This is a genomic window from Robbsia betulipollinis (assembly GCF_026624755.1).
GTDB classification, from domain to species: Bacteria; Pseudomonadota; Gammaproteobacteria; order Burkholderiales; family Burkholderiaceae; genus Robbsia; species Robbsia betulipollinis.
Genome location: NZ_JAPMXC010000005.1, coordinates 1 through 55,896, shown reverse-complemented (window position 1 = coordinate 55,896; position 55,896 = coordinate 1). Strand labels below are relative to the sequence as shown.

Genomic DNA, 55,896 nt, shown 5'->3' with positions numbered 1-55,896 from the left:
TTCCAGCGGGCCGATGCGAAAGCACCGGCCCGTTTTGCTTGTGAATCTCCGCATGCGTCGGACCGTCAAGCTGCGCTACCATTCGCGTACCTGCTTTCCCCCTCTTTTCGCTCTTTTCCCTATGCAAGACACTCACGGCACGCTGCGTTGCGGCCGCTTCACTTTCTCTTTGTCGCGCCCGCTGGTCATGGCGATCCTCAACGTCACGCCGGATTCGTTTTCCGACGGCGGCCAGTTCCATTCCCGCGACGCAGCGCTGCGGCACGCGGAGCGCCTGATCGCCGACGGTGCGGACATTCTCGACATCGGGGGCGAGTCGACCCGTCCGGGTGCGCCGCCCCTGTCGCTGGGCGAGGAACTGGACCGGGTGATGCCGCTGGTCGAAGCCCTGCATGACTGCGGCGTGGCCGTCTCGGTGGACACCTACAAACCCGATGTCATGCGCGCGGTACTGGACGCGGGCGCCGACATGATCAACGACATCCGCGGATTCACGGAGGATGACGCGCTCGAGGCTGTTTCGCGCAGTGAGTGCGCGGTCTGCGCGATGCATATGCGCGGCGACCCGCGAACGATGCAGGATGCCCCGGTGTACGACGACGTGGTGGCGGAAGTGCGCGAATTCCTCGACCGACGCGTGATCGCGCTGGAGTCGGCCGGCGTGGCGCGCGAGCGCATCGTCGTCGACCCCGGCTTCGGTTTCGGCAAGAACGTCGCGCACAACTATCGGCTGTTGCGCGATTTGCCGATGACCTCGCCGGGCGGTTTGCCGATCCTGGTGGGCATGTCGCGTAAATCGATGCTGGCCGCGGTATTGGGTGATCCGCTGGCGTCGGCTTCCCAGACTGCCGCACAGACTCCCTCCCAGACGGCTTCACAGACGACGTCCCGGACCATGCCCTTGCCGCCGCCGGCCGCGCGGCTGCACGGCAGCATCGCCGCGGCGATCTGCGCCGCCGAGCGCGGGGCCGCGATCATCCGCGTGCACGACGTCGCGCCGACGGTGGAGGCGCTTGCCGTCTGGCGGGCGATCAATGCGTACCACGGCGACGCAAGCGACGTCTGATCCGGTCTACAATCCGGTTCCGGCCGGCACGTCCGCACGCGGGCCTTCCGCGCTGCCGCGCCGTCGATCGACACCCGAACCGTTGCACGAGCAGGAGAACGCATGGAGCGTCAATACTTTGGTACCGACGGCATTCGCGGCCGCGTCGGCGAAGCACCGATTACCCCGGACTTCGTACTGAAACTGGGCTATGCCGCCGGGCAGGTGCTGGTGGGTTCGGCGAATCGCGCCGCGCAGGGGCGCCCCACGGTATTGATCGGCAAGGACACGCGGGTGTCCGGCTATATGCTCGAAGCGGCGCTGGAAGCCGGGTTTTCCTCCGCCGGCGTCGACGTGATGCTGGCCGGGCCGATGCCGACGCCGGCTATCGCCTATTTGACGCGGGCGCTGCGTCTGGCCGCCGGGGTCGTGATCAGCGCCTCGCACAATCCGTATTACGACAACGGCATCAAGTTCTTCTCCGCCGACGGCAACAAGCTGCCGGACGAGGTGGAAGGGCAGATCGAGGCGCAATTGCTGCTGCCGCAGGTCTGCGCGCCTTCCGAAAAACTCGGCAAGGCGCGCCGACTCGGCGACGCCGCCGGCCGTTATATCGAATTTTGCAAGAGCACCTTTCCGGCGGCCTACGACCTGAAGGGCATGCGCCTGGTGGTCGACTGCGCGCATGGCGCCGCCTACGACATCGCGCCGCATGTGTTTCATGAACTGGGCGCCGAAGTGATTCCGCTGGGCATCCAGCCCAACGGCTTCAACATCAACGACGGCGTGGGCGCGACCGCACCCGACGCGCTGGTGCGCGCGGTGCTCGAACACCGTGCGGATCTCGGCATCGCCCTCGACGGCGATGCGGACCGCCTGCTGGTGGTGGACGCGAGCGGGCGACTGTTCAACGGCGACGAACTGCTCTACGTGCTGGCGCAGGACCGGATCGCGACCGACGGCCGGATCGCGGGCGCGGTCGGCACGCTGATGACCAACCTCGCGGTCGAGCAGGCGCTCGGGCGGCTGGGGGTGGAATTCGTCCGGGCGCCGGTGGGCGACCGCTATGTGCTGGAGAAACTGCGCGAACGCGGCTGGCAATTGGGCGCCGAAGGGTCGGGACACATCCTGTCCCTCGACCGTCATACGACCGGCGACGGCATCGTGTCGTCGCTGCTGGTGCTCGCCGCGCTGCGTCGCAGCGGCCGCTCGCTCGCGCAGATGCTGTCCGGCGTGACCCTGTTTCCGCAACGCCTGATCAATGTGCGCATCGCCGCCGGCGCGGACTGGCAGAGCGATCCGACGATCGCCGACGCGGTCGCCGCGGCGCGCGCCAGCCTGGGCGACGCCGGCCGGGTGCTGATCCGCGCGTCCGGCACCGAGCCGGTGCTGCGCGTGATGGTGGAAGCGGAAGACGGCGCGGCGGCCTCGCGCCACGCGGAGGCGATCGCCGCGAGCGTGCGCAGCGCGATCGCCTGACGGCGCAGGTGCGGGGCATTGATGACTGTCACATGAATGTCATGTTCGTGTTCTAAGCTGTGCGCTGTCCCGTCTTCCTCTCGCGGGCCTTTCGCATTCACACTGGAGCATGCATGAACTCGATGAGCCGCAGGACGATCAGCGCGATCGCCGGCCTGATCACCTCCATCGTCGCCACCGCAGGCCACGCCGCCGATATCACGGGCGCCGGCAGCACCTTCGCCGCGCCGATCTACGCGAAATGGGCGGACGAGTATCAAAAGGCCAGCGGCAGCAAGGTGAACTATCAGGGCATCGGTTCATCGGGGGGCATCAAGCAGATCAATGCGAAGACGGTGGATTTCGCCGGCTCCGACGTGCCGATGAAAGACGAGGAACTGGCCAAGACGGGTCTGATCCAGTTCCCGACGGTGGTGGGCGGCATCGTGCCGGTCATCAATGTGCCGGGCGTGAAGCCGGGCGCGCTGGTGCTCAGCGGCGCGGTGCTGGGCGACATCTACCTGGGCAAGATCAAGAAGTGGAACGACCCGGCGCTGGTCGCGCTGAACCCGAAACTCACCCTGCCGGACAGCTTCATCGCGGTGGTGCGCCGCGCCGACGGCTCCGGCACGTCGTTCGTCTTCACGAACTATCTCTCGAAGGTCAACGCCGAGTGGAAGGCGAAGGTGGGCGAGGGCGCGACGGTCAGCTGGCCGACCGGCACCGGCGGCAAGGGCAACGACGGCGTCGCGGCGTTCGTGCAGCGGCTGCCTGGCGCGATCGGCTATGTCGAATCGGCCTATGCCACGCAGAACAAGATGGTCTATGCCGACATGAAGAACGAAGCCGGCACGGTGGTGGCGCCGAACGCGGACAGCTTCAAGGCGGCATCGGCCAGCGCCGACTGGGCGAAGACCTTCTACCAGGTGCTGACGAACGAGCCCGGCAGGAACGCCTGGCCGATCGTCGCGGCCACCTATGTGATGCTGCATGCTTCGCAGGACAAGCCGCAGCAGGGCGCGGCGGTGCTGAAGTTCTTCGACTGGTCGTTCAGGAACGGCCAGTCGGCGGCACAGCAGCTCGATTACGTGCCGTTGCCGGAATCCGTGCTCGCGCAGGTGCGCGCGGCATGGAAGAATGTGAAGGACGGCGCGGGCAAGTCCGTCCAGTAATGCCGGGTACGTCACGCTCTTCATCGCTGTCCGCATCAGGCGGGCGCGGCGCCACGGGGCGCCTTGCCCGCCGTCAAGGGTGACCATGTCAAACCTTCCAGCCGGTGCATCCGGGTCCCGGCCCACGCCCGGGCCCACCGCCGCGCCGCGCGCGCCCGGACGTCTCGGCGATGTCGTCTTCGGCCTGCTCGCCCGTTTCAGCGCGCTGCTTACGCTGGTGTTGCTGGGCGGCATCATCGTGGCCCTCGTCATCGAATCCTGGCCGACGCTGCACGCGTTCGGCTGGCATTTCCTGGTCACCAGCGAATGGGATCCGCCAGGTCTCAAATTCGGCGCGCTGGTGCCCATCTATGGCACGATCGTCACCTCCGTGATCGCGATGCTCATCGCCGTGCCGGTGAGCTTCGGCATCGCGCTCTTCCTTACCGAGCTGTCGCCCGTCTGGCTGCGCCGCCCGCTGGGCATCGCCATCGAACTGCTGGCCGCGATTCCGTCGATCGTCTACGGCATGTGGGGCCTGCTGGTGTTCTCGCCGCTCTTCGCCACCTGGTTCGAAGCCCCGTTGCAGGCAGCGCTGGGCCCCTTGCCGGTGATCGGGCCGCTGTTCCAGGGCGCGCCGATCGGCATCGGTCTGTTGTGCGCCGGCGTGATCCTCGCGATCATGATCATTCCCTATATCGCCGCGGTGATGCGCGACGTGTTCGAGGTCACGCCGGTGCTGTTGAAGGAGTCCGCCTACGGCATCGGCTGCACGACCTGGGAAGTGATGTGGCGGGTCGTCCTGCCTTATACGAAGACCGGCGTGATCGGCGGCGTGATGCTGGGCCTGGGCCGCGCGCTCGGCGAAACGATGGCGGTCACCTTCGTCATCGGCAATACCAATCTGCTGTCCGGCGTTTCGCTGTTCGCGCCGGGCAACAGCATCACGTCGGCGCTCGCCAACGAGTTCGCCGAGGCGGACCCGGGGTTGCATACGTCCGCGTTGATGGAGCTGGGCCTGATTCTCTTCGTCATCACGTTCATCGTGCTGGCGCTGTCCAAACTGATGCTGTTGCGCCTGAAGCGCGCCGAGGGCCGCACATGAACACGACGTGCCACGGCATCGTCCGGGATGCGCCGCGATGAGCCATCCATCGATGCGTCTCGGGCAAACGCGCGAACCGGACCGCGCGGCGGCCCTCAAACTGCGCATGCAGGCGCGGCGGCGGCGCACCAACGCCCTGGCCCTCGCACTGTCGCTCGCGGCGATGGCGTTCGGGCTGGTCTGGCTGCTGTGGATCCTCTACACCACCGTGCGGCTCGGCGTCGGCGGCCTGTCCTGGCATTTGTTCACCGCATCGACGCCGGCGCCGAACACCGCCGGCGGGGGGCTGGCCAATGCGATCGTCGGCAGTCTCGTGATGGTCGGCATGGCCACCGCGGTGGGTACGCCGCTGGGCGTGCTGGCCGGCGTATTCCTCGCCGAATACGGTCGCGGCAGCGTGCTGGCGACCATCACGCGCTTTCTGAACGACGTGCTGCTGTCGGCGCCGTCGATCGTCATCGGCCTCTTCGTCTACGCGGTGGTGGTGGCCACCACCGGGCGTTTCAGCGCGGCCGCCGGGGCGCTCTCGCTGGCCCTGCTGCAGATTCCGATCGTGATCCGCACCACCGAGAACATGCTGAATCTCGTGCCGATCGCACTGCGCGAGGCGTCGTTTGCGCTGGGCGTGCCCAAATGGAAGATGATCGCCTCGATCACGCTGAAGGGATCGATCGGCGGCATCGTCACCGGCGTGCTGCTGGGCATTGCGCGGATCGCGGGCGAGACCGCGCCGCTATTGTTCACGGCCCTGTCGAACCAGTTCTTCAGCCTCGACCTCGGGCAGCCGATGGCCAGCCTGCCGGTGACGATCTTCAAGTTCGCCATGAGCCCGTTCGCCGACTGGCAAAGCCTGGCCTGGGCGGGCGTGTTCCTGATCACGCTCGGCGTGCTGGTGCTCAACATCCTCGCACGCGTCATCGTGCGCAAGAAATAGGAAGATCGACGACCATGGACCGTTCCCCCGTCACCCTGCAGCCGCCGCACCGCGCCGAATCGCGCGATCAGCGCGATGCGCCGGCCGCGCCCGGCCGCGCGAAGATCCAGGTGCGCGACCTGAACTTCCATTACGGTGCGTTCCACGCGCTCAAGCACGTCGGTCTCGATATCCCGGAAAACAAGGTCACCGCGTTCATCGGTCCCTCGGGCTGCGGCAAGTCGACCCTGCTGCGCACCTTCAACCGGATGTACGCGCTCTATCCCGAGCAGCGCGCCACCGGCGAGATCCTGATGGACGGCGAGAATCTGCTGACGTCGACGCAGGATATTTCGCTGCTGCGCGCGCGCGTGGGCATGGTGTTCCAGAAGCCGACGCCGTTTCCGATGTCGATCTACGAGAACATCGCTTTCGGCGTGCGCATGTTCGAGAAGCTGAGCCGCGGCGAGATGGACGATCGCGTCGAATGGGCGCTCACCAAGGCCGCGCTCTGGAACGAGGTCAAGGACAAGCTGCAGCAAAGCGGCTATGGCCTCTCGGGCGGGCAGCAGCAGCGGCTGTGCATCGCGCGCGGTATCGCGGTGCGCCCGGAGGTGCTGCTGCTCGACGAGCCGTGCTCGGCGCTCGACCCGATCTCGACCGGCCGCATCGAGGAGCTGATCGCGGAATTGAAACACGATTACACCGTCGTGATCGTGACCCACAATATGCAGCAGGCTGCCCGCTGTTCCGATTACACCGCCTATATGTACCTGGGCGAATTGATCGAATTCGGCGATACGCAACGCATCTTCGTCAAGCCAGCGCGGCGCGAGACAGAGGATTACATCACTGGCCGATTCGGCTGACCGGACAAGAGGCGCACATGTCGGAAAAACATCTTTCAAGTCAGTTCGACACCGACCTGAACCTGCTGTGTTCGCGGGTGCTGGAAATGGGCGGCCTGGTGGAGTCGCAGATCGTCAACGCGATGGACGCGCTGAACCATTTCAACGAAGACGTGATCCGCCAGGTGATCGCCGTCGAGCGCCGCGTCAACGAGATGGAAGTGGAGATCGACGAGGACTGTAACAACGTCATCGCCCGGCGCCAGCCCGCGGCGCGGGATCTGCGTCTGCTGATGGCCATCTCCAAGGCGATCACCAATCTCGAACGCGCCGGCGACGAAGCGCAGAAGATCGCCAAGCGCACGCAGCGCATCATGAACGACGGCGCCGGTCGCGCGATCAACACCGCCGAGATCCGCGTGTCGGGCGAGCTCGCGGCGTCGATCCTGCACAACGCGCTGGACGCGTTCGCCCGGCTGGATATTGCCGCGGCGCTGCAGATCGTGCGCGACGACCGCGCGATCGACGACGAGTTCAACGCCTTCGTGCGCAAGCTCGCCACCTACATGATGGAGGATCCGCGCACGATTTCGGTCGGGCTCGATTATCTCTTCATCGCCAAGGCGATCGAACGCATCGGCGACCATGCGAAAAATATCGCCGAGCTGATCATCTACATCGTCAAGGGCACCGACGTGCGTCACATGCCCCGCGAGACGATGGAGCGCGAGGCGCTGAGCTGACAACCCTTTCGACCGGGAGCCGCGACGATGCGCGCCAGTATTCTTGTGGTGGAAGACGAACCGTCGATCTCCGAACTGATCGCGGTCAACCTGAAACATGCCGGCCACGATGCGATCCGGGCCTATGATGCCGAGCAGGCGCAGCGCCTGATCGGCGAGGTGCTGCCCGATCTGATCCTGCTCGACTGGATGCTGCCCGGGAAATCCGGCATGGCCTTCGCGAAGGAGCTGCGCGCGAACGAACGCACGCGCGATATCCCGCTGATCATGCTGACCGCGCGCGGCGAGGAAAGCGACAAGGTCGCGGCGCTCGAGACCGGCGCCGACGATTACGTCACGAAGCCCTTTTCGCCGAAAGAGCTGATGGCGCGGATCAAGGCCGTCCTGCGCCGGCGCGCGCCGCAGCTCACCGAGGACGCCGTCGCGATCAACGGCCTGCTGCTCGACCCGGCCACGCACCGCGTGCGCACCGAGGGAGCCGACGAGGTCCGCCTGGAACTGGGTCCGACCGAATTCCGTCTGCTGCACTTTCTGATGACGCACCCCGAGCGCGTGCACAGCCGCACGCAGCTGCTGGACCGGGTCTGGGGCGATCATGTGTTCGTCGAGGAACGCACCGTCGACGTGCACATCAAGCGCCTGCGCGCGGCGCTGAAGCCGGCCGGCCATGACCTGATGATCGAAACCGTGCGCGGCAGCGGCTACCGGCTGGCCAGAACGCCGACTGCCGCCGCGGCATGACGGCTGCGTCATGAACGCCATCTGGATACGTTCGCTCATCTCGCTCGTGATGCTGGCGGTCCTGTCCGTGCTGATCGGCACGCTGTATCGCCGCGATGTGGGGCTGGCGACCGCGGTGGCCGGCCTGCTGGTTCACTGGCTGCTGACCACCTACCACACGCAGCGTCTGTGGCGTGTGCTCGATGCCCCCATGTACGGCGATGTGCCGAGCGCGGCCGGCATCTGGGGCGAGATCTATTACCGCCTCTACCGGCTCGCGAAACGCTGGCACGCCCAGGTGCGCGACGTCGAAGTGCAGCACGAGCGCTTCATCGACGCGATCCAGGTCTCGCCGAACGGCATCATCATGCTCGACGACGAGCACCGTATCGTCTGGTGCAACGCCAACGCCGAGCGCCAGTTCGGCCTCGACGCCAAGCGCGATCTGGGACAGCACATCACCCATCTGATCCGGCATCCGGCCTTCATCCGCTATCTCGGGTCGTCGCGCGAAGGCACCGATCTGCGCATGAGCGGCATGGGTCGAAAATTCCACAAGGTGCTGTCGGTGCAGGTGTTTCCGTACGGCGACAGCCGCAAGATGGTGATCTCGAACGACGTCACCAAGCTCGAACGAACCGATGCGATGCGACGCGATTTCGTCGCGAACGTTTCGCACGAGCTGAAGACGCCGCTGACCGTGCTGGCCGGCTTCCTGGAAACGGTGCGGGAACTGCCGCTCGCCGACGAAGAACGCATGCGCTACCTGGGGCTGATGGATCAGCAGTCGAAACGGATGGAGCACATCGTCAGCGATCTGCTGGTGCTCGCGCACATCGAGGCCGACCCCAAGGCGCCGGGCGATGCCCCGGTCGACATCGCCCGGCTGATGCGGCATCTGCGCGACGAGGCGCTGGGCCTGTCGGCCGAGCGGCACGCCATTTCCTTCACGATCGAAGCCGGGCTGAGCGTCACCGGCGCGGAGGGCGAACTCGCCAGCGCCTTCGGCAACCTCCTGACCAATGCGGTGCGCTATACGCCCGTGGGGGGCGAGATCCACGTCCGCTGGTGGACGGAGGAGGGCGGCGCGGTGTTTTCCGTCAGCGACGACGGCATCGGCATTCCGGTCGAACACATTCCGCGGCTGACCGAGCGTTTCTACCGGGTGGACCGCAGCCGCTCGCGGGACACGGGCGGGACCGGCCTCGGTCTCGCGATCGTCAAGCATGTGCTGCAGCGGCATGAAGCGCGCCTGAGCATTCGGAGCCAGGTGGACCGGGGCAGCACCTTCACGATCCATTTCCCGCCGCACCGCAGCGTGCCGGCACGGGCCGTCGACGCGCACGCATCGGCGGCCTGAACGCCTGCGGAACGCCTACAGGCAGAACTTCTGCAGCAGACCCATCTGCGCATTGCGCGAAGTCTTGCCGGGCCGCCGGCGCCGGTATTCGCCGTCGCTGTGCATGACCCAGGCGGTCTGGTTGTCGCCCAGGTAGGTCGACAGACCTTCGGCAATGACGCGCCGTTTGAGGCGGCGGTCGAGGATCGGGAAGGCCACTTCCACACGGCGGAAGAAATTCCGGTCCATCCAGTCCGCGCTCGACAGATAGACGTCTTCGGCGCCGTTCGCGTGGAAATAGAAGATCCGGTGATGCTCGAGGAAGCGGCCGATGATCGAGCGCACCGTGATGTTTTCCGACAGCCCTTCGACGCCCGGCTTCAACGAGCAGACGCCGCGCACGATCAGATCGATCTTCACACCGGCGCTCGACGCCTCGTACAGCGCGGCGATGACGCTGGGTTCGAGCAGTGCGTTCATCTTGGCGACGATACGCGCCTTGCGTCCCGCACGCGCGTGGTCCGCCTCGCGGGCGATCGCCGCGATCAGCTTCGCGTGCAGCGTGAACGGCGACTGCCAGAGATAATTCAGCGACAGCTCGCCGTTGATCCCGGTCAGTTGCTGGAAGACGTGGTGCACGTCCTCGCAGATGCCGGTGTGGCTGGTCATCAGGCCGAAATCGCTGTACAGGCGGGCGGTTTTCGCATGATAGTTGCCGGTGCCGAGGTGCACGTAGCGGCGCAGCGTGGCCTGTCCCGCATGCGTGGCGCGCCGCACGATCAGCATCATCTTCGCGTGACACTTGTGGCCCACCACGCCATAGACCACGTGCGCACCGGCGGATTCCAGCCGCTCGGCCCAGTTGATATTGGTTTCCTCGTCGAAACGCGCCAGCAGCTCGACGACGACCGTGACCGCCTTGCCGTTGCGCACCGCCAGCATCAGCGCGTCCATCAGCGCGGAATCGCTGCCGGTGCGGTAGATCGTCTGCTTGATGGCCACCACGTGGGGATCCTTGGCGGCTTGGAGCAGCAGTTCCAGCACCGGCTGAAAGCTCTCGTACGGATGATGCAGCAGGATGTCGCCGTGGTCGATCGCATCGAACATGGTGGCGGTGGGCGGCGCGAGTTGCGGCACCGCCGGCAGGTGCGGCACGAACTTCAGGTCCGGACGGTCGACCATATCGGGCAGGGACATCAGGCGCACCAGGTTGACCGAGCCGTCGACGCGGTAGCAATCACGCTCCGTCAGGCCCGATTCCTCGCGCAGGCGGCGCATCAGGTCCACCGGCGTTTCGGCCGATACCTCGAGCCGCACCGGGCTGCCGAAATGTCGCGCCGGCAGTTCGCCGCGCAGCGCCATGCGCAGGTCCGTGATCTCGTCGTCGTCGACGAACAGTTCGCTGTTGCGGGTGACGCGGAACTGATTGCAGCTGATCAGGTGCAGACCCGGGAACAGTTCGCCGACGAAGCGCTGCATGAAGGCGCTGAGCAGAACGAAGCCGTACGGATAGCCCGACAGTTCCGCCGGCATGCGCACGAGGCGCGGCAGCACCCGCGGCGCCTGGACGATGCCGAGCACCGCGTCCCGGCCGAACGCGTCCTTGCCGGAAAGCTCCACCGCGAAATTCAGGCTCTTGTTCAGTACCCGGGGAAACGGATGCGCCGGATCCAGGCCGATCGGCGTGAGGACCGGCAGCAGCTGCGTGTTGAAGTACTGGTGCGCCCAGGCCAGTTGTTCGGCGTTCCATGATTCCGCGTTATGGAACACCACGCCCTCGTGTTCGAGCGCCGGCAGCACCGTCTCGTGCAGCATCGCGTACTGCCGCTGCACCAGGCGATGGGCACGTTCTGCGATCACCGTATAGGCCTGCTGCATCGACATGCCGTCGGGCGTCAGCAAGCCGGGCGTGTCCCGCATCTCCTCCTGCAGCCCGGCGATGCGGACTTCGAAGAATTCGTCGAGGTTGCTGCTGGTGATGCAGATGAAGCGCAGCCGTTCGAGCAGCGGCATCGCCGGGTCCGCCGCCTGTGCCAGCACGCGTTCGTTGAACGCGAGGATGCCCAGTTCGCGATTGAGCAGCGGATGCCGCACGGGTCCGCGGCGCACGCGCACGCCGGTCGCCAGCACCGCCGGGCGCAGCGTGGCCGCGGAATCGTCGTAAGGGGGAATCGATGGGTCGTTGGGTGCCATAAATGGTTTATTCGATGCGACGCGGTGATTGGCGATGGACCCTGTCCATCATCACACAATATAGTGACGTGTTCGTGACGGCCGGCACCATGGGTACGACCCGCAAAACCGGGGCGCGCCGGCAGATGAGCAGGGGCGCTTTTAACATGGGACAATCCGGACGGGCGACGGCGCGGTCTCCGATCGCCGTCCACGGGTCAAAGCAAGCAGACGGGAAGCAAAAACCATGGTGGAAACTCCAAAATTACTCGCGGCGGTAGACCTCGGATCGAACAGCTTCCGGCTGATCGTCGGGCGGGTCGAGGAAACCGCGGCGGGGCACCACATCCAGCAGATCGACGCGATGCGCGATCCGGTGCGCCTGGGCGCCGGGCTGGGCGAGGACAAGCATCTCGACGAGGCCGCGCAACTGCGGGGGCTGGCCGCGCTAGAGCGCTTCGGTGAACGGCTGCGGGACTTCCACCCCGACCGCGTGCGTGCGGTCGCCACCAATACCCTACGGGTAGCAAGGAACGCGCCGGAGTTCCTCGAGCGCGCGCACCGCGCCCTCGGTTTCCCGGTCGAGGTGATCGCCGGGCGGGAGGAGGCGCGCCTCATCTACGCGGGCGCCGCGCATACCGTGCCGCCGATCGACGGCCGGCGGCTGGTGGTGGACATCGGCGGCGGCTCGACCGAGTTCATCATCGGCGCCGGCTATCAGCCCTTGCTGCTCGAGAGCCTGTACATCGGCTGCGTCAGTCACAGCCTGCGTTTCTTTCCCGAAGGCGCGATCACCGAGCAGGGCATGCGGCAGGCGGTGCTGGCCGCGCGCCGCAGCATCGAGATCATCGCCGGCCAATACCGTGAACTGGGCTGGGAGCAGTCGATCGGCTCCTCGGGCACCGCGCGTGCGCTTGCCGAACTGATCGAGGACAACGGCTTCAATGACCCCGATGTGGCGCACGGCATCACGCGCAGCGGCCTGGACAAGCTGCGCCGCGCGCTGGTGAAGGCCGGCAGCGCTCAGGCTTCCAAACTCGTCGGGCTCAAGCCCGACCGGATTCCGGTGCTGCCGGGTGGTCTGTCGATCATGATCGGCGTGTTCGACGAACTCGGCATCGATTATGCCGACATCACCGACGGCGCATTGCGTCTCGGCGTCCTGTACGACCTGATGGGGCGCTCGTCGCGGCAGGACATGCGCGCGGTGACCGTCGAGGGTTTCATGCAGCGCTATTCGGTGGAGCGCAAGCAGGCCGAGCGTATCGGCGCGCTGGCCGTCAGCCTGTACCGGCAACTCGACGCACGCGACGATGCAGCGCGCGAGGAGGGCGGCATGTTCCTCGCATGGGCGGCGGCGCTGCACGAAATCGGCCTGTCGATCGGCCATAGCGGCTATCACAAGCACTCGGCCTACATCGCCAGCAATGCCGACATGCCGGGTTTCTCGAAAACCGATCAGAGCCGTCTGGCCGCCTTGCTGATCGGCCATGTCGGCAAGCTCGGCAAATTCACGCATGCCGCGCACGTCGACTGGTCCTGGCTGTTCTGCCTGCGCACCGCCGTCCTGCTCTGCCGGCGGCGCGCCGACGTCGCGTTGCCGGACATCGCGGTGCGCGAAAGCCGGCACGGCTATGAGGTGACGCTGCCGCGTTCCTGGGCCGAAGCGAACCCGCTGACCGACTACAGCCTCGCGCAGGAAGCCAACGAATGGTCGCGCGTCGGCCGGGGTTACCGGATCGCGTACGCCGATCGCTGATCCGGTGGTGATTCGGTCTGACGCGACCCGGTCTGACGCGACCCGGTCGATCGCGACCCGGTCGATCGCGACCCGGTCGATCGCGACCCGGTCGATCGCGACCCGGTCGATCGCGACCCGGTTGGATCCTTGACGCGTCTGGCGATTCCGCCAATTGCGCGCCACGCACCGCCGGTTCCGATATCCGGCCGCCTCCGGTCGGGCACTTGCTTAGAGTAACGTTGTTCGCGGCGGGCAGCGCGCCGGTTTCGACGGCGCGACGCCCGCCATGTCCCAACCGATCCGAGGAAGCGCCATGGTCCAACTCTCCGGGGATAACCCCATCCGTTCGCTGTCGTGGGGCGCCGTTTTCGCGGGCGTCTTTGTCGCCGTTCCCACCTATCTCGCCCTCAGTCTGCTCGGCACCGCGCTGGGCGCGGCCGCCTTCGATCCCCTGCATTCGGTCAATCCCTTCAGCGGGATGGGCACGGGCGCCGCGCTTTGGCTCGCGTTCTCCATTCTGCTGGCGATCACCCTCGGTGCCTTCGTCGCGGGTCGCACCGCGCCGGACCATCCCGGCCTGCACGGGCTGCTGTCCTGGTCGGTGGCGACGTTGATGGGCATCACCTTGTTGATCTCGCTCGCCTCGACGATCGTCGGCGCGTCGGCCAGCGTCATCGGCAAGGGCGTGTCCGTTGCCGGTCAGGGTCTCGCCGCGGTGGCGCCGGCGACGGCGTCCGCCCTGCAGGCCGGCGCCAAACAGGCCGGCATCGATCTGCATCCCGATCACCTCAAGCATGAACTCGAGAAACTGCTCCGTCAGTCGGGCAAGGCGGAACTCGACCCGAAGCACCTCGACGCGGTGGCGCACGATGCGCTGAGCGACGCGGCGGCGAGCGCGGACCATAGCGCGGCGCAACCGCAGGCGGCCGGCGAAGACGCGAGCGACTGGCTGGAGCGCGTGAAGGCGGCAGCGCAGCCGATGCTCGACGCCGCGGACCGCGACGCGCTGGTGAACATCATTGTCGGACGCACCGGCCATTCCCGCGCCGAGGCCGAGAAGATCGCCGATAACTACGCGACGACATATGCCGAAACGCGTGTGAAGGCCGGGCAGGCGATACAGTCGATGGAAGACAGCGCGCGTCAGGGTGCCGACGTGGCGGCGAGCGTGGTATCGAAAGGCTCGTGGATGGCGCTGCTGGTGTTGATGCTGGGCGCGATGGTCGGCTTCTTCGGCGGCCGGTTGGGGCGGCGCATGGCTGCCAGGACGATCGCCGGCACCGGCATGCTGTAAGCGTCGGAGGCGCAGCGCGGGGCGCTGCCGGTTCGTGGCGGTGCCGCATGCTGGCACCGTGCGGGAACGTCTCGCGTCAGGCGGCGGCCGATTTACCGGATCGGCCGCCGCGTTCCGTTGGCACGATGTGCAATACTGGGTGCGATGTTTCTCGCATGAAGCAGCGCCGGCCACGTTGTAACGCTTTCTTGTATTTTTGCCATGATGGGAAACGGCCATGGTTCATCAAGGTGCCGGAGCAGTAATGGCATGCCGGTCGTTGTAGGTATTTCAATCGCGCGGACAAGTTGAAAAAGCTTTTTCCATCGAGAAAATCTGCATACAAAGCCTGGACTCCCAAAATTGTTCAAGGTCTGCTATTGCTTGACTGGTCAAATCTCGTCGCGGCCGCGTTGTGCTCCCTCGCGCGCGCTTTTCCGCTGCCGCCGCTTCTTTGGCAGACAGGCCGGTAGATTCTCCGGCGCATAAAGCAAATCCATCGAGATCGATCACGCGGCCGACACCACCATATTTATGCGCGTAAAGGAAGGCTAGAGCGTGTTATGCACTTTGCATAATCGGAATGGCGTGGGCAAGCATAAGTATGGCGAAGACAACGAAATGCAGACCTGCCAAGGTTTCTGGCAGTCGCTCATAATCGCGGGCTAGCCGACGAAATCGATTGGCCCACCCGAAGCTGTGCTCGACCACCCAACGTCGGGGCAGCAATACAAAGCCTTTGCGCGCTTCGGGTAACTCGATGATCTGCAAGTCTATGCCCTCATCGCTGGCCGCCTGAGCCGGCTCCGCGCCCGTGTAGCCTTGGTCCGCGTGGGCCAGCCGAACGGTTTGACCACTGACCTGTTGAACTTGACGAGACAGTTTCTGGACTTGCAAGCGCTCTTGCTCGTTGGCTGGCGTGACATGCACAGCCAATAAATGCCCAAGTGTATCAACGGCCATATGGACCTTGCTGCCCCGTTTGCGTTTGGTACCCGTCGTAGCCGGCACACGGACCGCTCTTACAGGTCGATTGCAAGGTGCGGCCACCGACTGAGGTGTACGTGCGTCCGGATGCGGCAACGAATTCATCTGCCGCGACCGAAACAGGCTCCCTTAGCCGTAGAAATCGTTGTCAGCCATATCCTGTCGGGTAAGGCGCATCGGATTCGCGTTGGCATAGCGGTCGTGCTCCGCCGGCGTCACATGCCAGAAAGCGTCGTTCGGGGTATCGGCCTTGCTTTGCAGTTCTTGATACCACGCCATTCCCGCCAGGAAAGTCGGCACGACAGTATCGGAATTGAGCGAGGGTTTGGCCTGCTTCGCCTCCATATCCTTTCCTGCGAGCACGGCCATGTCCTTGGCATACGTTCTCAAAAACTCGGAGCGTGAAGCAGAGGGAATGCGGTGCAGATTTGCCTTGACCATGTAATGCCACGGCCTCTCGCCCATTTCGTTCGGCTGATACAGACGCTTGTGCTCGACCGCTTCCAAAAGATCGGGCAGCAATTTGGAATCCGTCTGCGCGCCGATCATGGCGTGGCCCACGTACTCATGGAAATAGCAATAGAGCGCCCGTCCCGCTCCGTCATTCGTCGTGACGTCTTGCGCGTAAGGCAGGGTGATCGCGGCTACCAACTTGTTATCGATGGAGATGTCCAAACCCGTCGTTCCTTCCGCCTCGGGCTCATATTCATGGAAATCGGGATCCATCGTAACCGAAACGTACATATCCGGCGGAAACCATGGCGCGCCGTGCTGCAGATTCTGCATGACAGGCTTCAGGGAATCGGGAACACCGTGAAACTCCAGGGGCGGCGTCACGACCATATCACTCTCCCTGAACGGCTGTCGATCGCCAAACCTATCTCGATCGATGTTCTCGTTGGTGATCGACGGTGATCGAGGGGCCGCAGGGGCATAAGACTGTGACGAAGCCGGCATGTGTCGAATGCTCGACCCCACGGGACGGCGAAGCGGAACATGGGCCGGGCCGGACGGTGAAGCGGACGCGTCATTGGCGCGCGCCGGCGACGACATATTGGCCTGACGGGATGGCAATCCTCCCAGCTCGGAAGGGACGGCGCCCAATCGCCGAGCGCCAGGCAAACGGGACGACCCAGGAGCGCCGGGGGATAAAGCGGGATTCGCGCTCGCGGGGTCCTCCGTTGGTTCCGGCTGGGAAAGCGTTCGCGTGTTCCAATTCGTCTGCATTGTATCGGTCGTCCAGTCAAAAATCGGGTCGCCTTGTTCCACGCCACATCGAGCGCGCGGAACACCAACCATGCTTTTATGCCGCCCACGTCGCGCAGGCGAACAGCAAGACGAAAACATTGTGCCGAAAAGGAACAAAACCGGTTTCATTGCACATTCCTCAAGACTGTTTTGTCCGAACCATCCCTGCATGGATCGATCCCATTCGTACAATCCGGCTCGGCATATCAGTCCTTCCCAAACGGCACACGTGCCACGGACAAGAACATAAAGAAAATCTTCATGGGAACGGGAATAAATCCTAATCCCTTAGCCCGCAGCAAGTTCGGCGTGGAGTGACGTATTGTCATGAACATGCGCGGCGTGCCGATGGCAATTGCTATTTTCAGCAGTACCGCCGGCATTGGCTCGGTAGGGTTCGATCGTTTGATCGATACAGTTTCTGCGGTGCCTAGCCTGGACGGCCGGCCAAAGAAACAATTGACTAATAGCGTACGGAAAAAACTGCGACTGTGAGCACTGCCGCAAATGTCTCGAACAGCAAGGCATTACGGCACGCATCGCTTGCAGAAGCATTGGAAGCGAAGAGAGCCTCGGCCCCCATCGCTGGATTTTCAAGATTGCAGCTCTGTACTTTTGGTGGGGTGTCGGCGTGCGTTGGGTCGAGTGGCACCGCAACTATTAGAACATCGTACGAGCAGGCGAGATGGGAGAAAGGCCATACGCCCAGACGCGGTAAGCGGGGCGCATCTTGGCAGCACCAAACTTGCGCAAGTTAGATTGAGATAACTGGCGCCAAGTTAGATGAAAGGCCTACCGCCAGACAGCGGCAAGCCTTTGATTTTCTTGGTCGGAGCGAAAGGATTCGAACCTTCGACCCTTTGGTCCCAAAGAAGATTTATTCTTCTTATACATCAAAGACTTGAGTAGCTTCCTCTAACTTTGCTAGCAAAATTCAACTGCGAAAAACACCTGTAGAACCGTAAGCGCCCGGCGATCCCATCTTGACGCCAACTTCAAGCCGCTGTGGGCGTCCAATTATGCGGCAGCAATTCATCGATATTGCGTGCGAGATGCGTAGGCAGCCGCGTGAGGACGTCTTTGAGGTAGACGTAGGGGTCATGCCCGTTGAGCTTGGCCGACTGGATCAGACTCATGATCGCCGCCGCCCGTTTGCCCGCGCGCAGGGACCCTGCAAATAGCCAGTTCTTGCGCCCGACGGCCACCGGACGGATTTGGTTTTCCGCCCAGTTATTGTCGATCGGCACCTCGGGGTCCTCNATCGACGGCCCGCTGTTCGAGGACTTGGGGTAGTGCCTTCGCGCTGTCGATTTCCTTGATCCAGCGCCGCAGCACGTTTGGATTCATGCCATGCGAAACCGCCACCGCTGAGCAGGAGACGCCGGGTTGCCGGCATTGCTCAATGAGTTCGGCTCTGAATGACGCACTGTATGTGCGGCGCGTGCGCCCCCTGGGCGCTTCTTCGGCAATAGTGTGCACGTGTCCGCTTCCTGATCGTGGACACGTATGCTCTTACGCCTTCGAGCGTGATGCCAGATGGGATCACTGGCCGCTTACGTAGAACCCGCGTCTCACGTTCGAAGTTAGATGGAAAATTACCACCGAGAATGACGACACGTTGTGAATTTCGTTGCGAATATTGCATTTAATGCGTCTGTTGCACGTGATACGCAGATGCGGCAAAATGATGATCGAAGGAGATTTTCATGACGATTTCATCACCTGAGCGCATCGTGCTGTCCGACGACGAAGCGACCCTGCTCGCACAGGCTAGCCGTCTCATGGGAGAAGCCCTGGATCGGCCTCATGCGCCGCGCGTCGCGCTGGTCAATGAAGACAACGACGGGGACATCTCACGTATCGAAGTACCTCCGACCACGTTGCGGGCGCTGTCCCGCATCCTTGCGATGATGGCGAAACAGCAAGTGTTCGTCATGGTGCCGGAACACACCGAACTGACAACAAAGCAAGCTGCCGAGATATTGGGCGTGTCTCGGCCTTATCTGATTTCCCGTCTCGAGGCAGGCGATTTGGATTATCGGAAGGTGGGCCGGCACCGCCGCATCAGAATGGACGATATCCAGCGCTTCAAACATGCGATGCAGGTCGCCCGCAAGAGCGCTCTGGATGAGTTGGTCGCGACCAGTGAGGACATCGGGGGGTATGACCTGTAATGGTGTCGTTCGACCGGCTCGCTGCTGTGCTGGATGCCTGCGTCCTGGTCCCGATGATCGTCAGGGACGTCCTGTTGACGCTGGCTGACCACGAATTTTTCAATCCTCGCTGGTCGCAAACGATTCACGATGAGTGGACACGTAATCTAAATGCGTATCGAATGGTTGCTGATGGTAACAGCGACGCCAGCGGCCAGATTGCAAAGATTCGTGCAACGATGGATTCAGCATTTCCGGACGCACTGGTGGTATGCGAACTGCCGGAATTGGCGAATCTAACCCCAGTCGATCCAAAGGATCGCCATGTCGTAATGACTGCGCTGGCCGCGAAAGCCGATGCGATCATCACGTTCAATACGAAGGATTTTGCCGCAGACCATGTGAGAACGCATTTCGGGATCGATATCATCCACCCGGATGATTTTGCTCTCGATTTGATCGATCTCAACGAGAAACGAGCCATTGCCGCTCTCAAGGAACTGCGAAAGCGAAAGTGTCGGCCTTCTTGGACCGTGGAAGACTTGGTGGAGCGTTTGCGGAAAAGCCGGATGCCGCAAATGGCGTTATGGCTTGAAGCGGGGGATGTCCGGCCGTTGCTCTAATTGATACAGCCAGAGCGACCCAACAGGTATCTAACCTAAGTTAGATGAAAGGCCTACCGCCAAACAGCGGTAAGCCTTTGAATTTCTTGGTCGGAGCGAAAGGATTCGAACCTTCGACCCTCTGGTCCCAAACCAGATGCGCTACCAGGCTGCGCTACGCTCCGAAGAAGCCGTGATTCTATGCAGCCAGCTTCCGGGAGTCAATCAACTTCGGTGCTTGCCGTCAATTAGTACGCATCGGTCGACGTGCTGCGCCGGCGCAGCCGTGTCCGGCAGGCGGCGGTGGCGCGTTACACTGCGATATAGGGCCGATCCGACGGTTGCTGCGGGGCACGCGCCTGCCGCATGCGCCGGGTCGACCGCAACCCGCCGGGAGATCCTTTCATGCAACTGATTTTATGGCGCCATGCGCAGGCGGAAGACAGTACGAACGCCTCCGGAGACCCGCGTCATCGAGACCTTGCCCGCGAACTGACCCTCACGGGCGAAAAGCAGGCGCGCCGCACCGCCGAATGGCTCAGACCGCGTCTGCCCGCCGGTAGCGTGGTGCTGGTCAGTCCCGCGATCCGCACGGTTCAGACCGCGCAGCAGTTGACCAGCGAATTCGAGCGGCTGGCCACGCTCGCCCCCGATACCGAACCGGCCGCAGTGCTGGAGGCGGTGGACTGGGCACGCGGCGGCGAACGCGTGGTGGTCGTGGTGGGACATCAGCCCACGCTAGGCCGGGTCGCCGGCCTGCTGTTGACCGGGCAGGACCAGGACATGTCGGTCCGCAAGAGCGCGGCCTGGTGGTTCCAGTCGGGATTCAACGATCGCGGCGGGCGCGCATCGCTACGGGCGGTGTTCGACGCGGCGCTCGGCTAGCGCCGCATCCCCGGATGCATGAGGATGTTCGGCCGTGGCGGCGAACGACGATTCGGTGTGCGGCGCCCATGCAGCCGGCCGGGGCGCCCTGTCCGCCCCCAGACTCACGCGCTGGTGCTCCGGCGGCCGCGGGCCGATCACGGTCCGATCCCGGCCGGCATGCTTCGCCTGGTATAGCGCGGCATCCGCGCGCGCCATCAACGCATCGAGCGAGTCGCCGGCGGCGAACTCGGCGATCCCGGCGCTGAAGGTACAGGGAACCGGGCGGTTGCCGATCATGCCGTGTGTTTCTGCCATCCTGGTGCGGAACTGCGCCAGCACCCGCTGCGTGGCGGCCGCGCGCGTTTTCGGCAGGAGCCAGGCGAACTCCTCGCCACCGATGCGCGCGCCGATGTCGCAGTCGCGCAGGGTGTCGCGCATCTGGGCGGCGAAGTGCACCAGCATGTCGTCGCCTCCCGCATGCCCGAAGCGATCGTTGATCTGCTTGAAAAAGTCGATGTCGAGAATCGCCAGGGACAGGGGGCGGCCGAACTGCCGGGCGCGCTGGCATTCCCGGTCCGCGGCTTGGGTAAAGGCGCGGCGCCCGAGGAGATCGGTCAGGTAATCGATATTCGCATGCCGCTCCAGCGCGGCGGACATCCGGTCGTGCGTCATCATGACCATGCCGATCGTCAGGGCGGGCGCCGCCATGGTGCCGATCGCCAGAAAGACGACGTGCAGCGGCGTGGCCGTGAACGCGCCATGCGCCGCGACGCTGCCACTCAGATAGGCCATCGCGCGGGTCAGATGCAGGACCGTCGCGGCATACGCGACACCGAGCATGAAGACGTAGGCGTACGCCGGCCGGTCGCGCGGCCGGTGCAGGACGACCAGCGTCCCGAGTGCCAGACTGAACCCGGCGTGATACAGCGAAAACACCACCACCCGGGCCGCCATGCTGTCACGGCCATATTGGAAATACGCGATGAGACCCACCATCGCGACGAACGGCACGGCGCACAGGCGATAGGCCGGATGGCGCCGGAAAAAACGTTGCAGGCCGATCAGCTGGAGAATGGCGGCCCCGCCGATCGTCGCATTGCCCGCGATGACCGAGAGCCACGGCGGCAGGGCGGCATGGCTGACCAGCAGGAGGATGCCGCACACCAGCGCGACGTTCGCCCAGCCCCACTCGCGCGTACCCGGAATGCCGCCTCGCGCAAGGGAACCCATGATCACCAGCGCCAGCAGTGCCGACAGCGAACTGATGCCGAGGATCGTGACCGGGTCGATCATCGTCGCGTCCCGGGGTCAGGTGCGCGCGGCAGGCGCCGTGTCGGACACGCGGCCGTGCCGCCGCGCCGCCGCCGCCATCGTCATGCCGCCTGCACGAGCGGACGCAGGACCTCGACGAGGCGCGCACATTCTGCGTCAGTGCCGACGGTGATGCGCAGGTAATCGGCGATGCGGGGCGCATCGAAGCGCCGCACGAGCACGCCGGCGGCGCGCAGCCCGGCCTGCAATGCCGTGCCGGCATGGGCCGGGTGGCGCGCGAACAGGAAATTGGCCGACGACGGCAGCACGTCGAAGCCCAAGGCATCCAGTGCGGCGGCAAGCCGGCTGCGGGTCGCGATGATCGCGTCGCAACCTTGCGTAAAGGCTTCCTCGTCCTCGATCGCGGCCACCGCGCCAGCCTGCGCGAGATGATCGAGCGGATAGGAGTTGAAACTGCTTTTCACGCGTTCGAGCGCGGTGATGAGACCGGCGTCGCCGATCGCGAAACCGACCCGCATGCCCGCCAGCGAACGCGATTTGGACAGCGTCTGGACCACCAGCAGGTTCGGGTAGCGCGCCACCAGCGGCACCGCGCTGGCGCCGCCGAAATCGATATACGCCTCGTCCACCAGCACGACCGTATCGGGGTTCGCCTGCAGCAAGGCCTCGATGTCCGCCAGCGGGACCGCGATGCCGGTGGGCGCGTTCGGACTGGCGAACAGGATGCCGCCGTTCGGGCGCTGGTAATCCGCGAGCTGAACGGCCAGTTGCGCATCGACCGGGATGCGCTCGAACGGCACGTTGTACAGGCCGCAATAGACCGGATAGAAGCTGTAGCTGATGTCGGGGAACAGAATCAGCCGGTCCTGCTGGAAAAAAGCCGGAAACGCGTGTGCGAGGACTTCATCGGAGCCGTTGCCGACGAATACCTGATCGGGCCGCACATCGTAGCGCCGGGCGATCGCCTCTTTCAGCCGGGTGGCGGAGGGGTCCGGATAGAGCCGCAGCCGCGCGTCGCATGCCGCGCGAATCGCCTCGAGCACGCGCGGCGACGGTGGATGCGGATTCTCGTTGGTGTTCAGCTTGACGAGGTTCGGGATGCGCGGCTGTTCGCCCGGCACATAGGGCGTCAGGGTGCGGGCGAGGGGGGTCCAGTATTTTTCCATGGGGCCAGGAGCGGTTGAGGCGACGAAATATGGGCTTGATTGAATGCGGGCTCGAATGCGGGGTGCCAAATGTTAAACGCGCGCTCTTGAATACGGGCTTGTAAATACGGGCGTGAAGCAAGCGAACGGGGCGCGATGACGAAATCGTGCTGACGAAACGCGCAGGCGGCCGGCCTCTGTATGATAATTCACCCGGGCCTCGCATCGATACCGCGCTGCAGGTGTTTCTCTCTTTCCTTATCCGAACGTGATCGTCAGACCGAAGCTCAATTGGTTCAGGATGTTGTTCATCTGGCATGGTTCCGTCCTCGGCACGGTCCTGCCGTCGATGGGACTCATCTTTCTGATCTCCCTCGTGGCCGTGTTCTGGCATACCTATCTGGGCGACCATCTGCTGCGCCTGGACCCGGTGCCGTTCAGTCTGATCGGCATCGCGCTGGCGATCTTCCTCGGGTTTCGCAACAACGCGAGCTACGAGCGTTTCTGGGAGGGGCGCAAATTGTGGGGCGCCCTGTTGAACGACACGCGTTCCCTCGCGCGCCAGGCGCTGACCCTGCCGGTGGGACTCGATGCGGCGCGCACGCGCGGCTTCGTGATGCAGCTGGTGGCCTTCGCCTACAGCCTCAAGCACCAGTTGCGCGATTCCGACGACCGCTCGGATCTGAACCGCCTGCTGTCGCCGGAACGGGCGGACCGCGTGTCCGCCGCGGTCTACCGGCCGGTCGAGCTGGTGCGCATGCTCGGCGAAGATCTGCGTGAATGGCGCACCGAAGGATTGATCAGCGACATGCTGGCGCAATCGATCGACACGCGGCTGGGCGCGTTGTCGGACCTCGTCGGCGGCTGCGAACGGCTGAGCAACACGCCGATTCCCTATGCGTATGACGTATTGCTGCACCGCACCATCTATTTCTATTGCATCCTGCTGCCGTTCGGCCTGGTCGGCAGCATCGGCATGGCGACCCCGGTGATCACGGTTTTCATCGCGTATGCCTTCATGGCGCTGAACGCCATCGCCAGCGAGCTCGAGGAGCCGTTCGGCATCGCGCCCAATGACCTCGCGCTCGATGCAATGAGCCGCACCATCGAGCGCTCGCTGCGCGAGCAACTGGGCGAGCGCGCGCTGCCGCCGCCGGTGGCGGCGCGCGAAGGGTATCTGCTCACCTAGCCCGTTCGTTCCGTGAACCTTACCGCGCAGGAGTACATAGCACCATGTCCCCACCCATCCCGCCGCTGCCGGATTTTTCCAGTCCGGCCTTCCTGATCGATCATATCGCCCGGACGATGAATTTCTATCATCCGAAATGCATGGATCCCCGGGGCGGTTTCTACCATTTCTACAAGGACAGCGGCGAGGTCTACGACCGCGACACCCGGCACCTGGTGAGCAGCACGCGGTTCATCTTCACGTATTCGATGGCCTGGCAGCAGTTCCGCGCCGACGAGTTTCGCGGCGGCGTGCGGCATGGGCTGGCCTATCTGCGCGATGTGCACCGGCAGAGCGCGACCGGCGGCTATGCCTGGCTGCTCGATCGCGACGGCGTGGTCGACGACACCAACCATTGCTATGGCCTGGCCTTCGTGATGCTCGCTTACGCGAAGGCGATCGAGGCGGGAATCGACGAGGCGCGGGGCTGGCTCGCGGAGACCTGGGATCTGCTGGAGCACCGTTTCTGGGATCCGCGGCACGGGCTCTACGCCGACGAGGCGACGGCCGACTGGCAGGTCTCGGACTATCGCGGCCAGAACGCCAATATGCACGCCTGCGAAGCCTTGATCGCGGCTTTCGAGGCAACCGGGGAGCAACGCTATCTGAGCCGCGCGGCGCTGGTGGCCGACCATATCGTCAACCGCCAGGCAGCGCTCACGGGGGGCCTCGTCTGGGAGCATTACCATGCCGACTGGAGCGTGGACTGGGAGTACAACAAGGGCGACCGCAGCAATATCTTCCGTCCCTGGGGCTTTCAGCCGGGGCATCAGGCCGAATGGGCGAAGCTGCTGCTGATCCTGGACCGGCACGACCCCGCCGCCTGGCGGCTGCCGCGCGCGCGTGAACTGTTCGATCGTGCGATGGCCCTCGGTTGGGACGACGCGCACGGCGGAATCGTGTACGGCACCGGTACCGACGATGCGTTCTACGACGACGACAAGTATTTCTGGGTCCAGGCGGAGTCGATCGCGACCGCCGCCTTGCTCGCGCAGCGCACCCGCGACGTCCGTTATCGGGAGTGGTACGAGCGGATCTGGACGTATGCGTGGCGGCATTTCGTCGATCATCGCGAAGGCGCGTGGTTCCGGATCCTGCGCCGCGACAACAGCAAGATCGACGACCTGAAAAGCCCCGCGGGCAAGGTCGATTACCACACGATGGGCGCGTGCTACGACGTGCTCAAGGTGCTGGCGTCGCCGCCTGCGTCCTGAGTCGTCCCGCCGCCTCCTAGACCGCGTCCTGAAGGAAGCCCGGCGCTGCGGCGCGGGCCAGGGTCAGCACGTCGTCGCGCGTCGGGGCATACGCGCCCACGCGCGTGCAGGCGGCTGCGGCCGTGGCAGCGGCGAAGTGCAGGTGCTCGGCGAGCGGGCCCGCCGGACGCTGCAGCAGGCTTGTCAGAAAGCCGCCGATGCAGGCGTCGCCTGCTCCCACCGTATCGGCGACGTTCACGCGCAGCGCCGCTTGTTCGAGTACGGCATCGCCCGTGAACAAGGTCATGCCGTCGGCGCCTCGCGTGAACAGTAGCAGCGCGTGCGCGGCGCGGCGGCGCACGTCTTCCAGTACCGCGGCGCTCGTGCGGTCCGGATAGATGCGCGCGAGATCCTCGTCCGACACCTTGACGATATCGGCGTTCGCGACCATCGATTCGAAGAAGGCCGGGTAGTCCGGTCCCATCAGGTTCCGGTAGTTCGCATCGAAACTGATGCGCGTGCCGGCCTGCCGCAGGCGCCGGGCGAGCGCGACGAGCTGCCCGGCAAGCGGTTCGCGCACGAGGCTGATGCAACCGAAATGCGCGATCTCGCATTGCGTTTCCCACCCTGCGGGCAGTGCCCGCGCATCGAACGCGAGATCCGCGGTGTCGGTACCCAGGAAAAAGTAATCCGGCGGACTGGTCTGGTGCACCATCGCGATCAGCGGCGGCTTGTCGACCACCTGCAGGAAGCGCATGTCCAGCCCGGCAGCACGCGATTTGTCGACGATCTCCTGGCCGAACACATCGCGGCTGACCGCGCCGCCCCAGCCGGTCGGCACACCGAGGGTCGCGCCCACGCGCGCCACGTTCCAGCCGGAACCGCCGGCGACACTGTGCCACGTCTGTGCGCCGCTGCGGACGAAATCCGTCAGGGCTTCACCGAAAACCAGGAGACGGGGCAGGGCGGTGCGATCGACGGACATGGCGGGGATAGGTATGTGAGTCGCACACGTGCAGCGGGCGCGCGAAACGACGTCAGGCGCCGGACGGAACGGCGAAAGCGCCGATCATAGCAAGGTCACCGCCCGCGCGGCGCATGCTAGGGGATATCCCTGATTCGCGCGCCGCCACCGTCGCGCGAGCGTGTCCTGGCTACCCAGCGCGTCCGTGCGGCGTGGAAACGACCCCGGCAGACGCGAGCACCGGACGCAAAAAAGCCGGGAAGAACGTATTCTTCCCGGCTTTTTCACCAGTCGCGCCGGATCAGTACAGCTTCGGGGCGAGCGTGTCGCGGCTCAGGCGCTTGCGCGTCCGGCTTTTCGCGGCAGCCTTCTTGCGCTTGCGCTCGGTCGTCGGCTTTTCATAAGCCTGACGGGCGCGAACTTCGGCGATCAGCCCCTGGCTTTGGATATTCCGGCGAAAACGCCGCATGGCAACTTCAAACGGCTCGTTTTCTTTAATAACGATGGTGGTCACAGGCCTTCCTTTAAGGGATCGAGATAGTCAGTTTTACGGTTCCCCAACCGTAAAATCAAGGCAGACCAGCGAAGTCCGCTGCCGCCGACAGAGGCCCGGCCTGCTTCGCCACCCCCTTTGCGGTACGCGATACGGCAGCGTTCCGACCCGGCGGCAAGGCGTTGCACGAGCTTAGGCGTGTCTACCCTGGAAACAATAATCTTCCTTTATACGCGGGAGAGATTCACTTGTCAATCGCCCGAGGCGAGGGGGCGGCCGCGCGCGGCGTTGCCGTCGCGTTCGTCCGACAGTGCCGTCGCGGGCTCGCGGCGCGTGTGCGCCGGATTACTTGCGGCACTGGATGACCATCGAGCGATTCTTGATGTTGGCGCCGAATACCCCGATCAGCGAGCCGCCCGAGGTCGAGCCTTTCTCGTCGTCCTTCGAGATCACGTCATAGCCGTAGGCGCCGCAGGCGTCGCTTGCCTGCTTGTAGCAGTCGCCCCAGCCGGAACTGGCGTCGCTGCCGCTGCAATTGATCGCGAAGCCGGTATTGCCGCTTGGCAGGTAGGTCAGTTTCGCGGAATTCGCGCAGGCGCCCAGCAAGGCGGTGCCGGCGACCAGGAGGACGGTAAGTCCGCAGCGGAGGAGCGTCATGGGCAGAGGTTCGTTATTCAGGAAAATGGGCTGCCGGCTTGATCATCGGGACGGCAGGTAACGGACCGGGTTGACCGGTTGACCGTTGTAACGCAATTCGAAATGCAATATCGGCCGGCTGGCTTCGGTGTCGCCCAGGGTCGCGATCGTCTGACCGCTGCTGATCGCCTGGCCTTCCTTGACGTTCGCGCGTTGCAGATGCGCGTACGACGTCAGGAAACCGCCGCTGTGCTTGATGATCACCAGGTTGCCGTAACCTCGCAGCTGCCCGACGTAGGCGACCTGTCCCGCGGCGGCCGCGGTTACCGGGTCGCCTGGCTGACCGCCGATGTCGATGCCTTTGTTGCGGCTGCCGTCGAAAGCATCGACGACGGTGCCCCGGGCAGGCCAGGCCAGGGTGATCGTCGTGCCCGCCGGCGGACCGCCGCTCGCCAGCGGCGGCGGGGCGGCGGGGCGGGCGGCGCGCGCGGACCCCGCACGGGCGGGCGCGTCCACGGCCGCTTCCGCGGGCGTCGCGGTATCCACGGCGCGCGTGCGTACGCCCGCTTCGCCACCCGGCGGTGCGACGCGCAGCACCTGGTCCACCTCGAGCTGGTTCGGGTTGGCGATGCCGTTCCACCGCGATAGGCTGGCGACCGACTGCCCATTGCGGCGCGCGATCGCCGACAGCGTATCGCCTTTTTCCACGCGATAGAAGCCCGGCCCGACCGGCGCCGACGAGCAGGCGGCAAGGAGCGCGGTGGTCAGCAGCAGCGCCAGCGCGCGGCGCGGTGGGTGTCCGCGGCGGGCGGCGAACGGATCAATACGACCGAAAAGCATGACACTCCACAAAAATTGAACGGGCCGGTGGCGCCCCGGCGACGCGTGCGGCGCGCGCTCGTCCGGAAAAGCGGTGGCGCGGAGTGCGGATTTTAACCCGCTTCAGGTCGCCGGGACGAGGGATGCGCTCGGCGCTGTTGCAACCGCGTCGTCGGTGACGACGATCGTGCAGCTCGCCCGCTCGATGCCGCCGGCCGGTATCCAGCGCAGGCCCTGACCATGGTGAATCGCGTTCGGCAAACCCAGCCAGGGCTCGACGCAATAAAAATCCGACGTGTCGGATTCGGTCCAGGTGGTGACCGCATACCAGGGTACGTGGGACGACGCGGCCGCCGGCTGGGTGGCGAGTTCGATGGCGATGCGGCGTCCGAGCGGCGGAATTTCCAGTGTGACCGTGCCCTGCGGTGCATCCTGGCGCAGCAGGTGCAACTGGTCCTGTATCTGTGGATCGCCCGGGTAGTAGACGGCGTTTTCCGCGACAGGTTCGGAAATCGACCCGTCGCTGCGTTGCGCGCACCGCAGCGTGGGCGGCAGCGTCAGGCGGCTCGCGGTACGCAATCCATGGGGCAGGGCGAAATAGAAATGATGTCCGGCGTAATACGGCAAGGGTACGTCGCCGGTATTGCGGGTTTCCAGCGTGACCGTGAGGGCGTTGCCGTCGAGACGGTAATGGGCGCTGAACGTGAAGTCGAACGGGTAGCCGGCGTGGGTTCGCGCATCGCTCGTCAGCGTCATCTCGACGGCCTGCCGGTCGGCGCTGACGGTGGCGTCGAACGGCAGGTCGCGGGCGAAACCGTGCTGCGGCAACGCATGCACCGCGCCTGCTGCGTCCTGCCATTGATTGGGGGTCGCGCCGACACGATGCCGCCCGATGAAGGGAAACAGCAGGGGGTTGCCGCCCCGGATCCGCGCGGGTGCGCTCAGATCGAATTGCGTGGGCCAATAAATGACGTCGTGCCCGTTGAGGCGCCAGCAAAGCAGACGTCCGCCGGCACGGGGCGCGACCCAGAGCGCGCTGCGGGCATCGCCCAGTTCGATGATGTCGGGATCGGTAAAGCGCATGACGGGTCCTGGTGGCGGGCCCGGCCCGGCCACCGCGCAACGGTGCGGCACGGTCGGCCCGACCGGTGCCGATGGATCGGGAAAATTCAAGGAAAGCGCCGGGAAAGCGCCGGAAAAGCGCCGGGAAAGCGCGCCGTCGCGCGGATTTGGCCGGCGCTGGCTAAGTGTACATGAGCGATGTCGGCCGGCGCCCGCGAGCCACCGCCCACGCCACCGGCGCAAGGATCAGAGCCGCGTCACGTCGTCCCGGCGCGCCTGCCCGCGTGCGAAGAAGGCGATGAGGGCCGCCAGCGCGATGAGTCCCGAGACCGCGAGCGCCAGGATCCAGCGGCGCCAGCGTGTATCGGTGGATTGCTGTGCCGCTTGCGCGTCCTCGAGTACCGCGACGATCGGTCCCCAGGCATCGGCGGGTACCGTTGCCACGGGAAGCTCCCCGAGCGGCGGCAGCCGATGCCCGGACAGGGCATCCGGGTCGTCGCGGTACCGGCCAGACAAGCCGTCACGGCTCACGCTGAGCCGGTACGGAACGGCGCCCTGGAGACGAACGATCAGCCACATCGGGCGCACCGTATGGCCCTGGTCTTCCGGCGCGACGACGAAACCGAAGGAAAGGGGCGTGCCGGCGGCATCGTCGAGCGCGACGAGCCGGCCGGTGGCGGCGCGCGCCAGCGAGGTGGCGGGCCAGCGCAGGCGTACCAGCGGCGCATCGCCCGGGGCTTCGATGCGCGCCTGGATGGCCGGCGTCTGTGCCTGTGCGGCCGAAAAAGCCGCGCAGACATAGATGACCGGACAGACGAGAAGCGGGGCAAGACGCCGGGCAATAAGTATGACGAATCGCATGACGATGTCCCGGTAAAGGTGGACGAACCCGGTCGAGGAACCCGACGCCGCTCGCAAAAACGCGGACAAAAAAAAGCCCGCTCACCGAGCGGGCTCGTCAATCCCCGTAGCTTTCCTCTGTGCCGGCTCGCATCTGCGACGAGCTAAGCTGTCATCGTTAGGGCTCCTCAATCGTCCAATCAGATGGTTCAACCCATCCGACCTCGAGAGTGCCCTTCTGGGCCTTCTAAACCGCAGAGATGACGGAACGGATTGTCGCTTGAATTGATCGTTTGAGCAGCAAAAGTTATATGCCGATGCAAAAAGTGTGGCATCGCCGCAACTGGCAGCGGTTTGCGTGCCCGCCGCAGCATTTGGCGGGGATGGCGCCGTGGTCGATGCGGCATGCGGGCCGCGCGTCTTGGCGCTTGAGCGCCGATAGCGCATAATTCCCGGCGACGCGGCGTCGTACGGCGCCTGATCCTTTCTTTTACCGCCTTTTAGCCGAGCTTTCCTCGTGAGTCTAGCCTTTCTTATTTTCCTGAGCGTGCTTCAGGGCGTCACCGAATTGTTCCCGGTCAGCAGTCTGGGACACACCTTGCTCGTGCCCGGTCTGATCGGCATGCATATCGACCGGCATGCGCCGCAACTGCTGCCGTTTCTGGTGGCCCTGCATCTGGGCACCGCGGTGGCGCTGCTCTGGTATTTCCGCGCGCGCTGGGTGGCGATCGTGCGCGGCTGGTTCGGCACCCTGGGCGGGCACCGCAGCGACGACGGCCATCTGGCCTGGGCGCTGATCGCCGGTACGATCCCCGCGGGAGTGGTCGGCCTGCTGCTGGAAAAGCACATCGAGCATGTTTTCCACGACCTGCGCATCGTCGCCGCCGCGCTGATGATCAATGGCGTATTGCTGTGGTTCGGCGACCGCCTGCAGCGCCGCCGCTCGGCGCTGCGGTCGCCGGCCCCGGAAAAACTCACGTTCCTCCAGGCCGCTGCGGTGGGTTTCGCGCAGATCGGTGCGCTGATTCCGGGCTTCTCGCGCAGCGGCCTGACGATGATCGCCGGCGTCGGCGCGGGCATGACCGCCGAAAAAGCGGCGGAATTCTCCTTCCTGCTCGGCACGCCCATCATTTTCGCGGCCGGCGTGCTGGAGCTGCCCAAGCTGTTCCGGGCCGGCGGCACCCAGTTGAGCGACGCGCTGCTGGGCGGGGTCCTGACGGGCATCGCCGCGTACCTGAGCATCCGTTTCCTGATGCATTACTTCGAAGGCAAGGGGCGTCTGGCGGTATTCGGCGTCTACTGCCTGGTCGCCGGCGCGGCGGCCTTCGTCTGGCTGTCGATGCATCCGCAACTGGTCTAGACCCGCGCCGACTCTGTTAGAATTGCAGTCCGCGTGGCGGTAGCTCAACCGGATAGAGCACAGACCTTCTAAGTCTGGGGTTACGGGTTCGATTCCTGTCCGCCGCGCCCTTTTTCGTCGCCGCCCCGCATGCAGCGGCGGCAGCAGCGGCGCTACGTTGCCGCCCTGAGCGCCAGCGCCGCGCGCGCGAGCCGCGCGCCCAGCGCGATCGCCAGCGTCTTTTCATCCGGTCCGATCGTCTCGCCGGATTCACCTTTTCGACTCCAGTGCGACGCGCCATAGGGCGTGCCGCCGCCGTTCGTCGTGGTCAGCGCGCTTTCCGAGTACGGAATCCCCAGCACCAGCATGCCGTGATGCAGCAGCGGCACCATCATCGTCAGCAGCGTGCTTTCCTGGCCGCCGTGCGGGCTGCCCGTCGAGGTGAACACGCACCCCGGCTTGCCGGTCAATGCGCCGGAGAGCCACTCCGCCGACGTGCCGTCCAGGAAATATTTGAGGGGCGCGGCCATATTGCCGAAACGTGTCGGCGAGCCCAGCGCGAGTCCCGCGCATTCCTGCAGGTCGCGCGTTTCCGCATAGGGCGCCCCGGTATCCGGGATGGCCGGCGCGCTGGCCTCGCAGACGGTCGAGACCGGCGGCACGGTACGCAGCCGCGCCTGCGCGCCGGCCACGCTGTCGACGCCCTGCGCGATCAGCCGCGCGAGTTCGCGTGTGGCGCCGTGACGGCTATAGTAGAGAACCAGAATGTCTTCCATCGCATGAGCCATTTACTGTGACGTTCTATTATAGGGGGTGGGCCGGGTTCGCCCACCTTCGCGCCGTGCCATGCGCACATCGAGCGCGTCCGTAGCGCAGTGTCGCGCAGGTGCGCCGTGCGCGGCGCACGTTCCGCAAGCGCTCGCGCGTCCCGCGCCGGCGTCCTGCCAGAAGAGGTAGCCTTTGATTTCCTTCCTGCGTCTGCCCACGTTGCGACGCTTCGCCCGTTTCGCCGCGAAGCGCAGCACCGAGGACCGGGTCCCGCAAGTGGCGGGCAGCCTGACGTTTACGACCGTCCTGTCGATCGTGCCCCTGATCACCGTGGCGTTCGCGGTGTTCACCGCGTTTCCGATCTTCTCGACCTTCCGCGATGCGTTGCAGGCTTTCCTGGCCGATCACCTGATGCCCCCGGCGGTCAACCAGCAGATCTTCGACTATCTGAACGAGTTCGCCGCGAAGGCCAAGGCCCTGACCACCGCCGGCATGGGCGTACTGGTCATGACCTCGCTGATCACGATGATGACGATCGAATCGTCGTTGAACGTGATCTGGCGGGTGCGCAAGTCGCGCCCGCTCGCGCAGCGTCTGCTGATCTACTGGGCGGTGCTGACGCTGGCGCCGATGCTGTTCGGCGTCAGCGTCTCGTTCTCGACCTATTTGCTGGGTCAATCGGTCGTGTCGGTCACCGACGCCCTGCATCTGCTGCCGTTCGCCAGGCAGTGGGCGATCTCGCTCGCCGCCGTGCCGGTCATGGCGCTGGGGTTCACGCTGCTCTACGTCTATGTGCCAAATTGTCGCGTCGAATGGCGCGATGCGATGTGGGGCGGCCTGTTCGCGGCGCTGGCCTTCGAGATCACGAAGCGGGTTTTCGGCTTCTACATCCGCCATATTCCCACCTATACGGCCGTGTACGGCGCGTTCGCCGCGTTCCCGATCTTCCTGATCTGGGTCTATCTGAGCTGGTTCATCACGCTTTTCGGCGCGACGATCACCTCCGCGCTCCCCGCCATCCGCGCCGGGCATTTTTTCCGGCCGCGTTTTCCGGGGAGCGATCTGCTCGACGCGCTCGGCATGCTCTCGCGGCTGGTACGCGCGCGTGATCGCGGGCGGATGGGCTACACTGCGTCGGAACTCTCGCGGATGGTGCGGCGCGACCTCGAAACCACGCTGCGGCTGCTGAATCTGCTCGAAGGATGCGAATGGATCGCCCGTCTGCATCGCGACGGCGAGGCGGCGCGCTGGGTGCTGATCGCCAACCCCGCCGCGATCACGGTGGCGGCGCTTTTTGACCTGCTGGTCGTGAACCGCGCCGAACTGGCGTTCCAGGCGGGTCTGGAGACATCGCGGATCGACGGACCGAAGCTGGTGGAAGCGATGCAGAACGGCGGACTCACGACCTCGCTGGCCGATCTGATGGCGGCGCGCACGGCTTCGCTGGTGCAGGCGGAGCTCGCCGTCGCGCCGGCACCGCTGCTGTCTCCGCTATCGGTGCCCATGCCGTCGCCGTTACTGTCGCCCGTGTCGTCGCCCGCTTCGTCGCCCGCTTCGTCGCCCGCATCGTTCGCGGTGCCCGTGCCGGAGGCGCTGCTGGAGCGGATGGACGAGCGCGACGAGCGGGCCGCCGGCGGGGAAGTAGAGGAAGAGGAAGACGGCGATGAAGGCAGTGCAGGCGATGCGGACCACGCCGGCAGCGCCGCGACGCCGGCCGGCGAGCTGCACGCCCGGGACGCGGCCGGGCGGACCTCCGACGTGGGCGGGGCGTCGGCCCCTGCGCATCGCGTTACCGCGGATATCCGCCGCGCGCCGGCCGTACCCCTCGATACCTGAGCGACGGGCGCCGGTGTACGCGGCACGCAACGGCCTGAATTCGCCGGGCTTGCGAAAGAGGGGAATCAAGGGTATGGCGCGACTTTATTTTTAGCCGCCTTTCCGCTAGGATCAACAAACCGTATCAAGGTGGGTGGCAATCATGCGAGTGAGCGACATACTGAAGGTCAAGGGCAGCGCGTTGTACACGGTCTCCGCCAGCACGACATTTCACGATGCCGTGATGGTGATGGCCGAGCACGACATCGGCTCCGTCGTCGTGATCGAACACGGCGAGGTCGTCGGCATGCTGACGTTTCGCGAGGTGGTGGCGACGCTGAACGCGAACGGCGGTTCGCTGGGCGAGACGTCGGTGCGCTCGCTGATGGACGAAGCTTTCCTGTCCTGCACGCCCGAGATGCATATCGACGAACTGCGGCGCCTGATGCTCGAAAGGCACGCGCGCTATCTGCCGGTGCTGGACAATCGGCGGCTGATGGGGGTCATTTCCCTGTTCGACGTCGCCCGCGCGGTGGTCGAAGCGCAGGGCTTCGAGAACCGGATGCTCAAGGCCTACATCCGCGACTGGCCGCACGAGGAAGAGACTTCCACGAGCGATATCCGGCTTTGAGCGGACGCGCGCGGCCGGCGGCCGGCGCCGAACCCGACGGCCAACCGGGCAACCAACCGGGCAACGAACCGGGCAGCCAACCGAGCAACCAATCGGACGGTAAACCCGCTGCGACCGCGCCCACACCGCGTCGCCTGCTGCGCGAACGCCGCTTCGCACCGTTTTTCTGGGTGCAGTTCTCCGGCGCGCTGAACGACAACCTCTTCAAGGTCGGCTTTACGTCGGTCGTCACCTATCAATCGGTGCTGTTCGGCGTGGGCAACGCGGGCGCGGCCGCGTTCCTGATCGCCGCCATTTTCGTGGTGCCCTTTCTGTTGTTCTCGGCCACGGCGGGACAACTCGCGGACAAATACGACAAGGCCGTGCTGATGCGTGCGGTCAAGACGCTGGAGATCGGCATCATGATGCTGGCCAGCGCCGGTTTCCTGCTGCACAGCGCCCGCCTGTTGTACGTCGGCATTTTCCTGATGGGTCTGCATTCGACGCTGTTCGGTCCCGCGAAGTACGCGTACCTGCCCGAGCATCTCGCACCCGCCGAACTCGTTGCCGGCAACGGCCTGGTGGAAATGGGCACCTTCATCTCGATTCTGCTCGGGACCTTGATCGGCGGGATGGTGGCGAGCGGTGGCGCCGGCGGCCCGATGGTGGCGGTCCTGTGCCTCGCCTGCGCGCTGATCGGGCGGGTGGTATCGGCGTGGATTCCGTCTTCCGCGCCAGCCGCGCCGGGCTTGCGGATCAACTGGAATCCCGTCTCCGAAACCTGGCGCAACCTCGTGCTGGCGTTCGAGGACCGTACCATCTTCGTCGGCCTGATCGGCATTTCCTGGCTCTGGTTCGTCGGCGCGGTCCTGCTCACCTCCTTTTTTCCGTTTGCACGCGATGTGCTGGCGGCGGGTCCCTCGGTCGTCACGTTGCTGCTCGCGACCTTCACCGTGGGGATCGGCGCCGGCTCGATGCTGTGCGGGCGCTTCGGTTCCGCGCGCCGCGTGCTCGGCCTCGTGCCGGTCGGCGGCATCGGCATGACGGTGTTCGCCGTCGATCTCTATCTCGCATGCCGGTCGCTGCCGCCGCGGCCGGCAACGATGGAACCGGGCGCGCTGTATGCCGTGGCCGGCTTCGTCCGCCAGAGCGGCCACTGGCGCATTCTCGTCGATCTGTCGTTGCTGGCGGTGGCCGGCGGCCTGTACAGCGTGCCGCTCTATGCGTTGATACAGGAGCGCAGCCAACCGAGCCACCGCGCGCGCATCATCGCCGCGAACAATATCCTCAATGCGCTGTTCATGGTGGCGTCGTCGCTGCTGGCGCTCGGGTTGGGCGCGCTGGGCGGATCGATCCCGCTCCTGTTCCTGACGGTCGGCCTGCTCAACGCCCTGATGATCGGCGGTCTGTGTCTGTGCGCGCCGCAGTTTCTGCGGCAATCGCGGGGTCTGGTCAGCGATTTCGTGCATTCGCGTGCCAGGCGGTAAAATGCCGGCTTTACGATAGCGAAGGCGGGGCCCCCATGTCTGGAAACACCCTCGGAAAACTGTTCACCGTCACCTCGTTCGGGGAATCCCATGGTCCCGCGATCGGCTGCGTCGTCGACGGCTGCCCGCCCGGGATGGCGCTCGCCGAAGCGGACGTCCAGCAGGAACTCGACCGGCGCCGCCCGGGAACTTCGCGGCATGTCACGCAACGCCAGGAAGCCGATCGGGTCGAAATCCTCTCCGGTGTGTTCGAAGGCCGCACCACCGGCGCGCCGATCGCGCTGCTGATTCGCAACACCGATCAGCGCAGCAAGGACTACGGCAACATCGTCGAGACCTTCCGCCCGGGTCACGCCGATTACACCTACTGGCAGAAATACGGCATCCGCGACCATCGCGGCGGCGGACGTTCGTCGGCGCGGCTCACCGCCCCGCTGGTGGCCGCCGGCGCCGTGGCGAAGAAATGGCTGCGCGAGCAGCTCGGCACCGAGGTGCGCGCGTATATGCGCGCGCTGGGCGAAATCGACATTCCCTTCGAGGATTGGGCGGCCGTGCAGCAGAACCCGTTCTTCGCGCCGAACGCGGGCATCGTGCCGCGGCTCGAGGCGTATATGGACGATCTGCGGCGCAGCGGCGATTCCATCGGCGCGCGGATCGACGTGGTGGCCAGCGGCGTGCCGGCAGGCTGGGGCGAGCCCTTGTTCGACCGCATCGACGCGGATCTGGCGCATGCGCTGATGGGCATCAACGCGGTGAAGGGCGTGGAGATCGGCGCGGGCTTCGATAGCGTGCGGCAACGCGGGTCCGAGCACGGCGACGAACTGACGCCCGCGGGCTTCGTCGGCAATCACGCGGGCGGCGTGCTGGGCGGCATCACCACCGGACAGGACATCACCGCGTCGATCGCCATCAAGCCGACCTCGAGCATCCGCGTGGCGCGGCGCTCGATCGACAAGCAGGGGAACGCGGCGGATGTCGAGACCTTCGGCCGCCATGACCCCTGTGTGGGCATTCGCGCGACGCCGATCGCCGAAGCGGCGGTGGCCCTGGTGCTGATCGACCATGCGTTGCGGCATCGCGCGCAGTGCGGCGACGTCCGCACCGATACGCCGCGGATCGCCGCGCGTGCGCCCGACTGACGCACGGCGGCGGGCAGTGCGGCGCGCCGTGCCTCACATATTCGGATAGTTCGGCCCGCCCCCGCCTTCCGGGGCGACCCAGACGATGTTCTGGGTCGGGTCCTTGATGTCGCAGGTCTTGCAGTGCACGCAATTCTGCGCATTGATCTGCAGCCGGTCCTGGCCGGCGTCGTCCTTGACGAATTCGTACACCGCCGCCGGGCAGTACCGGCCCTCGGGCCCCGCGTACTCGCGCAGGTTCACGTTCACCGGCACCGCCGGGTCCTTCAGCGTGAGATGCGGCGGCTGGTTCTCGGCATGGTTCGTATTCGACAGAAACACGGACGACAGGCGGTCGAACGTGAGCTTGCCGTCCGGCTTGGGATACGCGATCGGTGCGTACTGCGATGCCGGGCGCAGCGTCTCGTGGTCCGCGTGCGCGTGGTGCAGCGTCCAGGGCACCTTGCCGCCGAGCTTCTGCTCGATCCACACCATCGGCGAGCCGATCACCAGACCCTTGCTCATCCACTGCTTGAAGTTGCGCGCCCGGTGCAGTTCCTCGTGCAGCCAGGAGGCCTTGAAGGCGTGCGGATAGGCATCGAGCTTGTCGTGGCCGCGGCCCGCCTGCAATGCCTCGAACGCCGCTTCGGCGGCGAGCGCGCCGGTCTTGATCGCGCCGTGACTGCCCTTGATGCGCGAGGCATTGAGAAAGCCCGCCTCGCAGCCGATCAGCGCGCCGCCCGGGAATACCAGTTCCGGCAACGATACCAGCCCGCCTGCGGCGATCGCGCGCGCGCCGTACGAAACCCGCTTGCCGCCTTCCAGGAAATGCCGGATCGCCGGATGCGTCTTGTAGCGCTGGAATTCCTCGAACGGCGAGAGATAGGGGTTGCTGTAGCCCAGACCCAGCACGAAGCCGACCGCCACCTGGCGCTCGCTCATGTGGTACAGGAAGGAGCCGCCATAGGTAATGTTGTCGAGCGGCCAGCCGGCGGTATGGATCACGAGGCCGGGCTGATGCTTCGCCGGATCGATTTCCCATAGTTCCTTGATGCCCAGACCGTAGACCTGCGGATCGTGGCCGTCGCGCAGACGAAAACGCGCTTCCAGCTGCCGGCCGAGCTGGCCGCGCGCGCCTTCGGCGAAAAGGGTGTAGCGGGCCTGCAGCGCCATGCCCAGCTGGAACTCGCCGGTGGGCGCGCCGTCCTTGCCGATACCCAGGTTGCCCGTCGCCACGCCGCCCACCGAACCGTCGTCGCGGTACAGGACCTCGGTTGCCGCGAACCCCGGGAAGATGTCGACGCCCAGTCCCTCGGCCTGCTGTCCGAGCCAGCGCGCGACATTGCCCAGGCTGATTACATAATTGCCGTGATTTTTGAAGCTTGCCGGCAGCAGCCATTCGGGCGTCTGCCGCTGGCCCTGCTCGGTCAGGAACAGGAATCGGTCCTCGGTGACCGGCGTGTCGAGCGGCGCGCCGAGCGCTTTCCAGTCCGGGATCAGTTCGTCGAGCGCGCGGGGATCCATGACCGCGCCGGAGAGGATGTGGGCGCCGATCTCCGAGCCTTTCTCGAGCACGCACACGCTCAGTTCGACCCCCTTGGCGTTCGCCAGCTGCTTCAGACGGATCGCGGCCGACAGACCGGCGGGGCCGCCACCGACGACGACCACATCGTATTCCATCGCTTCGCGCGGGCCATATTGTTCGAGCAGGCTGGGGGACGTCATCCGGTATTCTCCGTTCTCGTTCTATCTGTGGGCGCCATTGTCGGGGAACGTCAACATGGTCGCAACCGGTCAATCGACATTCATGGGACACGCGCACACCGCGCCTATGCCGCGCCCATGCCGCCGTGACTGCCGCGGCAGGGCATGCCGGGGCCGCGTGCGGGTCTTTTCGCGGGTCTTTTCGCGTGTCGTATCGGGCATGTTACTTTAATGTGGAAGCCGCCGCGGCGTGGGCACGTGGGCGGCGCGGGCCAGCGTGGCGGCCCCTTGCCGAGGAACCGTTGAATGAACGAATACCAGGAAGTGTTTCGCAGCACGATGCCGATACGGTGGGGGGACATGGACGCGTTCGGCCATGTGAACAACACCGTGTATTTTCGCTATGTCGAACAGTTGCGGATCGACTGGCTGGAAGCGTCCGCCGTGCCGATGCGCGCCGGGCAGGGCCCGGTGATCGTGACCGCCAGCATGAATTTCCGCAAGCAGCTGCACTATCCGGGGCAGGTACTGTGCGTGATGTCGGCGAAGGCGCCGGGACGCAGCAGCATCGATACGCTCTATGAACTGCGCCGCAGCGACGACCCCGACGTGGTCTACGCCGACGGCGGCGCACGTATCGTCTGGGTCGACTATGCGGCGGGCAAGTCCGTCAGTCTGCCGGACGTCCTGCGCGCGTTGCTGCCGCGCTCCTGAACGATGGCCTGTCGGACAACAAGGTTTTTTCCATTGATCGACGATGTCCGCGCGCGGGTCGCTTAAAATAGCCCGTTCTATTGTCACTTACGGAAAAACCGCATGTCGATCGTCCGTCATCATATCGGGGCGCGCCTGTCCGAGGCCGCCATTTTCAACCGGACCGTCTATCTCGCCGGCCAGATCGCCGAGGACACGTCGGCCGATACCGAAGCGCAGGCCACGGAAGTGCTCGGCCATATCGACCGTCTGCTTGCCGAGGCCAACAGCGACAAGACGCGTCTGCTGTCGGTGCAGATCTTCCTGTCGGACATGGCGAATTTCGATGCGCTGAATCGCGCCTGGGACCGATGGGCGGCCGCGGGGCATACGCCGCCGCGCGCCACGGTCGAGGCGAAACTGGCCAATCCGGCCTGTCTGGTCGAAGTCGTCGTCGTGGCGGCGCAGCGCGACTGAGCGTTTGATCGCCGGTCCGCCGGGCTGCCGCAGCGGCGGATCAAGATCGTGAGAAGTGCCGTCCGGGGCCCTGCCGAGGCGCGCGTCCCGGAACGTTGAAAGACATTGAAGTCATGGACACTGGTACTGAATCCCCGTCGCCGCGCGATGCGTCCGGCCCCGCCGTGACGCCGTCCGCGCCAGCGCGCCTGCCGTCCGCGGCGACGTCCGGTTTCCCGGGCGCGAGCCCCGTCGCCGCCGACGGTGCCGGCCAGGCCGTGCCGGGCGCGGCCGGCAGCCAGGTCTTCGACGCCGCGGTCGCCTTCGTGCACGCGGCGGCTGGCGACGCGAGGATGAAATCGGGCGAATCGGTCGTCGAACATGCGCTGGGGACCGCGCGGCTGCTCGGCGCGCTCGACGCGGATCCGCCCTCGATGCTCGCCGCGGTCCTGTTCCCGGTGAGCGCGCAGCCGGCGGAGATCGAGCGCGTCGTCGGCGAGCGTTATGGGGCCGAAGTCAACAAGCTGATCGCCGACGTGCGCAAGCTCTCGCAACTGGGCGTGGTCGGCGTGCGTGCCGCGGACGCCCATGCCGCGGGCGATCGCGACGCGAGCGCGCTGCGCCGCGCGCATGTCGAATCGCTGCGCAAATTGCTGCTCGCCTTCGCGCAGGACATCCGCGTCGTGCTGGTGCGCTTCGCCTCGCGGCTGCAGACGCTGCGCTATCACGCATCGGTCAAGACCTCGCCCGCCGCCGAGGTGGCGCGCGAGACGCTGGAAATCTACGCCCCGCTCGCGAACCGTCTGGGCATCTGGCAATTGAAGTGGGAACTGGAGGACCTCGCGTTCCGCTTCGAGGACCCGGACACCTATCGACGCATCGCGCGGCTGCTCGACGAGAAACGCGTCGAGCGCGAGGCCTATGTCGCCGCGGCGATCGCGCGCCTGCAGAACGAACTGGCCGCGGCGGACATTCCGGCGGAGGTCAGCGGCCGGCCAAAGCATATCTACAGCATCTGGCGCAAGATGCGCGGCAAGGACCTCGATTTCTCCGAACTCTACGATGTGCGGGCGTTTCGCGTCATCGTCGGCGACGTCAAGGACTGCTATACCGTGCTCGGTATCGTCCATAACATCTGGCAGCCGATTCCCCGGGAATTCGACGACTATATTTCGCGGCCCAAGCCGAACGGCTATAAATCGCTGCACACCGTGGTCATCGGCGACGACGGGCGCGCGTTCGAGGTGCAGATCCGTACGCGCGAAATGCACGAGTTCGCCGAATACGGCGTCGCCGCGCACTGGCGCTACAAGGAAGCCGGCGCCCGCGGTTATGCGGGGCAGTTCGCGGCCGACGACAGCTACGACGAAAAGATCGCCTGGCTACGACAACTGCTCGCGTGGAAGGATGAATTGGCGAGTGCATCGCCGGGAGCGCCGGGGACGCCCGGATGGGTGCCGGCGAATGGCACCCATCCGCTCGACGCCGGCGGGGGCAGTCACAGCGCGTGGGACCAGCTCAAGCAAACCGCGCTCGACGACCACATCTACGTGCTGACGCCCCAGGCGCGCGTCATTGCGCTGCCGCAGGGTTCCACCGCGATCGATTTCGCCTATCACCTGCATACCGATCTGGGCCACCGCTGCCGCGGAGCCCGCGTCGACGGCGCGATGGTGCCGCTGAACACGCCGCTGCGCAACGGGCAGACCGTCGACATCATCGCCGTCAAGCAGGGCGGGCCCTCGCGCGACTGGCTGAATCCGAATCTGGGATATCTGCAGAGCCCGCGCGGGCGGCAGAAGGTGCGCACCTGGTTCAATGCGCTGGAATTGCAGGAAAGCGTCTCGAACGGCCGGGCGATGGTCGAAAAGACCCTGCAGCGCGAAGGCAAGACCTCCGTCAGTCTCGACGATCTCGCCGCCAAGCTCGGCTTCAAGACGCCGGAAGCGCTGTTCCTCGTGGTGGGCAAGGAAGAGTTCAGCCTGCGCGCCATCGAGCAGGTATTGGCGGACCCGCCGCCGCCGGCCGATGCCCTGCCCGAGATCGTGGCCAGGTCCAGCAGCGGGCGCAGCGTCGCCAGCGGGGCGTCGAGTGGCGTGCTGGTGGCGGGCGAGGGTGCCTTGCTGACGCAGCTCGCGCGCTGCTGCCGCCCGGCGCCGCCCGATCCGGTCGCCGGCTTCGTCACGCGCGGCAAGGGCGTGTCGATCCATCGGCGCGACTGCGCGACCTTCCGCCGGATGGCCAGCGAATCGCCCGAGCGCGTGCTCGAGACGGCCTGGTCGGACGATGCGCTCGGTCAGCGGGGCGACACGGTGTATCCGGTCGACCTGATGATCGAAGCCTTCGACCGCCAGGGACTGCTGCGCGACATCTCCGATATTTTCGCGCGGGAGAAAATCAATGTGGTGGGGGTGCAGACGGTATCGAAACGCAACCTCGCCTATATGCATTTCACGATCGAAGTGAAAAATTCGGCGCAGGCACAGCGTGCGGTGGTTGTATTGAGCGAAATTCAGGGTATGATACGTGCCTCGCGTCGGTAGTGAAGCGGACGACGGGAGAAAGGCAGGGGGCGTGACGATGCGCCGCCGGTGCCATCCGAAGCGGTACGCGCTGTGCGGCGCGGCTGATCCGGGTTTCACCGTAAAAAACCTTGCGCTTTCTGATTATCGGTATATAATCATTGCTTCTTTAGGCTCGTAGCTCAGTTGGTTAGAGCACCACCTTGACATGGTGGGGGTCGTTGGTTCGAATCCAATCGAGCCTACCAACGAATAAGTACGTGCAGTAATCAGTAGTTGTTGCGACAGGCAAACGGGGAAACGAGATGTTCCTGCGAACTTTGACCGGTACCACTAAGGCTTCCTAGTCGGGACCGGTTCGGGTTTTCGTTTGGCTTGTTGCGAAAATAAATGCGGCCCTCGAAGGGGTCGCATTTTTTTTTGTCTTTTTGCTTTTCGTTCTGTCGCCCGCGTTCTCATGCGATGCATGCGGCGCGGCAGGACGGATTCCGTATTTTGGATGCGCGTCGCGTGTCCGTCTTGATCAACGCCGATAGCGGCGGTTGGAGAGCAGCATGATTTCGGTACGGTTGCCAGATGGTTCGGTACGACAGTTCGACCACCCGGTCACGGTCGCGGAAGTGGCGGCGTCGATCGGCCCCGGTCTCGCCAAGGCGGCGCTGGGCGGCAAGATCGACGGCGTGGAAGTGGATACCTCCACCCTGATCGAGCACGACGCCTCGCTGGCGATCATCACCGACAAGGATGCGGCGGGCGTGGACCTGGTACGGCACTCCACGGCACATCTGCTGGCGCATGCGGTCAAGGATCTGTTCCCCGAAGCGCAGGTGACGATCGGACCGGTCATCGACAACGGCTTCTACTACGACTTCGCCTACCATCGGCCCTTCACGCCGGACGACCTCGCGCGCATCGAGAAACGCATGCAGGAAATCGCCAGGAAGGACGAGCCGGTATCGCGCCGCGTGGTGTCGCGCGACGAAGCGGTGGCATTTTTCGCGGGTATCGGCGAGAAGTACAAGGCCGAGCTGATCGCCGCGATTCCGTCCGACGAACCGATCAAGCTTTACACGCACGGCGGCTTCACCGATCTGTGCCGCGGCCCGCACGTGCCGAGCACGGGCAGGCTGAAGGTCTTCAAGCTGATGAAGGTGGCGGGCGCCTACTGGCGCGGCGATTCCCGCAACGAGCAGCTGCAGCGCATCTACGGCACCGCCTGGACGCGCAAGGAGGACCAGGAAGCCTACCTGCACATGCTCGAGGAAGCGGAAAAGCGCGATCATCGCAAGCTGGGCAAGCAGCTCGACCTGTTCCATCTGCAGGAAGAGGCGCCGGGCATGGTGTTCTGGCACCCGAAGGGCTGGGCCATCTGGCAGGCGGTCGAGCAGTACGTGCGCGCGCGCCTCTCGCAGGTGGGATACAGCGAGATCAAGACGCCGATGGTGATGGACAAGTCCCTGTGGGAGCGCTCCGGGCACTGGGCGAACTATCGCGAGAACATGTTCATCACGGAGTCGGAGAAGCGCGAATACGCGATCAAGCCGATGAATTGCCCCGGGCATATCCAGGTATTCAACCAGGGCCTGCGGTCGTATCGCGATCTGCCGCTGCGCTACGCCGAATTCGGCTCGTGCCATCGCAACGAACCGTCCGGCGCGCTGCATGGCCTGATGCGGGTGCGCGGTTTCGTGCAGGACGATGCACACATTTTCTGTACCGACGACCAGTTCATCGCGGAAGCGATCGCCTTCAACACGCTGGCGATGAGCATGTACAAGGATTTCGGCTTCAATGACATCGCGATCAAGCTGTCGCTGCGCCCGGAGAAGCGCGCCGGCGAAGACGCGAACTGGGACCGGGCCGAGCAGGGGCTGCGCGACGCGCTGACCGCGTGCGGGCTGGAATGGGAGGAACTGCCGGGCGAGGGCGCCTTCTATGGTCCGAAGATCGAATATCATTTGAAGGACGCGATCGGCCGGTCCTGGCAGTGCGGCACGTTGCAGCTCGATTTCGTGCTGCCCGAGCGGCTGGACGCCGAGTACGTCGGCGAGGACAACGCACGTGCCCGGCCCGTCATGCTGCATCGTGCGATACTGGGTTCGCTCGAGCGTTTCATCGGCATGTTGATCGAGAATCACGCCGGCGCGATGCCCGCCTGGCTGGCGCCGGTGCAGGTGGTGGTGCTCAATATCACCGCCGCGCAGGCGGACTATGCGCAGAGTGTTGTCCAAACGTTGCAAAAACAAGGGCTTAGGGTCGAGTCCGATTTGCGCAATGAGAAGATAAGTTATAAAATACGAGAACACACGTTGCAGAAGATTCCTTACCTCATCGTCGTTGGGGAAAAGGAGCGTGACTCGCAGACCGTCGCCGTTCGCGAACGCGGCAACGTCGACCTGGGCTCGATGCCCGTCGACGCACTGGTGGAGCGTCTCCAGAACGAGATCCGCACCTACCGGTAACCGCCCGAATACGTCGGAAAATCAATGAATTAAGGGGAAACCTAACATCGCTACGGACAAATCGTCGCATCGCATCAACGGTGAAATTACCGCACCCGAGGTGCGCCTGGTCGGGCTTGAAGGCGAAGCCCTGGGTATCGCGAAACTGCAGGATGCGTTTCGCATGGCGGAGCAGTCGGACGTCGATCTCGTAGAGATCGCGCCGCACGCCGCACCGCCGGTCTGCCGTTTGATGGATTACGGCAAATTCAAGTACCAGGAATCGAAGAAGGCGCACGAAGCCAAGTTGAAACAGAAGATCGTCCAGGTCAAGGAAGTCAAGTTCCGGCCCGGTACGGACGACGGCGACTATGGCGTCAAGCTGCGCAACCTCCAACGCTTTCTCGACGAAGGTGACAAGGCCAAGATCACGCTGCGGTTCCGCGGCCGTGAAATGGCCCACCAGGAAATCGGAATGCGGGTGCTTGAACGCCTCAAGACCGATCTGGACGAATACGGTCAGGTCGAGCAGATGCCGAAGATGGAAGGCCGCCAGATGGTGATGGTGCTGGGGCCGAAGAAAAAGAAGTAAACCGCCGCTCAGGCGCAGGTCAACGGGATGCAGGGGTTCGCCTCGCGCATCCGGCGTCCGCGGGGGAGCAGGGTGCGAAGGCGGGGATGGTGTCATCCGCGCCTTCGCGAAAATAAGTGATCACGGGTTTTGCAAGGACGGCGAGAGCCGGACACCTGGGGTCATGCCATGAAGTCGGAGTAGTTGTCATGCCGAAGATGAAGACGAAGAAAAGCGCGTCGAAGCGCTTTGTCGTGCGTCCGGGCGGTACCGTGAAACGCGGTCAAGCCTTCAAGCGCCACATCCTGACCAAGAAGACGACGAAGAACAAGCGTCAACTTCGCGGTACCGTGGGCATTCACGCATCGGACATGAGTTCCGTGCGCGCGATGCTGCCGTTCGCTTAACCCCACCTACTTCCGGAGCATTCCATGCCTAGAGTAAAACGCGGGGTCACAGCACGGGCCCGTCACAAGAAGATCATTGTCAAGGCCAAGGGTTTCCGCGGCCGCCGCAATAACGTCTATCGCATCGCCAAGCAGGCGGTCATGCGCGCAGGCCAGTACGCCTATCGCGATCGCCGCAACAAGAAGCGGGTGTTCCGCGCATTGTGGATCGCCCGTATCAATGCCGCTTCGCGCGAGCACGGCGTGACGTACAGCGTGTTCATGAACGGCCTGAAGAAGGCGCAGATCGAGCTGGACCGCAAGGTCCTGTCCGACATGGCGATCTTCGACAAGCCGGCATTCGCGGCAATCGTGGCGCGGGTGAAGGAAGTCCACGCAGCGTAAGTCGTGACCGGTGGCGGGCGGAGCGGATGCTCAACGCTTGCCGCCGGTGATGCAGGATCGCGATTTTGCCATCTGCATGCATGAAGATGGCAGCAGTGAGGGGCTCGACTGAGCCCCTTTTTCGTTGGCACATCCGCCCGGCGGATGATCAGAATGGAACCCCATGGACCTGGACCAGATTGTCGCGGTCGCACTCGACGGCTTCGCGGCCTGCACCGATGCGGTAGCGCTTGAAAACGAAAAGGCCAAGTATCTTGGTAAGGCCGGCAGGCTGACCGAACTGTTGAAGGGCCTGGGCAAGCTCGATCCGGAAACCCGCAAGAGCGAAGGGGCCCGGATCAATGCGGTGAAACAGGCCATCGAAACCGGCCTGAACGCCCGTCGCCAGGCGCTGGCGGACGTCTTGATGAACCAGCGGCTCGCCGCTGAAGCGATCGACGTCACGCTGCCGGGGCGCCGCGCGTCCACCGGCACCCTGCACCCGGTGATGCAGACGCGCGAGCGCGTCGAACGCATCTTCGCGTCGATCGGTTTCGATGTGGCCGATGGCCCCGAGATCGAGAACGACTGGTTCAACTTCTCCGCGCTGAACAGCCCGGAAAACCATCCCGCGCGATCGATGCAGGACACCTTCTACGTCGACATCGACGACGGCGAGGGGCGCCCGCTGTTGCTGCGCACGCATACCAGCCCGATGCAGGTGCGCTATGCGCGCACGCACCAGCCGCCGGTCAAGGTGATCGTGCCGGGCCGTACCTACCGTGTCGACAGCGATGCGACGCACTCGCCGATGTTCAATCAGGTCGAAGGCCTGTGGATCGACGAGAACGTCAGCTTCGCCGATTTGAAAGGCGTGTACACCGACTTTCTGCACCAGTTCTTCGAACGCGACGACATCGTCGTGCGGTTCCGGCCGTCGTACTTCCCGTTCACCGAGCCGTCCGCCGAAATCGACATGATGTTCGAAGGTGGCGCGAACGCCGGCAAATGGCTGGAAATTTCCGGCGCGGGTCAGGTCCACCCGACGGTGATCCGCAACATGGGGCTCGACCCCGAGCGTTTCATCGGTTTCGCGTTCGGCAGCGGCCTGGAGCGTCTGACGATGCTGCGTTACGGCGTACAGGACCTGCGCCCGTTCTTCGAGAACGACCTGCGCTTCCTGAAGCAGTTCGCCTGATCGTCCTTCCGAATCTGTCGCCGCGCGGTGCGCCCTGAAGCGCGTCGAGGCGCCTCGAGGCGCACCGCGGCCCAGGCCGCTTCCGAGCGGTCCGTCATTTTAAAGAATTCAAGATGCAATTCTCCGAATCCTGGCTGAGAAGCTTTGTGAATCCGCCGCTGTCGAGCGATGCGCTCGCGCATGCGTTGACCATGGCGGGCATCGAAGTCGAAGGCGTCGTGCCGGCCGCGCCGGCGTTCACGCAGATCGTCGTCGGCCATGTCCTCGACGTCGCCAAGCACCCGAACGCCGACCGCCTGAACGTCTGCCAGGTAGACGTCGGCGCGGCCGCACCGCTGACGATCGTCTGCGGCGCCCCGAACGTCGCGCCCGGCATCAAGGTGCCGACCGCCCTCGTCGGCGCGGAGTTGCAGCCGTCCGAACCCGGCGGCGAGCCGTTTCGCATCAAGCTCGGCAAGCTGCGCGGCGTGGAAAGCGCCGGCATGCTGTGCTCGGCGCGCGAACTCAAGCTGTCGGAGGACCATGGTGGCCTGCTGATCCTGGGCGACGATGCGCCCGTGGGCACCGATATCCGTGAACTGCTCGACCTCGACGATCGAATCTTCGAGGTCAAGCTCACGCCGAACAAGGCCGACTGTTTGTCGGTCTATGGGATCGCCCGCGAACTGGCGGCGATCACCGGCGCACCGTTGCAGCCGGTCGTCTTCACGCCCGTACCCGTGTCGCTCCCCGCCGGAGTCGACGCCACGCAGGGCGGCGCGCACGTGCCCGTCGCGATCAGCGCCCCGGATCTGTGCGGCCGTTTTTCCGGGCGCGTGATCCGCGGCGTGAACGCACGCGCGAAAACGCCCGACTGGATGGTGCGCCGTCTCGAACGCTCGGGTCAGCGCAGCCTCTCGGCGCTGGTCGACATCTCCAACTATGTGATGCTCGAACTCGGACGGCCCACGCACGTCTTCGATCTCGACAAGCTCCACGGCGGCATCGACGTGCGCTGGGGCCGTGCCGGCGAGCAGCTCACGCTTCTCAACGGCACCACGATCGACATCGACGCACAGGTCGGCGTGATCGCCGACGCGACCGGGATCGAAAGCCTGGCCGGCATCATGGGCGGCGCGAGCACCGCGGTCAGCCTCGACACCACCAACGTGTACGTCGAAGCCGCATTCTGGTGGCCGGACAGCGTTCGCGGCCGCGCGCGCCGCTACAACTTCTCCACCGATGCCGCGCACCGGTTCGAGCGCGGCGTCGACTATGCGACCACCGTCGAGCATCTGGAACGCATCACCCGTCTGCTCATCGACATCTGCGGCGGCGAAGCGGGCGCGATCGACGACCAGATCGTCAACCTGCCGGTCCGCGAGCCGGTGCGCATGCGCGTCTCGCGCGCCTCCCGCGTCATCGGCGTGCCGATCGCCGCGGCCGATGTCGCCGACGTCTTCACGCGGCTCGGTCTGCCGTTCGAGCAGCAGGACGACGTCTTCCTGGTCACCGCGCCCTCGTATCGCTTCGATATCGAAATCGAAGAGGATCTGATCGAGGAAGTCGCCCGCATCTACGGTTTCGAGAAGATTCCCGCACGCCCGCCGGTGGCGCCCAGCCGCATGCGCGGCACCGACGAGACGCGGCGTTCGATCCACGACATCCGTCACCGCATCGCCGCGCGCGATTACGCCGAAACCATCAATTTCGGTTTCGTCGACGCTGCCTGGGAAGCCGACTTCGGCCAAACCGACGGCGCCATGGCGCCCGCGCCGATCAAACTGTTGAACCCGATCGCCAGCCAGTTGTCCGTGATGCGCAGCAGCCTGATCGGCAGTCTGGTCGACGTGCTGCGCAACAACCTGAACCGGCGCGCCGAACGCGTTCGCATCTTCGAAGTGGGGCGCGTCTTCGTCCGGGATGCCACCGTTCCGGCCAGCGAGATGACCATCGCCGGCATCGCCCAGCCCGTGCGGCTCGCCGCGCTCGCCTACGGCACCGTCGCCGACGAGCAGTGGGCCGAGACCACGCGCGCGGTCGACTATTTCGACGTGAAGGGCGACCTCGAAGCGCTGTTCGCACCGCGCGTGGCCCGTTTCATCGGTGCCGCGCATGCCGCGTTTCACCCGGGACGCAGCGCGCGCATCGAGCTCGACGGCAAGGTCGTGGGCTGGCTGGGTGAATTGCATCCGCGCTGGCAGCAGAAGTACGAACTGCCGCGCGCGCCCGTTCTGTTCGAAGTGGACGCCGACGCGCTTGCCGAAAGAGGCCTCCCCGAACCGTTCGCCGTGTCCAAGTTTCCGCCCGTTCGCCGTGACATCGCGGTCGTGGTCGCACGCGATGTCGATGCGCAATCGCTGCTCGACACACTGGAGGAAACGCGTCGCGAAGCCGCTTGCCAAATCGTGCAACGTATTGCTTTATTTGATGAATTTCGTCCTGATGGCGAGCGTAGCGGGGGCCTGGCGGCCACCGAGAAAAGCCTTGCTTTCAGAATAAGCTTGCAAGATACTGGCGGGACGCTTCAGGAAAACGCGGTCGAATTGGCTGTCCAAACCCTTGTTGATCGTCTGGCTCGATCGTATGGCGCCCGGCTCCGCTGATGATGGCGAGACCACAGTCCAGCAAGCCAACCGACGCCAGTTTCCCAATATGAACGAAATGGATTCGAGTGAATTTCAGGCCTTGGTCTCGGCGCAGCGAAGTTCGCTGACGCGCGAGCCGGCCGCCGCCGCCGTGCCGGCATCGACGGAAACGCCGACGCTGACAAAAGCCGAACTGGCCGAGCTTCTGTTCGACAATGTCGGACTTAACAAGCGCGAAGCGAAGGACATGGTCGAAGCGTTTTTCGACGTCCTGCGCGGCGCGCTTGAAAGCGGAGAGTGCGTCAAGCTTTCCGGTTTCGGCAACTTCCAGTTGCGGGACAAACCACAGCGTCCGGGGCGCAATCCCAAGACGGGCGAAGCGATCCCCATTGCCGCGCGCCGCGTGGTGACCTTTCATGCGAGCCAGAAACTCAAGGGGCTCGTCGAGGGCGGCGCGACGAAGACATCGTTTTTTCGTTGAGGCGAGTGTGGCGTGAACCCTGACATCGCGATCGAGTGAAGATGGAAAAAGCCGCACCCTCTGCCTTGCCTCCCATTCCCGCGAAACGCTACTTCACGATCGGCGAAGTCAGCGAGTTGTGCGGCGTCAAACCGCATGTCCTGCGGTATTGGGAGCAGGAGTTCACGCAGTTGAAGCCCGTCAAGCGACGCGGCAATCGCCGGTATTATCAGCACCACGAAGTACTGCTGATACGACGTATCCGCGATCTGCTCTACGAGCAGGGCTTCACGATCAACGGTGCGCGCAACAAACTCGCAGGGCAAGGCGCGGCGCATGCTGCGAACGAGGCGGCAGGGGTGGATGGGGAGGCTGAAGGCCGGGAAGCCGTCGACCTGGCCGCGCTGCGGAGCGAGATCGTCGAGGTGTTGATGGGACTGGGCGCGGGGGAGCACACGGAGGCGGATGCCGGCTCGCGGGAAGAGTATGCGAAACCGCTGCGGCAAGGCGACGATCAACATGCGTGAATAGGGCGCGATGGCCTTGTCTACATCGCTGTCGTTCTGATATACTTTCGTTCTTTCGGGGCGTAGCGCAGCCTGGTAGCGTACCTGCATGGGGTGCAGGTGGTCGGAGGTTCAAATCCTCTCGCCCCGACCAGATTTAAGCCAACATAATCATATGGTTATGTTGGCTTTTTCCGTTTCTGAGGTAGCGCTTTCGGAAGAGTTATTGGAAGTTCTCCAATATTGGCGATCCGGGCCGTCCTGATGCCCCCATTCGAAGACCCTTTCGCCCCGCTACTTTCCAGCCGGGAGCGACCTAGCATTCGGTCTCTCGTGAGTGTAAAGCTGCATCAGCACCTCACTGAGAAAAGACGTCGACATGGCACGTTGGAACATCTCTGTCTCGTCGGATATCGACACAATGGTTCGGACGTTCCTCGCAGATCGAGGGGAAGGGGAGAGCGCCGACCTCTCGCGCTTCGTCGAAGAAGCGACTCGCGCGCGGATCTTTGAATTGACCGCCTCCCAAGCGAAGGAGGCGATGTCAGGGTTGGACGAGGCGGAGACAAATGCACTGATCGGTGAGGCGCTGGATTGGGCGCGCAGCTCAGAAGAGCCGGCCGCGAACAAACGGTAGCGAATGAATGCCGTACTGCTGGATTGACCTACGATATTTCACCAAGTCGTTGCGCCATTCTGGTTTGCCAACCCGGCCCCGTCGCGCGCCACTTTTCCAATACATCCGCCGATAGCCGAAGAGAAATCGATTTCTTAGGATTTTCCAGCCGGGGTCTGCCTCCTTTTTTCAAAGTGGCGCGGGCGAGCATATCCTCTGTCAATTCGGGCAGTTCGCCATATTCCGTCTCCGCGATAACATGCGCATCGACACGCGCAAGGTCGGAGTTAAAACTTTCCTGCAAGGGCTCTTTGTTCGCGTTCATTTGCTTTCCTCATGCTGAAAATATGGCGTACCGCACCGCGTTGGACATAACCGACAACCACAAGTCGATCACGTAAGTGACCAAAGCAGAGGATGCGCGTCTCGCCGTAGTCCCAACGGTCGTCAACGATCTCAACCGTACAGCCTTCGAACACCAGGGGCGCATCCAAGAAATCCAAGCCACGGCTCGCCAGGGTTGCAGCGCGTTTCGGCTCATCGTACGTCAGTTTCATAGGTTATTGTATATACGAAAACAGAAGGGTGCAAGTTTTCGATCTGCCACCAAGGTCATGCGTTAGACGTGGAGGGCAGATCAAGTTTTACCGTCGAGACTGGGATATCGCGTGATTTGATATACCCCGCAGTCGTTGCACGGTCCGCGTGCGCCCCCGCAATCTGCAAGGCATCCAGGTCATACCCTTGCCGCTTCGCGTCAGTCATGGCTTTGGCGCGAATGTCCTTCACGGTATAGGGTCGGTCTTCCAGTCCTGCGCGACGTTTGCCATCACGCCAAGCATCGCGGCACGCGGCGTCGGTCTTAGGCTGTCCATGGTGATCGTGAATGACATACTCGCTATGCACTCCTATGGATTTAGCTCGATCGAAAACACTCGCTATTGATGGAATGATGGGCCAATCAACCGCTTCCCCGGTGGATGACGCTGTTTTGCTCGGTACGAAGTGAATAACGCCTTTCCTGTAGTCCACTTGGCTCCAGCGCAGATGACGAATCTCAGTAGAGCGCTGGCAAGTCAAATAGCAGAGATCCACGAAAACTTGCATCATTGCCCCTGTCGGGACTGTTGCATTCATCGACTTCTCGACGCCGTTTACCCGTTTTGTATAGACGTACATTCCCAATGCTTGGCGAATCGCCATGAAATCATGATCGGTGATGTAAACACGTCGGATCTTTGGTTTCGTAATGCTGACCTCGCGACACGGATTGACGATTGCATAGCGCCGTACGACGGCCCAAGAGAAAAATTTCGACATCCAGCCGTGCATCGCTTGTAGGGAAGAGAGCTTCTCGCCCCAATTCTGACGAAGGAAATCGTCGATGGCTCCAGCATCCACCTGTTCGATATCCCAGTGCGCGAATGCGGTCCGCACGCACTCGCCACGTCTGATCCATTCCTTTCGGAATGAGTCGGCATAGCGAGCCTGATGATCTGTCATGTAGATCTGAACCAATCGCGGCAGGCTACCGGTGCTAACGTCGACTTCGATTTTTCGCTTCTCCTCAGCGAGTCGAGCAAGCATCCGAGTTTCGCCTTCCGCCTCTCGAGAAAGCTTGATCCATTTTTGATCCGTCGTGCGCACCCACCAGAATGAATTAGAGCGTTTGTAGACTCGGTTGGGCAGTCCTTCTGCCTGTTTGCGACGGCGCCCCCTCACGCGCTTCTCCTCAGCGGTATCAGCGCCGGACGTTCGGCCGCAAACCCGCCCGGTACCAAGCCGACGCGTTTGGCTTGGAGAGCTTCGAACGTCGCCCAGGTGAGAATGATGCGACCATCGGCGCGTTGAACCGGTGACAGCCCAAACTGTCGTTGGAACCACCGCATTTGCGCGCTGCAAACCTTAAAGCCGGTCACGTCCCGCAAGTCCTGCTCGCTCATCAGTCGAGGATTCACACTCATGATGCATGCTCCCTTGTTGCCAACCAAAAACACCCTAACTCCTGGTTCCAATACGTCTGGCAGCGGTCCAGGCTGGCCCCGGCATCGAGAGCCGCATCAAAGGCCAGCAAAAGAGCCTTGCCGGGGTTGTTCGACGTGATATGGGCGATGGAGTGCTGCTCGGGTATCTCGACGCCCTTGCTTGTCCAATAGCGCTTCTCGTTGAGCTGGTGTTCGCCGAAGTCTTTCGTGATGTACTTGCTCAGGTAGGCGGCGAGCTTGTGTCGTAGGCCCTTTTCGCGGTACGGGTTGCGCACGTCGACATTGCCGTTGTCCTGGCCGACAATGCTGTGCCAGATGGCACGCAGGACGCGGTAGTTCTCACGCCCCTTCACGGCGATATGCAGGTGCCACGCGCCGCGTTTCTGGCGCTCCGCGACGGCGACGTAGTGGAACAGTTGCAGCTTGCCCAGGCGACGGCGTAGAGCGTCGAAATGGCGCTTCAGCGTGGCCTTGTCCTGCATGTTCTCGCGATAGGTAAGGGTGATCATGCGATCTGCTCCAATTGCTTTGCAGCGCAAGCGGACTTGCTGCTTTGCTCGCCTTGCCGCGTCCATCAAGTTGTCGTCCGTGTTTTCCGATTCGCCGCGCTTGGCTTTGGGGCGCAGCATCATGCCTTGCGCGCCGATGTAGCGGTCCGAGCGCACGGCGGTGACTTCGACCACGCCATCACCGAAGTTGCGGCCTCGAATCAGCCACTCGGTGCGAAACGGCGAAAAATTGCATATACTTTGCTCAAGCATCTCGACCTCTATTCGTGGTGCTGTTTCACTAAGCCCCGGCCGCTGCAACGGTTCGGGGCTTTTTCATTCGCAAACCTAACTTTTACAATGACTTGCGGTGCCGTTGACCTGCCGCATACGTTAAGTGTCCCTGTTATAAATCTAATCGCTGCTATATTGACTATAATTTATGAAGCGATATCTTTATATGCCAAATAATCCTAGATCAAATGGACCTTGATTTTTTGGGAAAAGTTACATTGCTTTAGCGCAGCCTGCACAAAACCAATGCTGCATTTGCTGACATACGGCTTCCTAAGAACGGATCCCAAAACCTCAGCATTGACGTTCAATGAACCGGATGCATATCACGGCGCATGCGATTTTGAGCAGAGAATAGTGGGTGTCCAGCCGGCGTTCGAAGCGGATGCGCAGCTTGGCAATTCCTGCAAATCAGGCGCGTGCGCTCAACGACCCAACGTGTCGGCCCAGCTTTTCGCGGCTTTCCACACCGCGTCTGGCAATGCGTGACTGGATGCCACGTCGGTGCAGATAGGCACGGCACCTACGGTAGTCGTACCCTTTGTCAGCATGCAACTTCACAGGTCGGCACGCCGGCCGCCCTGGCAAGCCGGGTACCGAAGGCATCACATTCAGAGTCGATTCGAAGACCATCGAATCATGCATATTCGCGCCGCTGACGGTCACGGCCAGCGGTATGCCCTGTCTATCTACAACGAGATGGCGTTTGCTGCCGAGCTTGCCTCGGTCAGTCGGGTTCGGGCCAGTTTTTTGCCCCCCCGGGGGCTTGCCACTGCGGCACCGTCGATGCTGCAGCGGCTCCAATCGATTTGATCGTACTCGCGCAAACGCTGCAGCAAGCATTGATGCAACCGTTCCCTGAACTGGCCAGCCTTTCGTAGACATCTTCGAGCCATAATCTATGGCAACCGAGGAGGTCAGTATGAGCGGCAAGCGATACACGGATGAGTTCAAGATCGAGGCAGTCAAACAAGTCACCGAGCGAGGTCATTCGGTAGCGGATGTAGCACAGCGATTGGGCATTACGACGCACAGCCTTTATGCTTGGCGAGCAAAGTTCGAGAAGCCCGATGTCGTGCGCCAAGCGGAGTTGGACCAGAGTGCCGAGGTGCGGCGACTGAAGACCGAGCTCAAGCGTATAACCGAGGAGCGTGACATTTTAAAAAAAGCCGCGGCACGTTCAACGGGTCGTTGCAACACCTTCCTATTAATATCGAATAAGGGAGGGTTGACGAATGGCACAAATGGGACGGCCTGGTTTGCCGATAGAAGGCAAGGCGGAAGTGTGGCGGCGGTGGCGGGCAGGTGAATCGTTTCTCGGCATCGGACGGGCGCTAGGCAAGCCAGCGGGATCAATTTACGGCGTGATCCGGCTATGCGGAGGATATACCCCTGCTGCGCGTAAGCGATCGTCGTGGGCATTGACATTGAGTGAACGTGAAGAGATCTCGCGCAGCGTCTCAGCCGGGCT

At 64.2% G+C, this 55,896-nt stretch carries 51 protein-coding genes, 4 tRNA genes and 7 pseudogenes; 39 read left to right on the top strand and 23 right to left on the bottom strand.

The features are described 5' to 3' along the window. Positions 1-121 precede the first annotated feature (121 nt). The 9 genes from folP (at position 122) to phoR (ending at position 9,343) form a co-directional block, all read left to right on the top strand. The gene (gene folP, locus OVY01_RS15030) at positions 122-1,066 is read left to right on the top strand and encodes a dihydropteroate synthase (RefSeq protein ID WP_267848396.1); all 945 of its coding nucleotides are present in this window, start codon (positions 122-124) and stop codon (positions 1,064-1,066) included. A 102-nt stretch (positions 1,067-1,168) separates the two neighbouring features. Continuing rightward, positions 1,169-2,524, top strand: a complete 1,356-nt coding sequence (gene glmM / locus OVY01_RS15025; RefSeq protein ID WP_267848395.1) for a phosphoglucosamine mutase — start codon at positions 1,169-1,171, stop codon at positions 2,522-2,524. A 122-nt stretch (positions 2,525-2,646) separates the two neighbouring features. Then, on the top strand, positions 2,647-3,675 hold the full coding sequence (gene pstS, locus OVY01_RS15020) for a phosphate ABC transporter substrate-binding protein PstS (RefSeq protein ID WP_432422261.1): 1,029 nt from the start codon (positions 2,647-2,649) through the stop codon (positions 3,673-3,675). Positions 3,676-3,760: 85 nt separating this feature from the next. Continuing rightward, a complete protein-coding gene (gene pstC, locus OVY01_RS15015; RefSeq protein ID WP_267848393.1) occupies positions 3,761-4,759 on the top strand; it encodes a phosphate ABC transporter permease PstC in 999 nt (332 codons plus the stop codon). 52 nt (positions 4,760-4,811) lie between these two features. Further along, entirely contained in the window at positions 4,812-5,693 is an 882-nt protein-coding gene (pstA, locus tag OVY01_RS15010; RefSeq protein WP_432422260.1) for a phosphate ABC transporter permease PstA, read from the top strand. 14 nt (positions 5,694-5,707) lie between these two features. After that, positions 5,708-6,541, top strand: a complete 834-nt coding sequence (gene pstB, locus OVY01_RS15005; RefSeq protein WP_267848391.1) for a phosphate ABC transporter ATP-binding protein PstB — start codon at positions 5,708-5,710, stop codon at positions 6,539-6,541. Positions 6,542-6,558: 17 nt separating this feature from the next. Further along, positions 6,559-7,263, top strand: a complete 705-nt coding sequence (gene phoU, locus OVY01_RS15000) for a phosphate signaling complex protein PhoU (RefSeq protein ID WP_267848390.1) — start codon at positions 6,559-6,561, stop codon at positions 7,261-7,263. A 27-nt stretch (positions 7,264-7,290) separates the two neighbouring features. Then, positions 7,291-8,004 carry a phosphate regulon transcriptional regulator PhoB gene (phoB, locus tag OVY01_RS14995; protein WP_267848389.1) on the top strand — a complete coding sequence of 238 codons (714 nt, stop codon included), beginning with the start codon at positions 7,291-7,293 and terminating at the stop codon, positions 8,002-8,004. 10 nt (positions 8,005-8,014) lie between these two features. Beyond that, positions 8,015-9,343 carry a phosphate regulon sensor histidine kinase PhoR gene (gene phoR, locus OVY01_RS14990; RefSeq protein WP_267848388.1) on the top strand — a complete coding sequence of 443 codons (1,329 nt, stop codon included), beginning with the start codon at positions 8,015-8,017 and terminating at the stop codon, positions 9,341-9,343. 15 nt (positions 9,344-9,358) lie between these two features. Here the strand turns inward: phoR and ppk1 are convergent, their stop codons facing one another. After that, positions 9,359-11,515, bottom strand: a complete 2,157-nt coding sequence (gene ppk1, locus OVY01_RS14985; protein WP_267848387.1) for a polyphosphate kinase 1 — start codon at positions 11,513-11,515, stop codon at positions 9,359-9,361. A 226-nt stretch (positions 11,516-11,741) separates the two neighbouring features. Between ppk1 and OVY01_RS14980 the strand changes: the two genes are divergently transcribed. Both OVY01_RS14980 and OVY01_RS14975 read left to right on the top strand, forming a co-directional pair. After that, positions 11,742-13,253, top strand: a complete 1,512-nt coding sequence (locus OVY01_RS14980; RefSeq protein ID WP_267848386.1) for a Ppx/GppA phosphatase family protein — start codon at positions 11,742-11,744, stop codon at positions 13,251-13,253. Positions 13,254-13,548: 295 nt separating this feature from the next. Then, the gene (locus OVY01_RS14975) at positions 13,549-14,529 is read left to right on the top strand and encodes a hypothetical protein (protein WP_267848385.1); all 981 of its coding nucleotides are present in this window, start codon (positions 13,549-13,551) and stop codon (positions 14,527-14,529) included. Between the two features lie 270 nt (positions 14,530-14,799). Here the strand turns inward: OVY01_RS14975 and OVY01_RS14970 are convergent, their stop codons facing one another. The 3 genes and pseudogenes from OVY01_RS14970 to OVY01_RS14960 form a co-directional block, all read right to left on the bottom strand. After that, a complete protein-coding gene (locus OVY01_RS14970) occupies positions 14,800-15,021 on the bottom strand; it encodes a hypothetical protein (RefSeq protein WP_267848384.1) in 222 nt (73 codons plus the stop codon). Between the two features lie 48 nt (positions 15,022-15,069). Further along, positions 15,070-15,556, bottom strand: a pseudogene (locus OVY01_RS14965) (transposase); the annotation flags it as partial. 68 nt (positions 15,557-15,624) lie between these two features. Then, on the bottom strand, positions 15,625-16,338 hold the full coding sequence (locus OVY01_RS14960) for a hypothetical protein (RefSeq protein ID WP_267848383.1): 714 nt from the start codon (positions 16,336-16,338) through the stop codon (positions 15,625-15,627). A 732-nt stretch (positions 16,339-17,070) separates the two neighbouring features. Between OVY01_RS14960 and OVY01_RS14955 the strand changes: the two genes are divergently transcribed. Next, positions 17,071-17,238 carry a hypothetical protein gene (locus OVY01_RS14955; RefSeq protein ID WP_267848382.1) on the top strand — a complete coding sequence of 56 codons (168 nt, stop codon included), beginning with the start codon at positions 17,071-17,073 and terminating at the stop codon, positions 17,236-17,238. Between the two features lie 500 nt (positions 17,239-17,738). Here the strand turns inward: OVY01_RS14955 and OVY01_RS14950 are convergent. After that, a pseudogene (locus OVY01_RS14950) lies at positions 17,739-18,002 on the bottom strand (transposase domain-containing protein); the annotation flags it as partial. Then, on the bottom strand, positions 17,974-18,222 hold the full coding sequence (locus tag OVY01_RS14945) for a transposase (RefSeq protein WP_267848381.1): 249 nt from the start codon (positions 18,220-18,222) through the stop codon (positions 17,974-17,976). The gene OVY01_RS14945 and the pseudogene OVY01_RS14950, both read right to left, overlap by 29 nt. 227 nt (positions 18,223-18,449) lie before the next feature. Between OVY01_RS14945 and OVY01_RS14940 the strand changes: the two genes are divergently transcribed. Together OVY01_RS14940 and OVY01_RS14935 are read left to right on the top strand one after the other, a co-directional pair. Beyond that, the gene (locus tag OVY01_RS14940) at positions 18,450-18,917 is read left to right on the top strand and encodes a helix-turn-helix domain-containing protein (protein ID WP_267848380.1); all 468 of its coding nucleotides are present in this window, start codon (positions 18,450-18,452) and stop codon (positions 18,915-18,917) included. Further along, positions 18,917-19,519 (top strand): PIN domain-containing protein, encoded by a 603-nt coding sequence (locus tag OVY01_RS14935; protein WP_267848379.1) that lies wholly within the window; start codon positions 18,917-18,919, stop codon positions 19,517-19,519. Before OVY01_RS14940 ends, OVY01_RS14935 begins: the two co-directional genes overlap by 1 nt. Positions 19,520-19,606: 87 nt before the next feature. Here the strand turns inward: OVY01_RS14935 and OVY01_RS14930 are convergent. Continuing rightward, positions 19,607-19,683, bottom strand: a tRNA-Pro gene (locus OVY01_RS14930). 220 nt (positions 19,684-19,903) lie between these two features. Here OVY01_RS14930 and OVY01_RS14925 point away from each other — a divergent pair. Then, a complete protein-coding gene (locus OVY01_RS14925) occupies positions 19,904-20,383 on the top strand; it encodes a SixA phosphatase family protein (RefSeq protein WP_267848378.1) in 480 nt (159 codons plus the stop codon). Here OVY01_RS14925 and OVY01_RS14920 read toward each other — a convergent pair. Then, positions 20,351-21,658 carry a GGDEF domain-containing protein gene (locus OVY01_RS14920; protein ID WP_267848377.1) on the bottom strand — a complete coding sequence of 436 codons (1,308 nt, stop codon included), beginning with the start codon at positions 21,656-21,658 and terminating at the stop codon, positions 20,351-20,353. The two genes, OVY01_RS14925 and OVY01_RS14920, sit on opposite strands and share 33 nt — an antisense overlap. Positions 21,659-21,738: 80 nt before the next feature. Next, the gene (gene hisC / locus OVY01_RS14915; protein WP_267848376.1) at positions 21,739-22,803 is read right to left on the bottom strand and encodes a histidinol-phosphate transaminase; all 1,065 of its coding nucleotides are present in this window, start codon (positions 22,801-22,803) and stop codon (positions 21,739-21,741) included. Positions 22,804-23,050: 247 nt separating this feature from the next. On the opposite strand from hisC, the gene OVY01_RS14910 reads away from it, so the two are divergent. After that, entirely contained in the window at positions 23,051-23,971 is a 921-nt protein-coding gene (locus OVY01_RS14910; RefSeq protein ID WP_267848375.1) for a bestrophin family protein, read from the top strand. Between the two features lie 44 nt (positions 23,972-24,015). After that, positions 24,016-25,224 (top strand): AGE family epimerase/isomerase, encoded by a 1,209-nt coding sequence (locus OVY01_RS14905; protein ID WP_267848374.1) that lies wholly within the window; start codon positions 24,016-24,018, stop codon positions 25,222-25,224. Between the two features lie 16 nt (positions 25,225-25,240). Here OVY01_RS14905 and OVY01_RS14900 read toward each other — a convergent pair whose 3' ends face one another. From OVY01_RS14900 to OVY01_RS14875, 6 genes are all read right to left on the bottom strand, one after another. Then, positions 25,241-26,188 carry a carbohydrate kinase family protein gene (locus tag OVY01_RS14900; protein ID WP_267848373.1) on the bottom strand — a complete coding sequence of 316 codons (948 nt, stop codon included), beginning with the start codon at positions 26,186-26,188 and terminating at the stop codon, positions 25,241-25,243. Between the two features lie 280 nt (positions 26,189-26,468). Beyond that, complete coding sequence (rpsU, locus tag OVY01_RS14895; RefSeq protein WP_267848372.1) at positions 26,469-26,681, bottom strand: 30S ribosomal protein S21; 213 nt, start codon at positions 26,679-26,681, stop codon at positions 26,469-26,471. 324 nt (positions 26,682-27,005) lie between these two features. After that, on the bottom strand, positions 27,006-27,317 hold the full coding sequence (locus OVY01_RS14890) for a hypothetical protein (RefSeq protein WP_267848371.1): 312 nt from the start codon (positions 27,315-27,317) through the stop codon (positions 27,006-27,008). 42 nt (positions 27,318-27,359) lie between these two features. After that, positions 27,360-28,136 (bottom strand): peptidoglycan DD-metalloendopeptidase family protein, encoded by a 777-nt coding sequence (locus OVY01_RS14885; protein WP_267848370.1) that lies wholly within the window; start codon positions 28,134-28,136, stop codon positions 27,360-27,362. 102 nt (positions 28,137-28,238) lie between these two features. Then, the gene (locus OVY01_RS14880) at positions 28,239-29,198 is read right to left on the bottom strand and encodes an aldose epimerase family protein (RefSeq protein WP_267848369.1); all 960 of its coding nucleotides are present in this window, start codon (positions 29,196-29,198) and stop codon (positions 28,239-28,241) included. A gap of 225 nt (positions 29,199-29,423) precedes the next feature. Then, the gene (locus tag OVY01_RS14875; protein WP_267848368.1) at positions 29,424-30,038 is read right to left on the bottom strand and encodes a hypothetical protein; all 615 of its coding nucleotides are present in this window, start codon (positions 30,036-30,038) and stop codon (positions 29,424-29,426) included. 496 nt (positions 30,039-30,534) lie between these two features. Here OVY01_RS14875 and OVY01_RS14870 point away from each other — a divergent pair, with 496 nt between their 5' ends. Next, positions 30,535-31,377: an undecaprenyl-diphosphate phosphatase gene (locus OVY01_RS14870; RefSeq protein WP_267848367.1), complete on the top strand. Its 843-nt coding sequence runs from the start codon at positions 30,535-30,537 to the stop codon at positions 31,375-31,377. A gap of 33 nt (positions 31,378-31,410) precedes the next feature. Further along, positions 31,411-31,484 (top strand) — tRNA-Arg (locus OVY01_RS14865). A gap of 45 nt (positions 31,485-31,529) precedes the next feature. Here the strand turns inward: OVY01_RS14865 and wrbA are convergent. After that, the gene (gene wrbA, locus OVY01_RS14860; protein ID WP_267848366.1) at positions 31,530-32,132 is read right to left on the bottom strand and encodes an NAD(P)H:quinone oxidoreductase; all 603 of its coding nucleotides are present in this window, start codon (positions 32,130-32,132) and stop codon (positions 31,530-31,532) included. A gap of 187 nt (positions 32,133-32,319) precedes the next feature. Here wrbA and OVY01_RS14855 point away from each other — a divergent pair. From OVY01_RS14855 to aroC, 4 genes and pseudogenes are all read left to right on the top strand, one after another. Beyond that, a pseudogene (locus OVY01_RS14855) lies at positions 32,320-33,633 on the top strand (YihY family inner membrane protein); the annotation flags it as partial. A gap of 469 nt (positions 33,634-34,102) precedes the next feature. After that, complete coding sequence (locus OVY01_RS14850) at positions 34,103-34,570, top strand: CBS domain-containing protein (RefSeq protein WP_267848365.1); 468 nt, start codon at positions 34,103-34,105, stop codon at positions 34,568-34,570. Positions 34,571-34,704: 134 nt separating this feature from the next. Next, positions 34,705-35,982 (top strand): annotated as a pseudogene (locus tag OVY01_RS14845) (MFS transporter); the annotation flags it as partial. A gap of 89 nt (positions 35,983-36,071) precedes the next feature. Beyond that, positions 36,072-37,175 carry a chorismate synthase gene (gene aroC, locus OVY01_RS14840; RefSeq protein WP_267848364.1) on the top strand — a complete coding sequence of 368 codons (1,104 nt, stop codon included), beginning with the start codon at positions 36,072-36,074 and terminating at the stop codon, positions 37,173-37,175. Between the two features lie 33 nt (positions 37,176-37,208). Here aroC and OVY01_RS14835 read toward each other — a convergent pair whose 3' ends face one another. Further along, the gene (locus OVY01_RS14835) at positions 37,209-38,879 is read right to left on the bottom strand and encodes an electron transfer flavoprotein-ubiquinone oxidoreductase (RefSeq protein ID WP_267848363.1); all 1,671 of its coding nucleotides are present in this window, start codon (positions 38,877-38,879) and stop codon (positions 37,209-37,211) included. Positions 38,880-39,164: 285 nt separating this feature from the next. On the opposite strand from OVY01_RS14835, the gene OVY01_RS14830 reads away from it, so the two are divergent. The 14 genes from OVY01_RS14830 (at position 39,165) to OVY01_RS14765 (ending at position 51,679) form a co-directional block, all read left to right on the top strand. Beyond that, a complete protein-coding gene (locus OVY01_RS14830) occupies positions 39,165-39,572 on the top strand; it encodes an acyl-CoA thioesterase (protein WP_267848362.1) in 408 nt (135 codons plus the stop codon). 102 nt (positions 39,573-39,674) lie between these two features. Next, a complete protein-coding gene (locus tag OVY01_RS14825) occupies positions 39,675-40,028 on the top strand; it encodes a RidA family protein (protein ID WP_267848361.1) in 354 nt (117 codons plus the stop codon). Between the two features lie 113 nt (positions 40,029-40,141). Next, positions 40,142-42,550, top strand: coding sequence for a RelA/SpoT family protein (locus tag OVY01_RS14820; protein ID WP_267848360.1), 2,409 nt, complete (start codon positions 40,142-40,144; stop codon positions 42,548-42,550). 150 nt (positions 42,551-42,700) lie between these two features. Then, positions 42,701-42,777 (top strand) — tRNA-Val (locus OVY01_RS14815). Between the two features lie 306 nt (positions 42,778-43,083). Beyond that, positions 43,084-44,991 carry a threonine--tRNA ligase gene (thrS, locus tag OVY01_RS14810; RefSeq protein WP_267848359.1) on the top strand — a complete coding sequence of 636 codons (1,908 nt, stop codon included), beginning with the start codon at positions 43,084-43,086 and terminating at the stop codon, positions 44,989-44,991. Positions 44,992-45,019: 28 nt separating this feature from the next. Next, a complete protein-coding gene (gene infC, locus OVY01_RS14805) occupies positions 45,020-45,562 on the top strand; it encodes a translation initiation factor IF-3 (protein WP_267848570.1) in 543 nt (180 codons plus the stop codon). A gap of 188 nt (positions 45,563-45,750) precedes the next feature. Continuing rightward, positions 45,751-45,948, top strand: a complete 198-nt coding sequence (rpmI, locus tag OVY01_RS14800; RefSeq protein ID WP_267848358.1) for a 50S ribosomal protein L35 — start codon at positions 45,751-45,753, stop codon at positions 45,946-45,948. Between the two features lie 24 nt (positions 45,949-45,972). After that, entirely contained in the window at positions 45,973-46,332 is a 360-nt protein-coding gene (gene rplT / locus OVY01_RS14795) for a 50S ribosomal protein L20 (RefSeq protein WP_267848357.1), read from the top strand. A 163-nt stretch (positions 46,333-46,495) separates the two neighbouring features. After that, complete coding sequence (gene pheS / locus OVY01_RS14790) at positions 46,496-47,509, top strand: phenylalanine--tRNA ligase subunit alpha (RefSeq protein WP_267848356.1); 1,014 nt, start codon at positions 46,496-46,498, stop codon at positions 47,507-47,509. 113 nt (positions 47,510-47,622) lie between these two features. Beyond that, a complete protein-coding gene (gene pheT / locus OVY01_RS14785; RefSeq protein ID WP_267848355.1) occupies positions 47,623-50,094 on the top strand; it encodes a phenylalanine--tRNA ligase subunit beta in 2,472 nt (823 codons plus the stop codon). A 49-nt stretch (positions 50,095-50,143) separates the two neighbouring features. After that, complete coding sequence (locus tag OVY01_RS14780) at positions 50,144-50,557, top strand: integration host factor subunit alpha (RefSeq protein ID WP_267848569.1); 414 nt, start codon at positions 50,144-50,146, stop codon at positions 50,555-50,557. Between the two features lie 41 nt (positions 50,558-50,598). Continuing rightward, positions 50,599-51,063 carry a MerR family transcriptional regulator gene (locus OVY01_RS14775; RefSeq protein WP_267848354.1) on the top strand — a complete coding sequence of 155 codons (465 nt, stop codon included), beginning with the start codon at positions 50,599-50,601 and terminating at the stop codon, positions 51,061-51,063. Positions 51,064-51,119: 56 nt separating this feature from the next. Further along, positions 51,120-51,196 (top strand) — tRNA-Pro (locus OVY01_RS14770). Between the two features lie 225 nt (positions 51,197-51,421). Continuing rightward, the gene (locus OVY01_RS14765) at positions 51,422-51,679 is read left to right on the top strand and encodes a ribbon-helix-helix domain-containing protein (RefSeq protein ID WP_267848353.1); all 258 of its coding nucleotides are present in this window, start codon (positions 51,422-51,424) and stop codon (positions 51,677-51,679) included. Positions 51,680-51,707: 28 nt separating this feature from the next. On the opposite strand, the gene OVY01_RS14760 is transcribed toward OVY01_RS14765, so the two are convergent. From OVY01_RS14760 to OVY01_RS14735, 6 genes and pseudogenes are all read right to left on the bottom strand, one after another. Next, positions 51,708-51,983 carry a BrnA antitoxin family protein gene (locus tag OVY01_RS14760; protein WP_267848352.1) on the bottom strand — a complete coding sequence of 92 codons (276 nt, stop codon included), beginning with the start codon at positions 51,981-51,983 and terminating at the stop codon, positions 51,708-51,710. After that, positions 51,946-52,215, bottom strand: coding sequence for a BrnT family toxin (locus OVY01_RS14755; RefSeq protein ID WP_267848351.1), 270 nt, complete (start codon positions 52,213-52,215; stop codon positions 51,946-51,948). The genes OVY01_RS14760 and OVY01_RS14755 overlap by 38 nt, the downstream gene beginning before the upstream one ends. A gap of 55 nt (positions 52,216-52,270) precedes the next feature. Further along, positions 52,271-53,380: a tyrosine-type recombinase/integrase gene (locus OVY01_RS14750; RefSeq protein WP_267848350.1), complete on the bottom strand. Its 1,110-nt coding sequence runs from the start codon at positions 53,378-53,380 to the stop codon at positions 52,271-52,273. Beyond that, positions 53,377-53,622, bottom strand: a complete 246-nt coding sequence (locus tag OVY01_RS14745) for a DUF4224 domain-containing protein (RefSeq protein WP_267848349.1) — start codon at positions 53,620-53,622, stop codon at positions 53,377-53,379. The genes OVY01_RS14750 and OVY01_RS14745 overlap by 4 nt, the downstream gene beginning before the upstream one ends. Further along, positions 53,619-54,404, bottom strand: a complete 786-nt coding sequence (locus OVY01_RS14740) for a rolling circle replication-associated protein (RefSeq protein WP_267848348.1) — start codon at positions 54,402-54,404, stop codon at positions 53,619-53,621. The genes OVY01_RS14745 and OVY01_RS14740 overlap by 4 nt, the downstream gene beginning before the upstream one ends. 315 nt (positions 54,405-54,719) lie before the next feature. Then, positions 54,720-55,282 (bottom strand): annotated as a pseudogene (locus OVY01_RS14735) (IS5 family transposase); the annotation flags it as partial. Between the two features lie 65 nt (positions 55,283-55,347). On the opposite strand from OVY01_RS14735, the pseudogene OVY01_RS14730 reads away from it, so the two are divergent. Further along, positions 55,348-55,593, top strand: a pseudogene (locus OVY01_RS14730) (transposase); the annotation flags it as partial. 67 nt (positions 55,594-55,660) lie between these two features. Then, positions 55,661-55,896, top strand: a pseudogene (locus OVY01_RS23325) (IS30 family transposase); the annotation flags it as partial.

Excerpts from the sequence above, each read along its gene's own strand:
- pstB (WP_267848391.1), top strand. The coding sequence starts at position 5,708 with ATGGACCGTTCCCCCGTCACCCTGCAGCCGCCGCACCGCGCCGAATCG.
- OVY01_RS14935 (WP_267848379.1), top strand. The coding sequence starts at position 18,917 with ATGGTGTCGTTCGACCGGCTCGCTGCTGTGCTGGATGCCTGCGTCCTG.
- OVY01_RS14940 (WP_267848380.1), top strand. The coding sequence starts at position 18,450 with ATGACGATTTCATCACCTGAGCGCATCGTGCTGTCCGACGACGAAGCG.
- OVY01_RS14780 (WP_267848569.1), top strand. The coding sequence starts at position 50,144 with ATGAACGAAATGGATTCGAGTGAATTTCAGGCCTTGGTCTCGGCGCAG.
- rplT (WP_267848357.1), top strand. The coding sequence starts at position 45,973 with ATGCCTAGAGTAAAACGCGGGGTCACAGCACGGGCCCGTCACAAGAAG.
- OVY01_RS14900 (WP_267848373.1), bottom strand. The coding sequence starts at position 26,188 with ATGTCCGTCGATCGCACCGCCCTGCCCCGTCTCCTGGTTTTCGGTGAA.
- OVY01_RS14890 (WP_267848371.1), bottom strand. The coding sequence starts at position 27,317 with ATGACGCTCCTCCGCTGCGGACTTACCGTCCTCCTGGTCGCCGGCACC.
- pstS (WP_432422261.1), top strand. The coding sequence starts at position 2,647 with ATGAGCCGCAGGACGATCAGCGCGATCGCCGGCCTGATCACCTCCATC.
- OVY01_RS14760 (WP_267848352.1), bottom strand. The coding sequence starts at position 51,983 with ATGAACGCGAACAAAGAGCCCTTGCAGGAAAGTTTTAACTCCGACCTT.
- OVY01_RS14885 (WP_267848370.1), bottom strand. The coding sequence starts at position 28,136 with ATGCTTTTCGGTCGTATTGATCCGTTCGCCGCCCGCCGCGGACACCCA.
- folP (WP_267848396.1), top strand. The coding sequence starts at position 122 with ATGCAAGACACTCACGGCACGCTGCGTTGCGGCCGCTTCACTTTCTCT.
- OVY01_RS14955 (WP_267848382.1), top strand. The coding sequence starts at position 17,071 with ATGAACATGCGCGGCGTGCCGATGGCAATTGCTATTTTCAGCAGTACC.
- OVY01_RS14880 (WP_267848369.1), bottom strand. The coding sequence starts at position 29,198 with ATGCGCTTTACCGATCCCGACATCATCGAACTGGGCGATGCCCGCAGC.
- OVY01_RS14755 (WP_267848351.1), bottom strand. The coding sequence starts at position 52,215 with ATGAAACTGACGTACGATGAGCCGAAACGCGCTGCAACCCTGGCGAGC.
- OVY01_RS14745 (WP_267848349.1), bottom strand. The coding sequence starts at position 53,622 with ATGAGTGTGAATCCTCGACTGATGAGCGAGCAGGACTTGCGGGACGTG.
- OVY01_RS14830 (WP_267848362.1), top strand. The coding sequence starts at position 39,165 with ATGAACGAATACCAGGAAGTGTTTCGCAGCACGATGCCGATACGGTGG.
- rpmI (WP_267848358.1), top strand. The coding sequence starts at position 45,751 with ATGCCGAAGATGAAGACGAAGAAAAGCGCGTCGAAGCGCTTTGTCGTG.
- pheS (WP_267848356.1), top strand. The coding sequence starts at position 46,496 with ATGGACCTGGACCAGATTGTCGCGGTCGCACTCGACGGCTTCGCGGCC.
- phoB (WP_267848389.1), top strand. The coding sequence starts at position 7,291 with ATGCGCGCCAGTATTCTTGTGGTGGAAGACGAACCGTCGATCTCCGAA.
- ppk1 (WP_267848387.1), bottom strand. The coding sequence starts at position 11,515 with ATGGCACCCAACGACCCATCGATTCCCCCTTACGACGATTCCGCGGCC.
- phoU (WP_267848390.1), top strand. The coding sequence starts at position 6,559 with ATGTCGGAAAAACATCTTTCAAGTCAGTTCGACACCGACCTGAACCTG.
- OVY01_RS14850 (WP_267848365.1), top strand. The coding sequence starts at position 34,103 with ATGCGAGTGAGCGACATACTGAAGGTCAAGGGCAGCGCGTTGTACACG.
- OVY01_RS14740 (WP_267848348.1), bottom strand. The coding sequence starts at position 54,404 with ATGCTTGAGCAAAGTATATGCAATTTTTCGCCGTTTCGCACCGAGTGG.
- OVY01_RS14825 (WP_267848361.1), top strand. The coding sequence starts at position 39,675 with ATGTCGATCGTCCGTCATCATATCGGGGCGCGCCTGTCCGAGGCCGCC.
- hisC (WP_267848376.1), bottom strand. The coding sequence starts at position 22,803 with ATGGAAAAATACTGGACCCCCCTCGCCCGCACCCTGACGCCCTATGTG.
- OVY01_RS14960 (WP_267848383.1), bottom strand. The coding sequence starts at position 16,338 with ATGGTCGTGACGCCGCCCCTGGAGTTTCACGGTGTTCCCGATTCCCTG.
- aroC (WP_267848364.1), top strand. The coding sequence starts at position 36,072 with ATGTCTGGAAACACCCTCGGAAAACTGTTCACCGTCACCTCGTTCGGG.
- OVY01_RS14820 (WP_267848360.1), top strand. The coding sequence starts at position 40,142 with ATGGACACTGGTACTGAATCCCCGTCGCCGCGCGATGCGTCCGGCCCC.
- pstC (WP_267848393.1), top strand. The coding sequence starts at position 3,761 with ATGTCAAACCTTCCAGCCGGTGCATCCGGGTCCCGGCCCACGCCCGGG.
- OVY01_RS14835 (WP_267848363.1), bottom strand. The coding sequence starts at position 38,879 with ATGACGTCCCCCAGCCTGCTCGAACAATATGGCCCGCGCGAAGCGATG.
- OVY01_RS14975 (WP_267848385.1), top strand. The coding sequence starts at position 13,549 with ATGGTCCAACTCTCCGGGGATAACCCCATCCGTTCGCTGTCGTGGGGC.
- pstA (WP_432422260.1), top strand. The coding sequence starts at position 4,812 with ATGCGTCTCGGGCAAACGCGCGAACCGGACCGCGCGGCGGCCCTCAAA.
- pheT (WP_267848355.1), top strand. The coding sequence starts at position 47,623 with ATGCAATTCTCCGAATCCTGGCTGAGAAGCTTTGTGAATCCGCCGCTG.
- OVY01_RS14765 (WP_267848353.1), top strand. The coding sequence starts at position 51,422 with ATGGCACGTTGGAACATCTCTGTCTCGTCGGATATCGACACAATGGTT.
- phoR (WP_267848388.1), top strand. The coding sequence starts at position 8,015 with ATGAACGCCATCTGGATACGTTCGCTCATCTCGCTCGTGATGCTGGCG.
- thrS (WP_267848359.1), top strand. The coding sequence starts at position 43,084 with ATGATTTCGGTACGGTTGCCAGATGGTTCGGTACGACAGTTCGACCAC.
- wrbA (WP_267848366.1), bottom strand. The coding sequence starts at position 32,132 with ATGGAAGACATTCTGGTTCTCTACTATAGCCGTCACGGCGCCACACGC.
- OVY01_RS14905 (WP_267848374.1), top strand. The coding sequence starts at position 24,016 with ATGTCCCCACCCATCCCGCCGCTGCCGGATTTTTCCAGTCCGGCCTTC.
- OVY01_RS14980 (WP_267848386.1), top strand. The coding sequence starts at position 11,742 with ATGGTGGAAACTCCAAAATTACTCGCGGCGGTAGACCTCGGATCGAAC.
- glmM (WP_267848395.1), top strand. The coding sequence starts at position 1,169 with ATGGAGCGTCAATACTTTGGTACCGACGGCATTCGCGGCCGCGTCGGC.
- OVY01_RS14875 (WP_267848368.1), bottom strand. The coding sequence starts at position 30,038 with ATGCGATTCGTCATACTTATTGCCCGGCGTCTTGCCCCGCTTCTCGTC.
- OVY01_RS14920 (WP_267848377.1), bottom strand. The coding sequence starts at position 21,658 with ATGATCGACCCGGTCACGATCCTCGGCATCAGTTCGCTGTCGGCACTG.
- OVY01_RS14775 (WP_267848354.1), top strand. The coding sequence starts at position 50,599 with ATGGAAAAAGCCGCACCCTCTGCCTTGCCTCCCATTCCCGCGAAACGC.
- OVY01_RS14925 (WP_267848378.1), top strand. The coding sequence starts at position 19,904 with ATGCAACTGATTTTATGGCGCCATGCGCAGGCGGAAGACAGTACGAAC.